The sequence below is a fragment of the Pantoea sp. Cy-640 genome (assembly GCF_011752635.1).
In the GTDB taxonomy this organism is placed as follows: domain Bacteria; phylum Pseudomonadota; class Gammaproteobacteria; order Enterobacterales; family Enterobacteriaceae; genus Pantoea; species Pantoea dispersa.
Genome location: NZ_VWXB01000002.1, coordinates 172603 through 229892, shown reverse-complemented (window position 1 = coordinate 229892; position 57290 = coordinate 172603). Strand labels below are relative to the sequence as shown.

Annotated in this window: 50 protein-coding genes (2 of these 50 only partly in view); 26 read left to right on the top strand and 24 right to left on the bottom strand. The window is 58.6% G+C overall.

Annotated features, from left to right (window positions below):
• On the bottom strand, window positions 1-1380 hold the 5' portion of the coding sequence (locus tag F3J36_RS06560; protein ID WP_305848952.1) for an EAL domain-containing protein. Its footprint begins 1215 nt before the window's first position; only the first 1380 of its 2595 coding nucleotides appear in the window; it begins with the start codon at window positions 1378-1380; its stop codon lies off the left edge, out of view.
• 450 nt (window positions 1381-1830) lie between these two features.
• Between F3J36_RS06560 and F3J36_RS06555 the strand changes: the two genes are divergently transcribed.
• On the top strand, window positions 1831-2898 hold the full coding sequence (locus F3J36_RS06555) for an acyltransferase (protein ID WP_166719254.1): 1068 nt from the start codon (window positions 1831-1833) through the stop codon (window positions 2896-2898).
• 32 nt (window positions 2899-2930) lie between these two features.
• On the opposite strand, the gene F3J36_RS24350 is transcribed toward F3J36_RS06555, so the two are convergent.
• The gene (locus tag F3J36_RS24350; protein ID WP_166719253.1) at window positions 2931-4217 is read right to left on the bottom strand and encodes a PAS domain-containing methyl-accepting chemotaxis protein; all 1287 of its coding nucleotides are present in this window, start codon (window positions 4215-4217) and stop codon (window positions 2931-2933) included.
• 409 nt (window positions 4218-4626) lie between these two features.
• Here F3J36_RS24350 and F3J36_RS06545 point away from each other — a divergent pair, with 409 nt between their 5' ends.
• On the top strand, window positions 4627-5685 hold the full coding sequence (locus tag F3J36_RS06545; protein WP_166719252.1) for a nitronate monooxygenase family protein: 1059 nt from the start codon (window positions 4627-4629) through the stop codon (window positions 5683-5685).
• 29 nt (window positions 5686-5714) lie between these two features.
• On the opposite strand, the gene F3J36_RS06540 is transcribed toward F3J36_RS06545, so the two are convergent.
• A complete protein-coding gene (locus F3J36_RS06540) occupies window positions 5715-6101 on the bottom strand; it encodes a thioesterase family protein (protein WP_166719251.1) in 387 nt (128 codons plus the stop codon).
• A 335-nt stretch (window positions 6102-6436) separates the two neighbouring features.
• On the opposite strand from F3J36_RS06540, the gene F3J36_RS06535 reads away from it, so the two are divergent.
• Window positions 6437-7777 (top strand): MFS transporter, encoded by a 1341-nt coding sequence (locus tag F3J36_RS06535; RefSeq protein ID WP_021509507.1) that lies wholly within the window; start codon window positions 6437-6439, stop codon window positions 7775-7777.
• Between the two features lie 123 nt (window positions 7778-7900).
• On the opposite strand, the gene F3J36_RS06530 is transcribed toward F3J36_RS06535, so the two are convergent.
• From F3J36_RS06530 to F3J36_RS06515, 4 genes are read right to left on the bottom strand one after another with little or no spacing between them, the layout of a single operon-like run.
• Window positions 7901-9268 (bottom strand): MFS transporter, encoded by a 1368-nt coding sequence (locus F3J36_RS06530; RefSeq protein ID WP_166719250.1) that lies wholly within the window; start codon window positions 9266-9268, stop codon window positions 7901-7903.
• A gap of 38 nt (window positions 9269-9306) precedes the next feature.
• The gene (locus tag F3J36_RS06525; protein ID WP_166719249.1) at window positions 9307-10239 is read right to left on the bottom strand and encodes an SMP-30/gluconolactonase/LRE family protein; all 933 of its coding nucleotides are present in this window, start codon (window positions 10237-10239) and stop codon (window positions 9307-9309) included.
• Window positions 10236-11174 (bottom strand): hydroxyacid dehydrogenase, encoded by a 939-nt coding sequence (locus F3J36_RS06520; protein ID WP_166719248.1) that lies wholly within the window; start codon window positions 11172-11174, stop codon window positions 10236-10238. Before F3J36_RS06520 ends, F3J36_RS06525 begins: the two co-directional genes overlap by 4 nt.
• Entirely contained in the window at window positions 11174-11866 is a 693-nt protein-coding gene (locus F3J36_RS06515; RefSeq protein ID WP_021509503.1) for a diguanylate cyclase, read from the bottom strand. Before F3J36_RS06515 ends, F3J36_RS06520 begins: the two co-directional genes overlap by 1 nt.
• Before the next feature lie 170 nt (window positions 11867-12036).
• Here F3J36_RS06515 and F3J36_RS06510 point away from each other — a divergent pair, with 170 nt between their 5' ends.
• From F3J36_RS06510 to F3J36_RS06470, 9 genes are all read left to right on the top strand, one after another.
• Window positions 12037-12750 carry an IclR family transcriptional regulator gene (locus tag F3J36_RS06510; RefSeq protein WP_021509502.1) on the top strand — a complete coding sequence of 238 codons (714 nt, stop codon included), beginning with the start codon at window positions 12037-12039 and terminating at the stop codon, window positions 12748-12750.
• 147 nt (window positions 12751-12897) lie between these two features.
• A complete protein-coding gene (locus tag F3J36_RS06505; RefSeq protein ID WP_021509501.1) occupies window positions 12898-13323 on the top strand; it encodes a RidA family protein in 426 nt (141 codons plus the stop codon).
• A gap of 13 nt (window positions 13324-13336) precedes the next feature.
• Entirely contained in the window at window positions 13337-14011 is a 675-nt protein-coding gene (locus F3J36_RS06500; protein ID WP_166719247.1) for a DUF1028 domain-containing protein, read from the top strand.
• Between the two features lie 15 nt (window positions 14012-14026).
• Entirely contained in the window at window positions 14027-15178 is a 1152-nt protein-coding gene (gene argE / locus F3J36_RS06495) for an acetylornithine deacetylase (RefSeq protein WP_166719246.1), read from the top strand.
• A gap of 38 nt (window positions 15179-15216) precedes the next feature.
• Window positions 15217-16359 carry an ABC transporter ATP-binding protein gene (locus tag F3J36_RS06490; RefSeq protein WP_166719245.1) on the top strand — a complete coding sequence of 381 codons (1143 nt, stop codon included), beginning with the start codon at window positions 15217-15219 and terminating at the stop codon, window positions 16357-16359.
• Window positions 16360-16362: 3 nt separating this feature from the next.
• Window positions 16363-17370, top strand: a complete 1008-nt coding sequence (locus tag F3J36_RS06485) for an NAD(P)H-quinone oxidoreductase (RefSeq protein ID WP_166719244.1) — start codon at window positions 16363-16365, stop codon at window positions 17368-17370.
• Window positions 17367-17981 carry a glutathione S-transferase N-terminal domain-containing protein gene (locus tag F3J36_RS06480; protein ID WP_166719243.1) on the top strand — a complete coding sequence of 205 codons (615 nt, stop codon included), beginning with the start codon at window positions 17367-17369 and terminating at the stop codon, window positions 17979-17981. The genes F3J36_RS06485 and F3J36_RS06480 overlap by 4 nt, the downstream gene beginning before the upstream one ends.
• A gap of 10 nt (window positions 17982-17991) precedes the next feature.
• Entirely contained in the window at window positions 17992-18438 is a 447-nt protein-coding gene (locus F3J36_RS06475; protein WP_088517647.1) for a type II 3-dehydroquinate dehydratase, read from the top strand.
• A complete protein-coding gene (locus F3J36_RS06470; RefSeq protein WP_176428155.1) occupies window positions 18435-19364 on the top strand; it encodes a glyoxylate/hydroxypyruvate reductase A in 930 nt (309 codons plus the stop codon). Before F3J36_RS06475 ends, F3J36_RS06470 begins: the two co-directional genes overlap by 4 nt.
• Window positions 19365-19369: 5 nt before the next feature.
• Here F3J36_RS06470 and F3J36_RS06465 read toward each other — a convergent pair whose 3' ends face one another.
• Window positions 19370-20332: a LysR family transcriptional regulator gene (locus F3J36_RS06465; RefSeq protein ID WP_021509493.1), complete on the bottom strand. Its 963-nt coding sequence runs from the start codon at window positions 20330-20332 to the stop codon at window positions 19370-19372.
• 364 nt (window positions 20333-20696) lie between these two features.
• Here F3J36_RS06465 and F3J36_RS06460 point away from each other — a divergent pair, with 364 nt between their 5' ends.
• From F3J36_RS06460 to F3J36_RS06445, 4 genes are all read left to right on the top strand, one after another.
• Entirely contained in the window at window positions 20697-21728 is a 1032-nt protein-coding gene (locus F3J36_RS06460) for a polyamine ABC transporter substrate-binding protein (protein ID WP_166719242.1), read from the top strand.
• A gap of 69 nt (window positions 21729-21797) precedes the next feature.
• Window positions 21798-22652, top strand: a complete 855-nt coding sequence (locus F3J36_RS06455; RefSeq protein ID WP_166719241.1) for an ABC transporter permease — start codon at window positions 21798-21800, stop codon at window positions 22650-22652.
• Window position 22653: 1 nt separating this feature from the next.
• A complete protein-coding gene (locus tag F3J36_RS06450; RefSeq protein ID WP_058781434.1) occupies window positions 22654-23472 on the top strand; it encodes an ABC transporter permease in 819 nt (272 codons plus the stop codon).
• Between the two features lie 108 nt (window positions 23473-23580).
• Window positions 23581-24831 carry an NAD(P)/FAD-dependent oxidoreductase gene (locus tag F3J36_RS06445; RefSeq protein WP_166719240.1) on the top strand — a complete coding sequence of 417 codons (1251 nt, stop codon included), beginning with the start codon at window positions 23581-23583 and terminating at the stop codon, window positions 24829-24831.
• Between the two features lie 109 nt (window positions 24832-24940).
• On the opposite strand, the gene F3J36_RS06440 is transcribed toward F3J36_RS06445, so the two are convergent.
• From F3J36_RS06440 to mqo, 3 genes are all read right to left on the bottom strand, one after another.
• A complete protein-coding gene (locus F3J36_RS06440) occupies window positions 24941-25702 on the bottom strand; it encodes a Fic family protein (protein WP_166719239.1) in 762 nt (253 codons plus the stop codon).
• The gene (locus F3J36_RS06435) at window positions 25699-25962 is read right to left on the bottom strand and encodes a hypothetical protein (RefSeq protein ID WP_104187249.1); all 264 of its coding nucleotides are present in this window, start codon (window positions 25960-25962) and stop codon (window positions 25699-25701) included. Before F3J36_RS06435 ends, F3J36_RS06440 begins: the two co-directional genes overlap by 4 nt.
• Before the next feature lie 199 nt (window positions 25963-26161).
• The gene (mqo, locus tag F3J36_RS06430; protein WP_166719238.1) at window positions 26162-27808 is read right to left on the bottom strand and encodes a malate dehydrogenase (quinone); all 1647 of its coding nucleotides are present in this window, start codon (window positions 27806-27808) and stop codon (window positions 26162-26164) included.
• Between the two features lie 367 nt (window positions 27809-28175).
• On the opposite strand from mqo, the gene leuC reads away from it, so the two are divergent.
• From leuC to F3J36_RS06410, 4 genes are read left to right on the top strand one after another with little or no spacing between them, the layout of a single operon-like run.
• Window positions 28176-29597, top strand: coding sequence for a 3-isopropylmalate dehydratase large subunit (gene leuC, locus F3J36_RS06425; RefSeq protein ID WP_058770123.1), 1422 nt, complete (start codon window positions 28176-28178; stop codon window positions 29595-29597).
• 1 nt (window position 29598) lies between these two features.
• A complete protein-coding gene (gene leuD, locus F3J36_RS06420) occupies window positions 29599-30222 on the top strand; it encodes a 3-isopropylmalate dehydratase small subunit (RefSeq protein WP_058775054.1) in 624 nt (207 codons plus the stop codon).
• Window positions 30219-31133: an alpha/beta fold hydrolase gene (locus F3J36_RS06415; RefSeq protein WP_166719237.1), complete on the top strand. Its 915-nt coding sequence runs from the start codon at window positions 30219-30221 to the stop codon at window positions 31131-31133. Before leuD ends, F3J36_RS06415 begins: the two co-directional genes overlap by 4 nt.
• Before the next feature lie 30 nt (window positions 31134-31163).
• Window positions 31164-32126, top strand: coding sequence for a LysR family transcriptional regulator (locus F3J36_RS06410; protein WP_166719236.1), 963 nt, complete (start codon window positions 31164-31166; stop codon window positions 32124-32126).
• A gap of 25 nt (window positions 32127-32151) precedes the next feature.
• On the opposite strand, the gene F3J36_RS06405 is transcribed toward F3J36_RS06410, so the two are convergent.
• The 5 genes from F3J36_RS06405 to F3J36_RS06385 all read right to left on the bottom strand — a co-directional run bounded on the left by F3J36_RS06405 (window position 32152) and on the right by F3J36_RS06385 (window position 37438).
• A complete protein-coding gene (locus tag F3J36_RS06405; protein WP_021509483.1) occupies window positions 32152-32457 on the bottom strand; it encodes a DUF1471 domain-containing protein in 306 nt (101 codons plus the stop codon).
• Between the two features lie 294 nt (window positions 32458-32751).
• Entirely contained in the window at window positions 32752-34620 is a 1869-nt protein-coding gene (gene kup / locus F3J36_RS06400; protein WP_058770127.1) for a low affinity potassium transporter Kup, read from the bottom strand.
• A 709-nt stretch (window positions 34621-35329) separates the two neighbouring features.
• Entirely contained in the window at window positions 35330-36130 is an 801-nt protein-coding gene (locus tag F3J36_RS06395; RefSeq protein WP_021509481.1) for a MetQ/NlpA family ABC transporter substrate-binding protein, read from the bottom strand.
• Window positions 36131-36244: 114 nt separating this feature from the next.
• Window positions 36245-37048, bottom strand: a complete 804-nt coding sequence (locus F3J36_RS06390; protein ID WP_166719235.1) for an MBL fold metallo-hydrolase — start codon at window positions 37046-37048, stop codon at window positions 36245-36247.
• Between the two features lie 48 nt (window positions 37049-37096).
• Window positions 37097-37438: a gamma-glutamylcyclotransferase family protein gene (locus F3J36_RS06385; protein WP_058770129.1), complete on the bottom strand. Its 342-nt coding sequence runs from the start codon at window positions 37436-37438 to the stop codon at window positions 37097-37099.
• Between the two features lie 214 nt (window positions 37439-37652).
• Here F3J36_RS06385 and F3J36_RS06380 point away from each other — a divergent pair, with 214 nt between their 5' ends.
• Window positions 37653-38543 carry an MBL fold metallo-hydrolase gene (locus tag F3J36_RS06380; protein WP_247653147.1) on the top strand — a complete coding sequence of 297 codons (891 nt, stop codon included), beginning with the start codon at window positions 37653-37655 and terminating at the stop codon, window positions 38541-38543.
• Between the two features lie 176 nt (window positions 38544-38719).
• Here the strand turns inward: F3J36_RS06380 and F3J36_RS06375 are convergent, their stop codons facing one another.
• On the bottom strand, window positions 38720-39256 hold the full coding sequence (locus F3J36_RS06375; RefSeq protein ID WP_058781441.1) for an RNA polymerase sigma factor: 537 nt from the start codon (window positions 39254-39256) through the stop codon (window positions 38720-38722).
• A gap of 5 nt (window positions 39257-39261) precedes the next feature.
• Entirely contained in the window at window positions 39262-39708 is a 447-nt protein-coding gene (locus tag F3J36_RS06370) for a hypothetical protein (RefSeq protein ID WP_166719234.1), read from the bottom strand.
• 173 nt (window positions 39709-39881) lie between these two features.
• Here F3J36_RS06370 and F3J36_RS06365 point away from each other — a divergent pair, with 173 nt between their 5' ends.
• Window positions 39882-40466, top strand: coding sequence for a TetR/AcrR family transcriptional regulator (locus F3J36_RS06365; protein WP_088517635.1), 585 nt, complete (start codon window positions 39882-39884; stop codon window positions 40464-40466).
• 9 nt (window positions 40467-40475) lie between these two features.
• On the opposite strand, the gene F3J36_RS06360 is transcribed toward F3J36_RS06365, so the two are convergent.
• Together F3J36_RS06360 and F3J36_RS06355 are read right to left on the bottom strand one after the other, a co-directional pair.
• The gene (locus F3J36_RS06360) at window positions 40476-43982 is read right to left on the bottom strand and encodes a response regulator (protein ID WP_166719233.1); all 3507 of its coding nucleotides are present in this window, start codon (window positions 43980-43982) and stop codon (window positions 40476-40478) included.
• Complete coding sequence (locus F3J36_RS06355) at window positions 43982-44605, bottom strand: response regulator (protein ID WP_058758781.1); 624 nt, start codon at window positions 44603-44605, stop codon at window positions 43982-43984. The genes F3J36_RS06360 and F3J36_RS06355 overlap by 1 nt, the downstream gene beginning before the upstream one ends.
• Window positions 44606-45422: 817 nt before the next feature.
• Between F3J36_RS06355 and F3J36_RS06350 the strand changes: the two genes are divergently transcribed.
• From F3J36_RS06350 to F3J36_RS06340, 3 genes are all read left to right on the top strand, one after another.
• Window positions 45423-48962 (top strand): autotransporter outer membrane beta-barrel domain-containing protein, encoded by a 3540-nt coding sequence (locus F3J36_RS06350; RefSeq protein WP_166719232.1) that lies wholly within the window; start codon window positions 45423-45425, stop codon window positions 48960-48962.
• Window positions 48963-49315: 353 nt separating this feature from the next.
• On the top strand, window positions 49316-52681 hold the full coding sequence (locus F3J36_RS06345) for an autotransporter outer membrane beta-barrel domain-containing protein (RefSeq protein WP_166719481.1): 3366 nt from the start codon (window positions 49316-49318) through the stop codon (window positions 52679-52681).
• A 73-nt stretch (window positions 52682-52754) separates the two neighbouring features.
• Entirely contained in the window at window positions 52755-53180 is a 426-nt protein-coding gene (locus tag F3J36_RS06340) for a DCC1-like thiol-disulfide oxidoreductase family protein (RefSeq protein WP_166719231.1), read from the top strand.
• Here the strand turns inward: F3J36_RS06340 and arsC are convergent.
• From arsC to F3J36_RS06325, 3 genes are all read right to left on the bottom strand, one after another.
• A complete protein-coding gene (arsC, locus tag F3J36_RS06335; RefSeq protein WP_166719230.1) occupies window positions 53177-53605 on the bottom strand; it encodes an arsenate reductase (glutaredoxin) in 429 nt (142 codons plus the stop codon). The genes F3J36_RS06340 and arsC overlap by 4 nt on opposite strands.
• A gap of 17 nt (window positions 53606-53622) precedes the next feature.
• Entirely contained in the window at window positions 53623-54906 is a 1284-nt protein-coding gene (locus tag F3J36_RS06330) for an arsenic transporter (protein WP_166719229.1), read from the bottom strand.
• A 69-nt stretch (window positions 54907-54975) separates the two neighbouring features.
• Window positions 54976-55329, bottom strand: coding sequence for a metalloregulator ArsR/SmtB family transcription factor (locus tag F3J36_RS06325; protein ID WP_166719228.1), 354 nt, complete (start codon window positions 55327-55329; stop codon window positions 54976-54978).
• 348 nt (window positions 55330-55677) lie between these two features.
• Here F3J36_RS06325 and F3J36_RS06320 point away from each other — a divergent pair, with 348 nt between their 5' ends.
• Window positions 55678-56973: an MFS transporter gene (locus F3J36_RS06320; RefSeq protein WP_021509465.1), complete on the top strand. Its 1296-nt coding sequence runs from the start codon at window positions 55678-55680 to the stop codon at window positions 56971-56973.
• Here F3J36_RS06320 and F3J36_RS06315 read toward each other — a convergent pair.
• On the bottom strand, window positions 56970-57290 hold the 3' portion of the coding sequence (locus F3J36_RS06315) for a LysR family transcriptional regulator (RefSeq protein WP_166719227.1). 579 nt of this gene lie beyond the right edge of the window; the window shows 321 of its 900 coding nt (coding positions 580-900); the start codon falls outside the window, past its right edge; the stop codon is at window positions 56970-56972. The genes F3J36_RS06320 and F3J36_RS06315 overlap by 4 nt on opposite strands.

The following is a 57290-nucleotide window of genomic DNA, read 5'->3' as shown; positions in this document are numbered from 1 at the left end:
CGGCAGGCTCAGCTGCCCCGTGAGAAATTCGCGCATCTGCACGCGGTTGGCCAGTCCGGTCAGTTCATCGAAGTGCGACAGATAGTGCGCGCGTGCCTGCGCTTCAACTTCCAGCGTTACGTCGCTGGCGCTGCCGCGAAAGCCGCTGACGCCGTGCGCCAGGCTGACGCGCTTGAGGGTCAGATTGCAGTAGCGCGGCTGATGCTGGGCGGAGAGATAGCGGCAGCCGTTCAGCGTGAGCTGACCGCCCGAGTCTGCCAGCTGCAAAAGCCGGGCGCGCTGGTGTTCATCGCACAGCAGGAAATCCAGTAGCGTGCGCTGCAGCCACTCCTCGCTGGTAAACCCGGTGACTACCGGGAAACGGCCGGAAACCCAGCTGAAGCGCAGCTGGTCGTCCATCTCCCAAATCCAGTCGGTGGTAATTTCGGCGATATCACGAAAGCGGCGTTCGCTGGCGCTGAGCGCCCGCTGGCTTTGCGCCAGCAGCAGCGTATTTTCATCATTGAGCTGCGCCTTACGCAGCGCGTTGCGCATCAGCATGATGGCACCATAAAGCGTAATCAGCATGGCGATCACCAGCAGCGGCAGCAGGGCGGTCAGCAATTTACCGCCGGGGTTGCTGCTGGTCCAGCGCAGCGTGGCGTCATGGCCGTCGGCGGCGAGGCGCAGACTTTCCGCCACTGGCGCGCGGGGTGCAGCGAATTCCACCCGCAGTGCGTTGATGCCGTACTCGTGCCCCAGCTGCTGTAATTTTTGCGGCGTCAGGCGATCGGCAAAGATCATCAGCGATGGCGCACCGGGCACCTGCGGCACGCTGTTATCGCCACCGGTGGTGATCCATGCCGCGCACACCAGCACCAGTTGCTGGTTTACCACCACAAAGCGCGACAGCGCCTTACCGTCATTGTGCTGTAACTGCTGACGCAGCGCGGGCAGTTGCTGGCGACCGAGCCAGTCGGTGAAATTGCGTTGCTGCAGCTGACCGTCGATCACGCTGTAAACCGTATCGCCGCGCGGCGCGATGACAAACACGCCCTCGTAGGCAAAGGTCTGGAACAGCGACTCACCCAGATTCTGCCGCGTCCACGCCCAGTCAGTATTCAGCGTGCGGTGCAGGTTTTGATAGGCTTCGCCCCATTCTGCATTATCGGAGAGGTGAAACTGCATCACTTCCTGACGCGTCTGCAACGCCTTCTCCAGCAACAGGCGGTTTTGCCGCGCCTCCTGCTGATTGAGATCGCTGGCGATAAAGCACAGCGTCACCAGCGCCACCACAAAGGAGAGAAAAATCAGCAGCACCATCAGCAGCATCGGCTGGCGCATCAGTCCGCGCATCCGACCATCGGTCGGGAAATCCATCAGTGAACGTTTCGCCATCATAGACTTATCACAAACCAGTAAAATGATATTTCATAAGTACGTTATGAGTATCGGCATGACTGCGCCGAACCTGGGCGAAAAAGTAAAAAAAGCGTGAGCGGAGCGGCAAAAACAGATCGCATATTCGGCCAGGTGCCCGACGATGCCGTGGCGCAATCAGATCTGCATAAAGTGTGTTAATAACAGGCCCTGCCGCTGCGTTTGCGCCGGTGCAATACGGCGAATGCCGGTAAACTTTTCCCGTTGCGCTAATAGCTTAGTGTTTATTTCATACTGATGACGATAAATATATTACAGCCATAATTTATCAGAGCGTGATTTAACGTTAAGGACCTGAATAATTTCCTGGTTGAATGATGATGCGTTATCCAGGACTATTCTTGTTGAGTGTAAATCTTTGTCAGTGCTAATTTGCTGGAACCCATCTGCTCCTCTTTCCAGAGACCACTTATGCAACCACGTATCACGCATCTTGATGGCATGCGCGGATTAGCGATCCTGCTGGTGATTGCTTATCACGCCTATGCCCGTTGGCCCGAACTGTTGCCGTATGCCGCCACTACCCAGCATATTCCGCTGCTGGCATTTGGCTGGGTTGGCGTGCAGTTGTTTTTTATGATCTCCGGCTTTGTCATATTTATGACGCTGGATAAATCGTCCGGCTACCTCAGCTTTCTCAAAAAACGCTGGCTGCGCCTGTTTCCGGCAATGCTGATAGCCAGTCTGCTGCTGTACGTTGCCGGCGGCTTTTTCCCGGAGTGGTCGCTGATGACACTGGAAAGCCGCAACCTGCTGCCCGGTCTGATATTTATTAATCCTGAGACGCTGACGCAGCTCACCGGCATTGAATTCCGCTCCATGGCCGGATCGTTCTGGTCTCTCTATGTTGAAGCGCTGTTTTATCTGATTATTGGCGCGGTTTATTTCACCCTCGGACGTAAATATTGTCTGCCGGCGCTGATTGTGCCGATGTTATTACTTTCCGCCTCATCGGTATTGAAATCACTCGGCCATCCGTTATTAATCGATGTCATTTCAAAATTCGGTTTTATTCACTATGCCTGGTTTATGGTCGGCTGTCTGGTTTATGAACGTCTGCACGGGCGCGATAAACGTTATCACTACGCACTGACCGCGCTGGCCTTGCTGATTAATTTCAGCTTCTACGTTAAAAACAGCGGCGTGGTCGCCGTGGTGCCGCTGCTACTGGTAATGCTATTTTTTATCGCCAGCTTTTATTCCAGACAGATTGAGCGCTGGCTTTCCCTGCGCTTTTTCACCGCCATCGGATTTGTCAGTTACGCCCTGTATCTGATTCATGAAAATTTAATGATCGCGATATTGATTAAGCTTAATGGCTATATCAAAAATGAGGCGGTGATGACGATGCTGCCGGTGGTGGTGGCCAGCGTACTGTATTACGTTGCCTGGCTGATCAGTAAATATGCCGAACCGGCGCTGCGTAATGCGCTGAAGTGGAAGCGGCAGCCCGCGCCGCAGGCGGGCAGCGGGCTATAAACGCGCGGGAGCCAGCGCTCCCGCTTGAGCTGTCACACATCCAGCCGGTGAATGACGTTCACAAACTCGTGTACGCCACTGTTGATTTCCCGCAGGCTGCGCGACAGCACGCTGATCTTCTCCTGTTCGGTCACCACAAATTGCCTGACCTCATCCAGCTGCTGATACATCTGCTGGATCAGGTCGGCATTTTGCTCCACGACCACGGAAATCTGTTTAGTGGCGCTGGCGGTCGAGGCCGCCAGACGGCGTACTTCACCTGCCACCACGCTGAAGCCACGTCCGGCCTCGCCGGCACGCGCTGATTCAATCGCGGCATTCAGTGCCAGAATGTTGGTCTGTGAGGCAATCAGGTTGATGGTTTCCACCACGTCGCTGATGCTCCTGGCCGAGGCGGTGAGTTGCGCGCCAATTTCGGCGGCGGCATTCACCTGCTGCGCCACCAGCCCGGAGTTACGCACCGTTTCATCCAGCACTTCATTGGCGTTATCGGTAATTTGTGAGGTCTGCTCAGAGGTGGTCAGCGCGATATCTGCCACGCGCTTCGCCGCCTCGACGCGCGCGGTGATATCCGAGGCGATCTTAATCACTTTGTAGACCTTACCGTCGCCGTCAAATACCGGGTTGTAGCTCGCCTCCAGCCAGATGCGCTCGCCGCTGGCGGTCTTGCGCTCAAAGCGACCGACAAAATGCTGACCGTTGCCGATTTTGCGCCAGAAGTCCGGATTCTCGCGGTAAAAATTGTCGAAGCAGAACAGGCGATGATGCTGGCCGGTAATGGCTGGCAGGGTATAGCCCATGTGGGTGAGGAAGTTGGCGTTGGCGGTAATGATGTGACCGTCTGGCGTGAATTCAATCACCGCCATCGATCGGTCCAGCGCCGTTATCACCGCCTCTTTATGCTCCAGCTCCTGATGGCGCGCAGTGATGTCGCTCGCGACCTTGATCACTTTGTACACTTTGCCGCGCTCATCGCTCACCGGAAAATAGGTCGCGCTGAGCCAGAAGCGCTGATGCTGCTTGTTGAAACGCTCAAAAATGCCGTTCACCGATTCGCCGGCGGCCAGCGTTTGCCAGAAGGCGTAATAGCCGGATGACTGGCTGTAAGCAGGGCTGCAGAAAATCCGGTGATGCTGTCCCTGAATTTCATGCAGCTGATAGCCGGTGACCTGCAAAAATTGTGCATTGGCGCTGAGGATTTCACCGGCCGGTGAAAACTCAATCCACGCAACATACTGCTTTATCGCTTCAATATCCTTAGCAATGTCGCCACTTTTGGCAAATGGCAGAGAAAGGCTCGATTTTTTCACCCCGAACATGAGAGACCTCAGGCGCTTGGTATGCTGTTGAACGAAATGCAGGCGCAGATGCGCGCATGCTAACGCATTCGGCGCGTCCAGTGGACGGCACCGCATGATTTCCCCGGTTGTCCATTACAGCCGTGCCACAGGCACCGGCTGCTGTCTCGCTGCGCACCGATGTGCGCAGGTGGGGTGTGTAATGGTGTTACCTGCCTGATGTTGTTACAGCGCAAGCTGAAAGCTGTTTTTGCTATGCAACTTTGATTATCGACCGTGGCGTTAAAAATGTGAGAAAAAAGTGATCAACGCCGCGCGTGCGGGTAAGAAAAGTGCCCAGCGGACTTGTTAAAAGATGCATGTTAAATGTATGTTAATGCCCGAGACGTGACGTAATCAACGCCCGATAACGGCCTGGAGAAAAACCACCATGACGACCGCGCTGTGCCAGCTGTTAAAACTGCAGTATCCGCTGATTCAGGCACCGATGGCCGGTGTCGCCACGCCGCAGCTGGCCGCAGCGGTATCCAATGCCGGGGCGCTGGGATCGATTAGCGTTGGCGCGGCGACACCGCAGCAGGCGGCAGAGATGATTGCCCACACCCAGGCACTGACGCGTGGCCCGATCAACGTCAACGTATTTTGTCACGCGCCGGCAAGGCGGGATGCCGCGCGCGAGGCGGCGTGGATCAGCCGGTTCAGTCCGCAGTTTGCGCAGTACCAGACGGCGCTGCCGCCAGCATTAACGGAGATCTATCAAAGCTTTTTGCACAACGAGGCGATGCTGACGGTGCTCGAGCAGGCGCGGCCGGCGGCGGTCAGTTTCCATTTCGGCCTTCCCGATGCCACGGCCATCGCCCGGCTAAAGCAACGTGACATTGTCACGCTGGCGACAGCCACCAGTCCGCAGGAAGCGCGGGCAATTGCGCGCAGCGGTATCGATATCATTGTGGCGCAGGGTTATGAAGCCGGTGGCCATCGCGGCCATTTTGATCCAGGCGCGCCAGACCAGCAGCTTTCGACCGTTGCGCTGGTGCAGGCGATTCGTCAGCACACCGCGCTGCCGGTGGTGGCAGCGGGTGGCGTGATGGACGGTGCCGGCATCGCGACGATGATGAAACTGGGTGCCAGCGGTGTACAGCTCGGTACGGCGTTTGTGCTGTGTCCGGAATCGGCGGCCAGTGCGGCCTATCGTCGCGCGCTGCTGGCAGCTGGCGAGCGCGGCACGGTAATGACGGCGGCCATCTCCGGGCGTCAGGCGCGCTGCGTGCGCAACGCATTTTGTGAATTGTGCCATGACGTAACGCCGGAGGAGATTCCCGACTATCCGCTGACCTATGCGCTGGGAAAAGCCCTGGCGGCGGCGGCAGCGGCGCACGGTGAGGACGGCTTCGGTGCGCAGTGGGCCGGTCAGGGCGTGGCGCGAGTGCGCGCGCTGCCGGCGGCACAGCTGGTGGAGACGCTGGTTGCAGAGTGGCAGCAGGCATAAAGCAGGCTGCTGCCACATAGTGTGTAACGTTACAGGCCGAGCGCGCGCGTTACCGCTTCCGGCATTGACGGACGCCCATTGGCGAGACAGGTGGCGACAAACGTGGCCTCGGCATACACCACGTCGTCGACCTTGATTTGCTGCACGAAGTTCACGCGATTGCGCTTCTCATTCTGCTCCAGCGCGCAGGTGACTTCCACCTTATCGCCTTTCACCAGGCTCTTGCGGAAGCGCAGCGTGTACTCCAGCACCATGTAAATCTTGCCCTGACTGAACTCTTCTTCAATGTCGATACCCAGCGCCTCGCGCATGTAAGCGTGGCGCGTCCACTCCATGTAAAACGGGTAGTACAGCCCGTCGACCACGCCCTGAAAATCGATATGGCTTTCATCTACGTCATAGTGCTTTACGAACATTTTTGCATCCTGATAAGCGCGTTACGCGGTGAGGCAATGGGTATACCGCAGAATGACGCCGCGGGAAAACGGCAAGATGTTGCAAAGTAATTCCACTGTCGCCTGGCGGAATGAATGCTGGTATTTTCCCGTGCTGCAGCAGAAACTGACAGCTGCATCACATATCCATAATCAACTGGCTACCTTTTTGTGACAAATCACGCAGCCCGGACACATTTTTCTGCGCAGGGTCGCGCGGCCAAACATAATGGTTTTACTATGTACACACATGTTGTACAGAGTAAAACAACAACACTGGCCGATTTGCGTTAAGCCATGACTCTGTGAGGAACCCTATGTCTGACAAGATAACCCGCGCGGCCGCTGTGCCCGATATTGAGCAGCAGACCGTAAAACGCGTCATCTGGCGCATTCTGCCGTTCCTGATCGTCTGCTATCTGATCGCCATTATCGATCGCGGCAACATCGGCATGGCGTCCCTGCAAATGAATGAAGATCTCGGGCTGAGCAAAGCGGTGTTTGGCCTGGCAAGCAGCCTGTTTTTTGTTGGCTATTTTCTCTTTGAGGTGCCAAGCAACCTCGCGATGCAGAAGATTGGCGCCAAAATCTGGATTTCGCGCATCATGGTGACCTGGGGCATTGTCTCGGTGTGCACCGCGTTCGTCAGCAGTGCGGAAATGCTGTACGTGCTGCGCTTTCTATTGGGTGCCGCCGAAGCCGGCTTCTTTCCCGGCGTGATCCTTTATCTGACTTACTGGATTCCGGCGAAATACCGCGCGCGCGTGATTGCGACTTTCATGGTGGCGATCCCGGCAGCCAACTTTATTGGCTCGCCGATCTCGGGCGCAATCCTGACGATGGACGGCTGGTTCGGCCTGCGCGGCTGGCACTGGCTGTTTATCATCGAAGGGTTCCCGGCGATTGTGCTGGGCGTGCTGGCTTTCTTCCTGCTCAGCAACCGTCCGGAAAATGCCCACTGGCTGACCAGTGAACAGCGCAACTGGCTGAGCGGCAAACTGGCCGAAGAGAATGCACAGCGTAAAGCGATTGGTCATATCACCCTGTGGCAGCTGCTGCGCCACAAGCATATCTGGGTGATGGCGCTGATTTACGCCGGCGCGTCGGCAGCGGGTTCGACGCTGAGCGTCTGGTCACCGCAGCTGCTGAAATCATTTGGCCTGGATAACTTCACCACCGGTTTGATGAATGCGATCCCGTACGGTCTGGCATCGATTCTGATGATTGTCTGGGGCCGCAGCTCTGACCGCAGCGGTGAGCGTCGCTGGCACACCGCGCTGACGCTGTTCCTGATTGCCGGTGGACTGCTGGCGGCGTTCCTGACCGATACGCTGGCGGGCAGCGTGGTGATTCTGTCACTGGTGCTGATTGGTGCCTACTCGATGAAAGGGCCGTTCTGGGCGCTGGCCTCGGGCTGGATGTCCTCAACCACCGCAGCGGCCGGTCTGGCTGCTATCGGCGCGATGGCCAACCTGATTGGTGGCGGGCTGATGGTGAACGTTTACGGCATCATCAATGAGAAAACCGGCAGCCATGCGATGGCGATGATTCCTCTGGCGCTGCTGTGCGCGGCAGGCGGCATTGCGGTATTGCTGATGGGACGCAGCAAAAAGCTGCACGTTGAAGCGGAACAGCCGGTGGCCAGCACCGGGAAATAATCACATGAGCCTGTGCCAGGGAGGGCATGCATCTGGCTTATCACGTCTGCCGTTATCCTGCTTTCATCCTTTAAAACATCCGTTTCCCGATGCGCCACAGGCACACCGGGAAACGCGGCGTTATTATCTCTTCTCAGCGTTGCGCTGGCGCCACGGATCTTTCACCATGGCGACCGCCAGGGCGCCAATCATCAGGACTGCCGCCACCGCCAGCAGCGCCCACATAAAGCCGCCGGTAGACTGACGCACATAGCCGATCAGCGACGGGCCGAAGAAGCCACCGAGATTACCAATCGAGACAATCATGGCTAAGCCGCCAGCCGCGGCATTGCCGGTTAAAAAGCCGGAAGGCAGCGCCCAGAAGGAGGCCTGAAACGCCAGAATACCGCTGACGGTGCAGCACAGCGCCAGCATTTTGATCACCGGCGCATCGCTCAGCGCGCTGCACATCAGGGCGAAGGCGGCGATCACCAGCGCGCCGCTGATCCAGCGAATACGGTGCGCTGATGCATTAGCGCGGCGCGCCCACAACAGCATGCTCACGGCACCGCAGACATAGGGCAGCGCGGCAAGAAAGCCGGTTGCCGTATGGCTCACACCGAGCTGTTTAATGATCTGCGGCATCCACAGTCCCACGCCGATCGAACCCACAATGCCGCAAAAGTTAATAAACGCCAGCAGATACAGCAGCGGATTGCGCAGCGCGTCGCGCATCTGGGAACCGTGCGTTGCCGCGATTTGCTGCTGCTCATCGGCCAGCCGGCGGCTCAGCAACTGCTGTTCACGCGGCGCCAGCCAGCGCGCTTTCTCCGGCCGGTCGCTCAGCACAAACAGGCACATGACGCCGAGGATCACCGCCGGTAAGCCTTCAATCAACAGCAGCCACTGCCAGTTACGGATATGCTCATGGCCGGTGATCTGCATCAGCGCGCCGGAAATCGGTGAGCCGATGATATTGGCCACCGGAATGCCGACCAGGAACGCGGCGGTGATTTTGGCGCGCCAGCTGCCGGGGAACCAGTAGGTAAAGAACAGATAGATGCCGGGGGTAAAGCCGGCCTCTGCTACGCCGAGACAGAAGCGCGCAACGGCAAAGCTGACGGGGCCGCTGATGAACGCAGTCGCCATCGAAATCAATCCCCAGGAAATCATGATGCGCGCGATCCAGATGCGCGCGCCCACTTTTTGCATGATCAGGTTGCTGGGAATTTCAAACAGGAAATAGCCGATAAAAAACATGCCTGCGCCGAAGCCAAACTGTTCGGCGGTGATGCCGAGATCGGCGTTCATGCCCAGCGCGGCAAAGCTGACGTTGGTGCGGTCAAGGTAGCTGACCACATAGCAGATAAAGATAAACGGCAGAATGCGACGAAAGGCTTTGGCGGCCGCCTGCTCACTGTCCTGGAAATCCTGTTCGCTGAGCGTTTCATGGCGGGGTGGCACCGCAGCCGGCTGAGCCGGCGCAGGGCTGGATGTTGAGTGCAGGGTCATAGTAATCTCCGGTGCGTTCGGATGACGCAGAGTTGTAGTCAGAGAAACGAGGTATCGATGGCCGGCAATGCGCGGCCTGGCGTGTTCTGGGTGCAGGTCAGGATGCTGCCGCTGACCGATTCGGTGATAAACAACTGGTTAAGGTCGGCCCCGCCGAAGCACAGGTTGGTGGTGGAACGACCCAGCGGACTGAGCAGAATCTCTTCCGGTTCAGCCAGATCGTTAAGGCGCCAGACGCGCCCGAGGCCGGGATTGGCGATCAGCAGTTCGCCGCGCTGATTGATGGTCAGCCCGTCCGGGCCGCTGGGTCCGTGCGAGGTAAAGAACAGTCCGACTTTGCTCACCGAACCATCCGCCAGCAACGGCACGCGCCACACGCAGTTGCCGCGCGTCATCGCCACGTAGAGGATTTTCTCATCCGGCGACAGAACCAGCCCGTTCGGGCTCGGGCAGTTATCCAGCAGCAGATCCAGCCGGCCATCCGGGCTGAGCCGATAGACGCGTCCGCTGGCATCGTGCAGCCCGGTCTGGCCCTGATCGGTGAAATAGAGATTGCCGCGACTGTCAGGCGTTAAATCGTTGATGCCGCGAAAGCTTTCGCTGTTACGCCGCGTCAGCCACGGCGTGATAGTGGCGCTGCTGATTGACAGCTTCATCAGGCCGTTACGGTAATCTGTGATGATCAGCGTGTCCGGATCGGTCAGCTTCATGCCGTTGGGCTCACCATCATACTGCACCACCAGCTCCCAGTTGCCGCTCATATCAACGCGAAAGATGCGGCCATAGGGAATGTCGGTGACATACAGACAGCCTGAGGGATGCCACACCGGGCCTTCGAGAAAGGAATCGGTAAGCTGGCCGCCGCGATTGGCGGCAGCCCAGACATTGCCGGCGTCCGGCCGGCGAAACGCTTCCGGCAGGCGCGAAAACAGCGTTAACTCGCGCACTTCCGGTACGGTGAGCACGGTCATGATACCGCCTCCTGCTCCTGCAGAACCTGCAACGCGTTGCGCGCGGCGCCGGTGCCCATGCGCACGTAAGCATTGTCGCTCACGCCGCCAATGTGCGGCGTAATAATCACGTTGTTGAGCGACTGCCACAGATGCGGTGCAGTCAGCGGCTCGCTGGTGAAGCTGTCCAGCCCGGCGGCACGCAGCGTGCCGTTTTGCAGCGCGGTCGCCACCGCCTGATCGTCAATCAGTCCGCCGCGCGCGGTGTTGACCAGAATCGCGCCAGGCTTAAAACGGGCGAGGGCGGCCGCGTTGATCATCTGGTGATTGCTGCCCGTCAGCGGACAGTGCAGCGACACCACATCGGCACGGCTGTACAGTTCATCCAGTGATTCAACCGCTTCACAGCCAGCCGGCAAGGTTTGCGCATAAGGATCGTAGGCCAGCACCTGCATACCGAAGGCCTGGCCAATGCGCGCCACGCGGCTGCCGATGGCGCCCAGGCCGACCAGGCCGAGCGTGCGTCCTTCCAGCTCCAGCGATTTATGCTGCGCTTTATCCCAGTGTCCGTCGCGCATCCGGCGGTCCAGCTGCGGCACGGATTTAGCACAGGCGAGGATCAGCGCCCAGGCATGCTCCGACACGGCAGCGGCATTGGCACCCACTGCCGCGCGGACCGCAATCTGGCGTTCCGCCGCTGCCTGCTGATCGATAACGTCGATACCGCTACCGTGCTTGGAGATCACGCGCAGCGCCGGCGCGGCGTCCATGATGCGCCCGTTGATTATGCCGTAGCGCACAATGATCGCCTGAGGGTTATGGCGCTCACACAGCGCGATCAAATCGGCTTCCTGCGGCTGGCGTCCGGCATAAATCAGCTGATAGTCCTGCAGCAGCTCGACGGCTTCAGCAGCCAGGTCGCTGCCGGTGATGAGGATCGTTTTTACGTTGCTCATTACAGAGATTCTCCTTCTGCTAACATACCCGCCGCGCGCAGGGCACCTTCCAGCCAGCCCGGACGCAAATCGCCCTGCTTAATACCCGCGATGCGGCGCGTTTCGGCGTCCAGCTTCTTCGCCGCCAGGGCAATGATGCGTTCCACATCCTGTTTAGCGATCACCACCACGCCATCGGCATCGCCGACCACCAGGTCGCCCGGCTCAATCGACGCACCGGCCACCGACACCGGATGGTTCACGCGTCCGGGAATACTTTTGGTGGGGCCGCTCGGGTTGAGGCCGGCCGCAAACACCGGATAGCTGCCCTGCGCGAGGGCGTCAGCATCACGCACCGCGCCATCAATGATGATGCCGGCGATGCCGGACGCTTCGGCCTGGGTTGCCATGATTTCACCCAGCAGCGCGCAACTGATGTCGCCTTTGCCGTCTACTACCAGCACATCACCCGGCTGGGCGATAGCCAGCGCCGCGTGAATCGCCAGGTTATCGCCCGGACGCACTTCCACCGTGATGGCCGGCCCGGCGACTTTCATCTGCGGCGACAGCGGCTTAACGCGGCCATGCAGGGTGCCGCGACGACCGGCGACATCGGCCAGAATCGCCGCCTGGAATGCGGCGGCCTGGCTGACGGACAGGGCGCTGACGCGCTCAATGTTGCGGTTGATCAGGTTATTTGCAGAGACAGACATAATTCACCTCGTGGTTTGTTTTACCTGGTACAACAATGTTGTACAATATAAAACAACTATATCGACGATCTGACGCTGCATGCCAGTGTTACGAAGGTGTTTGTGATGTAAACACGATGTGACTCACAGTTTTCAGGTACACTCAGGACGGCACAAATCAGGAGGAAAAAATGGGAAATGAAGGCGTTAATGCGGTGGAGAAGGCGTTGTCGCTGCTGGATTGTTTCAAGCCGGGCGAAGAGAGCCTGTCGCTGACTGCGCTGTCGCAGCTTTCCGGCTATCACAAAACCACTGTCTATCGTCTGATGAACTCGCTGGAAAGGATGGGCTATGTGGTGCGCAGTGACAGCGGGGTCTACACGCTCGGCCCGCGTCTGTTATACCTCGGTAAGCTTTATGAGCAATCATTCCATCTGGCCAGCGTGGTGCAGCCGGAATTGCAGGCGCTGGCAACGGCGACCAACGAGAGTGCCAGCTGGTACGTACTGGATAACGGCCAGCGTCTGTGCCTGTTTCGTGCTGAATCGTCTGATGGCCTGCGTCATACGCGCCTGCCGGGGACGATTTTTCCGCTCGATAACTCAGCCATCAGTAAGGTGCTGCGTTTCTGGGGCATGAATGAAAATCTCTTCGATGCGCTGCCGTCGCTGCCAATATTCAGCTCAGGCGCGCGCGATCCGCACATCGCGGCCTTTGCCGTACCGGTATTCGCCGAAAATGATCGGCTGACCGCTGCGCTGGCGCTGACCGGCCCGGTTTCGCGTCTGACGCTGAATCGTAAAGATGAAGAGTTAGGCGTGTTGATGCGCGAAGCGGCTGCACGCCTGTCAGCCAAACTGGGCGCGCGCAAGGCATTTTGTGATGCGGTTTATGCGGCTAAATAAGGCTGCGCATTAATCACTCACCGGCGGGCCAGCAGGCCTGCCGCACTCCTTCGGATTTTTCAAAGCAACACCTCAGTTAATGCTGTTTTCCCTGCTGCGCTAAGCCCGGTATACCTTGCGGAAACCAATTAAACGCTGGCAGGCATCATGAGCACCCATACCCGCATCCGCAAATTCAACACCAAAGATACCTATCCTAATCAGTCGCTGGACAACGACCTGTGTCAGGCCGTGCGCGCCGGCAACACCGTTTACGTGCGTGGCCAGATTGGCACCGACTTCGAAGGCAACCTGGTGGGGCTGGGCGATCCGGCAGCGCAGGCCGAGCAGGCGATGAAAAACGTGAAGCAACTGCTCGAAGAAGCGGGCAGCGACCTGTCGCACATCGTGAAAACCACCACCTATATCATCGACCCGCGCTATCGCGAGCCGGTGTATCAGGTGGTCGGCAAGTGGCTGAAAGGCGTGTTTCCCATCTCCACCGGTCTGGTGATCTCGGGACTGGGCCAGCCGCAGTGGCTGATGGAGATCGACGTGATTGCGGTAATCCCTGACGACTGGCAGCCACAATAAGGAGCGCCGCATCATGACGTTATCGATTGTTGGACGCTGCGCGCAAACCGGCCAGCTGGGCATTGCGGTCAGCTCGTCGAGTATTGCGGTCGGCGCACGCTGTCCGTGGCTGCGCGCCGGCGTCGGCGCGGTCTCCACGCAGAACATCACGCTGCCGGCGCTGGGCCCGCGTATCCTTGATCGGCTGAGTCAGGGCGAGACGGCGCAGCAGGCGCTGCAGTGCGGCCTTGCCAGCGATGACTTTTTTGATTATCGCCAGCTTACGGTGCTGGCGGCCGACGGCAGCAGTGCCTGCTTTAGCGGAACGCACACGCTGGGGGTGAATCACGCGCTGTGCGGCAGCGACTGCGTGGCGGCCGGTAATTTGCTGGCGAATCCCGAGGTGATTGCGGCGATGGTCAGCGCGTTTGCGCAGCAGCCGGGCGAACTGGCCGCACGGCTAATCGCGGCCATGCAGGCCGGGATGGCCGCCGGAGGCGAAGCCGGGCCGGTTCATTCGGCGGCACTGGCAGTGGTGGGCGAACCGTCGTGGCCGCTGGTTGATCTGCGCGTTGACTGGACGGAGGGCGATCCCATCGCGGAACTTCATCAGCTGTGGCTGGCCTATCAGCCGCAGATGCAGGATTACCTGACGCGCGCGCTCAATCCCACGCTGGCACCCCGTTACGGCGTGCCAGGAGATGAATAAGCGTGAGGAGACGCGATGCTGACCAGCCGTAACCTGCTCGAACATCTGGTGGCTTTCGATACCACCAGCCGCGAATCCAATCTCGCGCTGATCGATTTTTGCTGGCGCTACCTCAGCGGGCTGGGCGTGACCTGTGAACTGATGCACAACGCAGAACGCAGCAAGGCCAATCTCTATGCGCGGCTCGGGCCAGCCGGCAGCGGCGGGGTAATGCTATCGGGCCACAGCGATGTGGTACCGGTTGATGGCCAGACGTGGACGATGCCGCCGTTTGCGCTCACCGAACGTGACGGCAAGCTGTACGGACGCGGCACGGCAGACATGAAAGGCTTCCTCGCCTGCATGCTGGCCGCCGTGCCGCATTTTCTCTCCCAGCCGCTGCGTCAGCCGCTGCATCTGGCTATCTCCTATGACGAAGAGGTGGGTTGCCTCGGCGTGCGCTCGCTGGTGAAGGCGCTGGCGCGGCGCAGCGATCGACCGGCGATCTGCCTGATTGGCGAGCCGACAGAACTGCGTCCGGTGCTGGGCCACAAAGGCAAGCTGGCGATGCGCTGCGAAGTGCAGGGCGCGGCCTGCCACTCGGCGTACGCGCCGCAGGGCGTTAATGCGATTGAATACGCCGCCAAGCTGATTCAGCGCTTAACCGTCATCGGTGAACGTCTGGCGGCGCCGGATCGGCAGGATGCGCGCTTCGATCCGCCATTTACCACCGTGCAAACCGGGGTGATCCACGGCGGACGCGCGCTGAACATCGTGCCTGACGCCTGCAGTTTTGATTTCGAAGTGCGCACGCTGCCGCAGGAGGATGCGCAGCAGGTGGCAGAGGAGCTGGTGGCGTATGCGCAGCAGACGCTGGAGCCGCAGATGCGCGCGGTGCAGCCCGCCAGCGCCATCCGCTTCTCGCCGCTCAGCGCCTATCCAGGACTGGATACCGCCGCGCACAGTGCCGCGGCACAGCTGATTGCCCGGTTGAGCGGCAGCGACAGCTTCGGCACCGTGGCGTTTGGCACTGAAGGCGGACTGTTTGCCGCCGCCGGCATCCCCTGCGTGGTGTGCGGTCCCGGCAGTATGGAGCAGGGCCATAAGCCCGACGAATTTATCACCCTCGCACAGCTGGACGCCTGTGACAGCCTGTTACGCCGGCTGGCGACCTGGATGTGCGAATGAACCCGCGACGAGCCACCCCGTCCGAATCCGGAGATTGTATGGTCAGTGCAGAAGTAACCCCGTTTCCGCAGCCGCTGTCATCGGCACCGCATAAGGCCAACGTGGCGGTGCAGCTGGATGGCGTCCTGAAGCGCTTTGGTGATGCCATCGCGCTGCATAAAATTTCTCTCACCATCCACGAAGGTGAGTTCATTACGCTGCTCGGCCCGTCCGGCTGCGGTAAAACCACGTTGCTGAACCTGATGGCCGGCTTTGCCGAAGCCGACGGCGGTGAGATTTTTATCGATGGCGACCTGGTGACAGAAATCCCGCCCTATCAGCGCGAGATCGGCATCGTGTTTCAGAACTACGCGCTGTTTCCGCACATGACGGTGGAGAAAAACGTCGGCTACGGCTTGCGTATGCGCGGCGTGCCGAAAGCGGAAATCGCCGAGCGGGTCGGGCAGGCGCTGGCGCTGGTGAAGCTGGCGGGTTACGCCCAGCGCAAGCCGCGTGAACTGTCCGGCGGGCAGCAGCAGCGCGTGGCGCTGGCGCGTGCGCTGGTGATTCGCCCGAAAGTGTTGCTGCTGGATGAGCCGTTCTCCGCACTGGACAAAAATTTGCGGTTATCCATGCAGGTCGAGCTGAAAGCGATTCAGCGTAAACTCGGCGTGACCACGGTCTTCGTCACCCACGATCAGGGCGAAGCGCTGAGCATGAGCGACCGCGTGGTAGTGATGTCGGCCGGTCACGTGCGCCAGATTGGGCCGCCGGATGAGATCTATCGCCGCCCGCAGGATCCGTTTGTCGCCAGCTTCGTCGGTGACGTGAATATTCTGCCGGGCCGCTACGCCGGCCGCGACACCAGCGCGCTGCTGGAGCTGGGCGGCAACACGCTGCGCCTGCCGGCCAAACGGGTGCAGGCCAGCGTCGGCGACCGGCTCGATGTGTATGTGCGTCCGGAAAATGTGCAGCTGGCGCCGCTCGGTCCGCAGGCGCTGCTCAGCGCCACGGTGCTGACGCATGTATTTCAGGGCGATCACGTTGACGTGCACCTTGATATCCCGGCGCTCGGCAGTGCCTCACTGTTTGCCCGTCAGTCCGGACTGGACGCGCTGACGCGCTGGCCGGTCGGCAGCGTGGTGGGGCTGACTTTTGATGACGAGGGCGTTTGCGCCTTCGCCAGCGACGCACAGGGTTAACGCATGGCAACGGAAACCATGACGGCGATCATCGCCGCGCAGTCGGGTGGTGCAGAGGTGCTGACTGCGGTGCAGCGTCCGGTGCCGCAGCCGGGACCGGGCGAAGTGCTGCTGCGCGTGGTCAGCGCAGGGGTTAACCGGCCTGATATTCTACAGCGCAACGGCATGCCACCGCCGCCAGGCTGCAGCGATATTCTCGGGCTGGAAGCGGCGGGCGTCATCGTTGCGCTCGGCGCAGGCGTCAGCGAACTGCAGCCGGGCATGGCGGTGATGGCGCTGCTGAGCGGCGGCGGTTATGCACAATACTGCGTGGCGCGCGCCGACCTGTGCCTGCCGGTGCCGGATACGCTGCCGCTCAGCCACGCGGCGGGTTTTCCCGAAGCCGCGTTTACCGTCTGGCACAACCTGTTTGAGCTGGGGCGTCTGAGGCCGGGCGACTGCGTGCTGATTCACGGCGCGGCCAGCGGCGTGGGCACGCTGGCGATCCAGTGCGCCCAGGCTTGTGGCGCGCGGGTGATTGCCACCGCCGGCGGTGCGGAAAAAATTGCCGCGCTGCAGCAGCTGGGCGTGTGGCGCGCCATCGATCGCCATAGCGAAGATTTTGTGGAGGTGATTCGAACGCTGACCCGGGAACGCGGCGTGGATGTGGTGCTGGATAACGTCGGCGGCGACTACATTGCGCGCAACCTCAGCGTGCTGGCAGCGGGCGGGCGGCACGTCAGCCTCGCCTTTATGCAGCGGGCCACGGTGGAAATCGATTTACAGCTGATTATGCGCAAAGGCTTAAGCCTGACCTCTTCCACGCTGCGACCGAAAAGCGCGGCGGAAAAAGCGCGTCTGGCGCAGTGCGTGCGCGCCCATCTGCTGCCTTTACTGGCCGCCGGGCGCATCACGCCGCGGGTACACCAGCTGTTGCCGCTGACCGCAGCCGCGCAGGCGCACCGTATCCTTGAAGCCAATGCCAATATCGGCAAAGTGCTGCTCCAGCCGGACGCGGAGGCCACGCCATGATGGAACTCTATTACGCATCTACCTCGCCTTACGTGCGAAAAGTGATGGTGTGCGCGCAGCTGCTGGGTCTGGCGCCGGAGACCACCCTGCTGGCGTCGGCGGCGCACCCCATCGAGCGCGATGCGCGCATTGCCGCGTTTAATCCGCTGGCTAAAGTGCCGGCACTGCGCACCGAACAGGGGCTATGTTTGTACGACAGCCGGGTGATCTGCGAATACCTTAACCAGCGCGGCGCGGGCCAGCTGCTGCCGGCAGACGGCGAGGCACGCTGGCTGTGCCTCACGCGCCAGGCGCTGGGCGATGGACTGCTGGATGCCGCGCTGCTGGCGCGCTACGAAACCAGCGCTCGTCCGCCCGAAAAGCAGTGGTCAGCGTGGCGTGACGCGCAGCTGACTAAAGTGGCGGCAGCGCTGGCGGCCATTGAGCAGCAGGCGGAGGCGTTCAGCCGCACGCCTGACGATCTCGGGCTGATCGCCATCGGCTGCGGATTGGGCTACCTGGACTTCCGTTTTGCTGAACTCAACTGGCGCGCCACGCATCCGCAGAGCGCCGCCTGGTTTGCCCTCTTTGACGCGCATCCGGCGATGGCCGCGACGCGCCCGCACCTGTAACGGAGCCGCCATGTCTCAGATTTTCTTTCTCAATGGGCCCAATGCCAATCTTTACGGTATGGATCGCCACGGTACTTACGGCAGCGACAGTTTCGCCAGCATCGGCGAGCGCTGTCAGCGGCGCGCCGACGCGCACGGCCTCAGGCTGCAGTTTCGTCAGAGCAACCATGAAGGGGTGCTGGTGGACTGGATTCAGGAAGCGCGCCAGCAGGCAAACGGGCTGATCATCAATGCCGCCGGGTTGTCGTATCGATCGGTGCCGATTCTGGATGCGCTGCTGATGTTCGATGGCCCGATCATCGAAGCGCACATGAGCAATATCTGGCAGCGCGAGCCGTTTCGTCATCAGTCGCTGGTGTCGAAAGCCGCCACCGGCGTGATCGCCGGGCTGGGCGCGCTGGGCTATGAACTGGCTATCGATGCGCTGGCGACGCTGCTACAGGAGCCCAGCGCATGACGACGCTGGTGTTTTATAGCGAGTTCGACAGCTTCGAGGCGTGGTCGGCGCTGCTGGCACCGCAGTTACCGGATGTCGCTATCTGCCGTGCCGATCAGGTCGAGGATGCCGATAGCGTGCAGTTTGCGCTGGCGTGGAAGCCGCCGCGCGGTTTTTTTGCCCCGTATCGCCAGCTGAAATTGCTGGTGAATCTGGGCGCGGGCGTCGACTCGCTGGTGGGGCGCGACGACCTGCCTGACATCCCGATCGTCCGGCTATCGGACCCGGATATGGCGCGCATGATGGCCGGTTACGTGCTGTTTGCCGTGCTGCGTTACGCGCGTGACATACCGGCATTTGAGCGCGCACAGCGTGAACATCGCTGGCACTATCTGCATCCGCGCGAGCCGGCGTCGATTCGCGTGGGCGTGTTGGGGCTGGGCGAACTGGGTGCGTATGCGGCGCGCGAACTGGCGCGTCAGGGCTTTGACGTGCGCGGCTGGTCGCGGTCGCCCAAAGCGCTGGACGGCATTCACTGCGTCAGCGGTATGCAGGCGCTGGATGCGTTTCTGGCCAGCAGCGACATTCTGGTGGTGATGCTGCCGCTCACGCCGGAAACCCACGGATTGCTGGATGCGCAGCGTCTGGCGCGGTTGCCGCCGGGCTGCGCGCTGATCAACGTGTCGCGCGGCGCGATTGTCGATCAGCCCGCGCTGACCGCGGCGCTGCAGAGCGGACAGATCGCCCACGCCACATTAGACGTGTTCGATCGTGAGCCGCTGCCGCCCGACGATGCGCTGTGGAGCATGGAAAATGTGCTGATCACCCCGCATCTGGCGTCGGTAGCGATCCCGGCCAGCGCCGCGCGTCAGGTCGCTGATAACATCCAGCGGGTGATGCGCGGCGAGCCGGTGCTCAACCAGGTGTTTCCCGCGCGGGGTTACTGAGCGCGTCAGGCGACGCGCACCACCTGCGGGTCGAAGTAGCTTGGCGCGGCCATGCCGGGAATGTATTGATCGGAGATGAACATGCGGCAGCGTTCGGCGAAGGCGTTGACCACCATCGACTGCTGCACGTGGGCCACCGTGGCGTATCCCAGCAACATCGGCCGGTTCACGCCGGCAAGGCGCACGCGGATCACCCGTTTGCCATCCTGCGACAGATTGGCTTTGGGCCGCACATTGGCGATGCCAAATCCCACGCCGTTGGCCACCATCGCGCGTACCACTTCCATATTGCCGGAGCGCATCACAATGTTGGGCGTGACGCCCGCTTCGCTAAACAGGCTGAGAAAATATTCGCGGCTCCACGGCATATCCAGCAGCACCATCGGCACCGTAGCGAGATCCTGAATGGTCACCGCAGACTGACTGGCAAACGGGTGATGTTCGCCGACCATCACATACGGCGGCAGCTGTGCCAGCGACTGAAACGCGATGTCGCTGGCCGGCACCAGATCGTAGGTCAGCGCGATATCGATATCGGCGGCGCGCAGCTGTTTCAGCAGCTGTTCATGATTGCCCTCCACCAGCGTGATGCGCACGCCGGGGAAGGCGCGGCCAAAGCCAAACACCAGCTCCGGCGTCAGCATCGGGGCCAGCGTGTCGAGACAGCCGACGCGCAGCGGGCCGCGCACGTTATTCAGCGACTCTGAGGCGATGGTATACAGATTCGACATCTGTTCCAGAATCAGCTTCGCCTCTTTTAATACCTGATGGCCAATGGCGGTGAGCGACACGCCCTGCGCGTGGTGGCGCACAAACAGCTGCACCCCCAGCTCAGATTCGATGTGGGTAATGGCGGCCGAGATCGACGGTGACGATACGTGAATACGTTCGGATGCGCCAATAATGCTGCCGGCTTCGCCGGACGCGACGAAGTATTCCAGCTGGCGCTGGGTGATGCGACTGAGCATGCAGATTCTCCTGGTGTCGCCAGCGCGATCTTGTCGCGCCGGCTTTTCTATTTACCCCTGTTTCCATGCATTTATCATGCCGGACAGCGAATAGCAGCATAATCCCCTGCCTGACCCTTCACGCCCATTCGCTTCTGCCTCACTAAGGCTTAAGAAAATCCGTTGCAAAGCAGCGACTTTTTTAGCGTCAGAAATTCCGATGCAACGGCGAGGAAAAGGCTGTTTTACCGCAGCAGCGGCCAGCGGCAGAATCGCTGTGACACCTGCTTTTCACTTTCGCACTGTTTTGGCGCAGCGCGCCGTGGCGAATCAACGGTGGTTCAGAGCAGCGATAACAGCCTTTTCATTCACTGGGGACAAAAATATGTTGCGTAAGATGTGTGCCTTAACGTTGTTAACCACGGGAATTCTGAGCGCAGGGAATGCCATGGCCGCCGACAAGCTGATTGTCAGCACCTGGGGCGGCAGCTTTAAAGATCTGATCGATCAAACCATCGCTAAAGAGTTCACCAAAGAGACCGGCGTCGAAGTGCAGTTCGTCACCGGCGGCACCATCGATCGCCTCAACAAAGCCAAACTGGCGGGCGGTTCGCCGGAAACTGACGTGACCTTCACCACCGCGCACGTCGGCTATCTGTATGCCAACAGCGACCTGTTCGAGAAGCTCGACATGAGCAAAATCCCTAACGCGGTCAATCTGGTGCAGCAGGCGAAAGTCAGCCCGTATCATCTGGGCGTGTGGGGCTACGTCTACACCATCGGCTACCGTCCGGATCTGGTGCCGAAAGGGGAAACCTTCACCAGCTGGAACGACCTGTGGAAGCCGGAGCTGAAAGGCACGCTGGCGCTGCCCGACTGGGATCCAAGCCACATCATCGCCGTGGCTGCCAAACTCTCCGGCAGCGATGCGGCGCACTGGCAGCAGGGCCAGGCGAAGCTGAAAGCGCTGATTCCTAACATCAAATCGTTCTACACCGATGATGCCAACAGTCAGCAGTTGATCTCCACCGGAGAAACGCCGGTGCAGGTGATGCTGTCAATGAACGCCTACAGCATGATTGCGGAAGGGGTCAACATCAAGCTGGCGATACCGAAAGAGGGCGCGATCCTCGGCGTGGATACCGTCGGCATCAATAAAGGCAGCAAACATGCCGATCTGGCGTACAAGTTCATCAACATCGCACTGAAACCGGAAATTCAGCAGCAGGTGGCGAAGATCTATCGCGGTAGCCCGACGGTGACCAACGCGCATATCGATCCGGAGCTGGCGAAGCTGCCAGGCATGCTGACCACGCCGGCGCAGTGGAATGCCACCATCAATACCGATCCCCAACTGCGTGCGGAGAAAACTGCCGAGTGGCGTCAGTGGTTCTCTGAAAACATCATGTCTCACTGATTGTCCTGGTGCTGCGGCGGGGCGGGTGCCTCGCCGTAGCCGGTACCACCTATGCAGGCAGTAACGTCCATGACGAAAAAACCGACATTTTTACCCTGGTTCATTCTTCCCGCCACGCTGACCGCGATTGGGCTGGTCGTCGCGATGTTTGCGGTGATGCAGTTCAGCGTGCGTGCATACATCCCCGGCTCGCTGGATGTCGGCGGCTTTACGCTGGCCAATTTCAGTGGCCTGTTCAAACGCATCTACGGTGACGCGTTTCTCAATACCGTGCTGCTCAGCGCCAAAACGGCCTTATTTGGTTTGCTGATGAGTTACCCACTGGCCTATGCGCTGGTGCGCACCCGCACTGCGTGGATCAAATCCACCATTCTGATCATCGCGATTACCCCGCTGTTTCTGGGGGAAGTGGTGCGCACCTATTCGTGGATTATCGTGCTGGGTAACAGCGGCTTTCTTAATAGCCTGCTGCTGGCGCTGGGCATCATCAGCCAGCCAATCCAGTTTATGTTTACCCAGACCGGCGTGGTGGTCGCGCTGGTGCATGTCACCATGCCGATCATGGTGCTGATGCTGGCGACGGCGCTGTCACACATCAATCCGGACTACGAAAAAGCCGCCACCAGCCTTGGCGCCGGGCCGGTCCGCGCGCTGCTGACGGTGACCATTCCGCTGTCGATTCCCGGCATCATCGCCAGCCTGACCACCGCGTTTGCCTGGACCTTCAGCGCTTTCGCGACGCCACAACTGATTGGCGGCGGGCGCGTCAGTACCGTGGCTACGCTGGTGTATCAGCTGGGCTTCTCCTCGATGAACTTCCCGTTTGCCGCAGCGCTGAGCATTGCTGGCCTGCTGCTGACCATTCTGCTGCTGCTGGCGCTGAAGCGCATGACGCGCTTCCTGCACGCCATGGGAGGGCACTGATATGACCCGTTCTCACAACGACAAACTAATTGCGCTGCTGGGTAAACTGCTGGTGATCGCCATTCTGACGTTTGTCATGTTGCCCACCGTCGTGGTGTTTATCTCGTCGTTCAGCAGCACCTCCGTGCTGTTCTTCCCGCCGAAAGGCTGGTCGCTGCGCTGGTTTGAGCGGGCGCTGAGCTACGACGATTTTCGTCACGGCTTCTGGTCCGGACTGATTGTCACAGCATGGGCGTCGACGCTGGCGGTGATCATCGGTGCCACGCTGGCAATTGCCATTGAGCGCTATCGCTTTCCCTGCAAACAGGTGCTGGAGAGTATTCTGCTGTCGCCGCTGTTTATTCCGCATTTCACCATTGGCCTCGGCCTGCTGATGCTGGTGTCGCAGCTCAATCTGGGACGCGGCTACGCGCTGGTGATTTTCTGCCACGTGGTATTAGTGCTGCCGTTCGTGCTGCGCAGCGTCTATGTATCGCTGAAAAATCTCGAGCAGCGGATAGAACTGGCGGCGGCCAGCCTCGGCGCATCGCCGCTGCGCGTGGTATGGACCATTACCGTGCCGCTGATTCTGCCGGGCCTGTTTGGTGGCTGGCTGTTCGCCGCGATTCTCTCATTCAATGAATTTACCGCCTCGCTGTTTATTACCACCCAGGCGACGCAGACGCTGCCGGTGGCGATGTACAACTACGTGCGTGAATTTGCCGACCCGACGCTGGCGGCGCTGTCGGTTATTTATATTGTGGTGACCGCCGCGATGTTAATAATCGCCAATAAATTTTTCGGGCTGGGAAAAATATTAAACGTTGAGGCCGGGCATTAATTTCGCTGTGCCATTAAGCCACCGTTAAACATGACAACCTGGTGTTAATCGCCAGCGGCGCAATATTTGCGCCGCGCTGGTGGCATGCCAACTATTCGGGGATGACCTATGTCAGTAGAAAAAATCAATACCGTGATCGTCGGAGCGGGCCAGGCGGGTATCGCCATGAGCGAACATCTGGCGCAGATGCAGATCCCGCACGTGGTGCTGGAGCGCAGCCGCATTGCCGAGCGCTGGCGCTCCGAACGCTGGGACTCGCTGGTGGCTAACGGCCCGGCGTGGCACGACCGCTTTCCTTCGCTGAAGTTTGATAATATTTCACCGGAGGCGTTTCCGCCGAAAGAGCGCATGGCGCAGTATTTCGAGGATTACGCAAAGATGCTCAACGCGCCGGTGCGCACCGGGGTTGAAGTACAGCAGGTAACGCGGCTGCCCGGACGCAGTGGCTTCCGGGTGGTAACGTCGGTGGGAGAATTCGACGCGGACAATGTGGTGGCTGCTACCGGGCCGTTTCAGAAGCCCGCGTTCCCGGCCATCGTGCCTGAAGGCGCGGTGCCGCAGCAGATCCACTCATCGGCGTACAAAAATCCACAGCAGCTGGCGCCCGGTGCGGTGCTGGTGGTCGGTGCGGGCGCGTCCGGCACCCAGATTGCCGAGGAGCTGCGTCAGGCCGGCCGCGAGGTGTTTCTGTCGGTCGGTGAGCACTACCGCCCGCCACGCGCCTATCGCGACCGTGATTACTGCTGGTGGCTTGGCGCGCTGGGGCTGTGGGACGAGGTGAAAATCAAGCCGAAGAAACAGCACGTGGCCTTTGCCGTGAGCGGCTATGAAGGCGGTAAAACCGTGGATTTCCGCCGGCTGGCCCATATGGGCATTACGCTGGTCGGCATCACCGAGCGCTGGGATAACGGCGTGCTGCGCTTTGCGCCGGGGCTGGCAGAGAATATCGCCGAAGGTGACAGAGCTTATTTCGAGGTGCTGCGCGATGCGGATGCGTACATAGAACGCAACGGGCTGGATTTACCGGCCGAGCCGCAGGCGTGGGAGCTGTTGCCGGATCCGGACTGCCTGTTAAATCCGCTGATGCAGCTGGAAGTGCAGGCGGCGGGCATCAGCACCATTATCTGGGCTACCGGGTTTAAATTTGATTTCAGCTGGCTGCAGGTGGATGCGTTTGATGAACAGGGCCTGCCATTCCACAAGCGCGGTATTTCTGCCGAGCGCGGTATTTATTTCCTTGGCCTGCCCAATCTGGTCAACCGGGCGTCGTCGTTTATTTACGGCGTGTGGCACGATGCGAAATATATTGCCGACCACATCGCGCTGCAAAATGCCTATTCGGATTACGTGAAGTCGTAATTATTTTCCAGGTGCGCATGAATGCGCACCCTACGGAGAAAGTTCACCCTTAAATTGTATCATGTAGGGTCGCTATTAATAGCGGCCCGCTATAGCGACTGAACCGTATTTATTCTGGCTCTGCTGGTGGATGAGGCAATCGGGAAGATGACGTATAGCTTTGATAGAGCGCTTTGATATCAGGATCATCAACCGCACCGTAGTAAATGTCTTCTTTATCTAAACCGTCCAACCCTTTTATGCCACTAATCATTGCCGGCCATTCGCTTCGACTGGCAATATCAACAACGCAGGGGAGTAAATAATTATCCAGATGGCCTTTAGCGGGTTCACGAATCTCAGCGCTGAGTGCGCTAAGATACGCATCTTTTTTGGTTCTTGCCCATTCAATGGCAAAGCCAGCACGGTAGGTCATTTCCATAAATAGCAACAGCAACGTTCGACCATTACCATCCAGAAAAGGATGAGCAAAAGCCAGTTGTCCCATAACCTCACCCGGTTTTTTTCTGAACCGCGATGAGTCGCTGGCAAGGCGCAGAGCATAATCAACGGCGAGCTGAATCGAGTGGGGCTGCTCAAACATGGTAAAATGAGCATCTTCTGGCATGCCTTTAAACACAGCAAGATGAGGAACTAACTCGTTGCGATCTTTACCCGCCCAGGGATAAAAGTCAGAAAACAGAATTTTATGAACTGACAAAAAAGTGCTGTAAGTGATTGCAGGTTGAAGTGCCAGGAAATGAAGCGCATCTTCGACGCTCGATTCAAAGGCCAGATGCTCAGCTTTTTTTACCTCATCCACATCTTTAAGCCCCAACGCGTTTCTCAGGTAGCCAGAAGTAGAAAAATCGCTGAAAGGATCAAACGTCATGCGCTGAAGTTCTGCTTGTGCTCACGTTTTTCCTGCAGATAAGAACCCTGAAGCTTCAGCGTTTCTGCTTTAGTCAGCACACCTTTTCTTTTGAGATTAACCAGCAATTGTTCAACGTAATCCAGTTCTACTCTGTCGCCTGCCAGATGAGTAATCGCAGCAGCCATAAGGCTGACACCGTCACGCTCTGCGGTGATATGGTTAGCCTTCGCTAAATTCTGGATCTGGCTGGCAATACTCAGAGATGCATTTCTGCTCATAATTAATCTCCCGTCAGAAGTTCAATTTTAGCACGCTGCATCGTCAAAGTCAGTGGGAAGAGTCGCTGAACCACAGGGCATCTCTCAGCGGTAACACTGGTGAAGTCTGACATAGCAATCAGCAGATTCCAGACAAAAAAATGCCGGTGGGCGATTGCTCGCGCACCGGCATCGGTTCGATTGACTCAGCGATGGCGTATTACAGCGCCATATCCTGCTTCGCGGACTCTTCGCGCGGTTTGGCCTGCGCAGGTGCTGACTGCTGATTGTCCATGTTAATCACTGGCGGTTTGGTCAGCTGCAGCACGGATGCGGTGTTATCCCATACCTGCTGGGTCAGCGCGGTGTTGCCGTTCAGCTTCTGGCCGAAGCTTGGCACGATAGCGCGGATCTTCTGCTGCCACTCCGGTGACGCGAACTGCTGCGGGAACAGCTTCTGCATCACGTTCAGGGTGATCGGTGCCGCGGTAGATGCACCCGGTGAAGCACCCAGCAGGGCCGCCACGGTTTTCTGCTGATCGGTCACGATTTCGGTACCCAGCTTCAGCACGCCGCCTTTCTCAGCATCTTTCTTGATGATCTGCACACGCTGGCCGGCCTGAATCAGTTTCCAGTCCTCTTTACGCGCGTTCGGGTAGTACTCTTTCAGCGCGGCAAAGCGGTCGTCATCGTTCAGCATCACCTGACCAATCAGGTATTTCACCAGGTCAAAGTTATCGATGCCCACGTGCGTCATCGGCATGAAGTTACTGGTGGTGGTGGCGCTCAGCAGATCGAACAGCGAACCGTTCTTCAGGTATTTGGTCGAGAACGTGGCGAACGGTCCAAACAGCACCACTTTTTTACCGTCGAGGTTACGGGCATCGATGTGCGGTACCGACATTGGCGGTGCGCCTACGGAAGCCTGACCATACACTTTCTGCAAGTGACGGCTGGTGATTTCCGGGTTTTCGGTCATCAGGAACGAACCGCCCACCGGGAAACCGCCGTAGTTATCGGCTTCAGGAATACCGGTTTTTTGCAGCAGCTTGATCGCCGCACCGCCCGCGCCGATGAATACGTATTTCGCATCCACTTCACGGTTTGCGCCGCTCTTCACATCTTTGATGGTGACGTGCCAGGAGTTGTCGCTGTTGCGTTTGAAATCGGTGACTTCAGAGGAGGTTTCCAGCTTGAAGTTCTGATCTTTCTGCAGGCTGCCGATCAGCTGACGGGTAATTTCACCGTAGTTCACATCGGTACCCACCGGCGTCCAGGTGGCGGCCACTTTCTGATTCGGATCGCGACCTTCCATCACCAGCGGTGCCCACTGCTCGATCTGTTTGTGATCGGTAGAGAACTTCATGCCCTGGAACAGGGTCGTTTTCTGCAGCGCCGCATAGCGTTTGGTCAGGTATTCGACATTTTTGTCGCCCCAGACAAAGCTCATGTGCGGGGTGGAGTTGATGAACGAACGCGGATCGTGCAGCACGCCACGCTGTACCTGGCTGGTCAGGAACTGGCGGGTAATCATGAACGATTCATTGATTTCCAGCGCCTTGCTCACATCGATGGAACCGTCTGCACGCTCTGGCGTGTAGTTCAGCTCCATGTTGGCAGAGTGGCCAGTACCGGCGTTATTCCAGCCGTTAGAAGATTCCAGCGCGACGCCGTCGAGACGCTCAACCATCAGTTGTTTCCAGCCCGGTTGCAGCTCCTGCAGCCAGGTACCGAGCGAGGCGCTCATGATACCGCCGCCAATCAGCAGCACATCGGTTTTTTCTGGTGCGTTCTCAGCGTGAACCGCTGAAGAGACAAGCAGTGCCGTCAGCGAAAGCGCGGACACAAGTTTTTTGGTCTGAGTCATGCCAGTCCTGTTTATTCTTTGCAGATGAACGTTAAAAATTCGGTTGGCAAATTAAAAGATTGTTACGAAAAGATTAACTTGTTTTTAGTTAATTAACTATTGATGGCAATTAATTAACTTTTATAAAAGCGAAGTGGCGAAATAAACGGCAGGAAAGCAGCAGCAGTGCGGGAAAAAGCAACAATATATCCGCTAACGGAGCGCGGATATAATTTATAACCACGGGCACGACTTAGGTCAAATTAAATCCGCCGCCGCGATGACAAATCATGCACTATCACTGCACGGAGCGTGTTGATGATCTGACGCCGAAAGGGTTTACCCTAAGGTCTCTGATGACTTGTTTAACTTTCGCGTGGACATGAGCATGGCGGGCAAAACCCTGTATGAAAAGCTGATCGAACAGCATGTGGTACGTCACCTGGACGATGAGGGGCACGTGCTGCTCTATATCGACCGGTCAATCCTCAATGAATACACCAGCCCGCAGGCGTTTAGCGGTCTGCGCGACCGGTCGCGTCGCGTGCGTCATCCGGCCACTATTCTACTCAACGTCGACCACGTGAACCCGACGCGGCCAGTGCGCGATGCGGCGATGACCGACGCTGGCGGTCAGCTGCAGGTCGATTACTTCCGCAAAAATGCTGAACACTTTGGCATCGAGCTGTTTGACGTGCTCGACCCGCGACAGGGCATTGAACATGTGGTGGCGCACGAGCAGGGGCTGGTGATGCCGGGGATGGTGATTGCCGCCGGCGACAGCCATACCACCACTTACGGGGCGTTTGGCGCGCTGGGCTTCGGCATCGGCACCTCAGAAATCGAGCACCTGCTGGCGACACAGACGTTGATTTATCGCACGCTGAAAACCATGCGCGTTGAAGTCACCGGCGAGCTGCCGTTTGGCTGCGCCGCCAAAGACATCGTGCTGGCGTTGATCGAACAGATTGGCGCATCCGGCGCTACGGGGTATGCGATTGAGTTTACCGGCAGCGCGATTGATGCGCTGAGCATGGAAGGGCGTATGACGCTGTGTAACATGGCGGTGGAAGCCGGCGCGCGCGGGGCGATTATCGCGCCGGATGACAAGGTCTACGCTTACATTGCCGGCAAACCGCAAATGCCGGTGGGCGAACTGTGGCAGCAGGCGCTGGCCGAGTGGCGCACGTTGCGCAGCGATGATGATGCGGTATTTGACCGGCAACTGACCATTGATTGCAGCGATCTGGAACCGAAAGTCACCTGGGGCATCAGCCCGGATCAGGCGTGCGCCATCAGCGGCCACGTGCCTAATCCGGCTGACGAACCCGATCTGGTGAAACAGCAGGCGATGAAAAATGCACTGCACTACATGGGGCTGCAAGCCGGCACGCCGCTGGCCGACATTGCCATCACCCACGCGTTTATCGGCTCCTGCACCAATGGGCGCATTGAAGATTTGCGCGCTGCGGCAGCGGTGATTGGTACCCGCAAAATCGCGCCGCACGTGCGCGGCATCATCGTGCCGGGCTCAACCCAGGTACGGCAGCAGGCGGAGGCGGAAGGGCTGGCGGCCATCTTTATCGACGCCGGCTTCGAGTGGCGTCAGTCGGGCTGTTCGATGTGTCTGGCGATGAACGAGGATGTGCTGGCACCGGGCGATCGCTGCGCATCGGGCACCAATCGTAACTTTGCCGGCCGTCAGGGCGCGGGCGCGCGCACTCACTTAATGAGTCCGGCGATGGTCGCCGCCGCTGCGCTGGCGGGCCATCTGGTTGATGTTCGTCACTATCTGCAATCCGGGGTTTAATATGCAAGCTTTCACTACCATCACCGGCAAGCTGGCACCGCTGCCGGCTGCTAACATCGATACCGATGTGATTATGCCCAAGCAGTTTCTCAAAGGCATTGACCGGCAGGGGCTGGATCGCGGCGTGTTCTTTGACCTGCGCTTTCTGGCCGACGGTGCGCCAAACCCTGATTTCATCCTTAATCAGCCGGGCTGGCAGAACGCGACGTTTTTGCTGGTTGGCGCCAATTTTGGCTGCGGCTCCAGCCGCGAACATGCGGTGTGGGGGCTGAATCAGCTGGGCATTCGCGCGATTATCGGCACCAGCTTCGCCGGCATTTTTGACGACAACTGCCAGCGTAACGGCGTGCTGACGCTGAGCCTGAGCGAGGCGGATTATCAGCGTCTGAGCGCGGTGGCCGCCGATGCGCAGCGCAACACCATCAGCGTGTCGCTGGAGCAGCAAACCATCCAGTTCGCGGATGAAGTGATTCACTTTACGGTCAGTGCCCTGAAGCGCGAGATGCTGATCGGTGGCGGCAGTGCGGTGGACTGGACGCTGCAATATGAAGCGGATATCAGCCAGTTTGAAGCGCAGCACTTTGCGCAGCGTCCGTGGCTGCAGCGCACCAGGGAGCAACCATGAGTGAGATTATCGACCGCGGCCCGTCGCCGTTTATCGCCGGTTTTACCCTGCAGGATGTGACGCTGGATAATGGCGTTACGCTACGCGTGGCCAGCGGCGGCAAAGGCACGCCTTTGCTGATGCTGCACGGCCATCCGCAAAATCATCTGGCCTGGCGTAAAATCGCACCACAGCTGGCGCAGCATTATCAGGTGATTCTGCCGGATTTGCGCGGCTACGGTGACAGCGACAAGCCCGCCAGTGACGCTGAACATCTGCCGTATGCCAAACGCAGCATGGCGCAGGATATCAGCCAGCTGATCGACGCGCTCGGCCTGCAGCGCGTGGCGTTTGTCGGCCACGATCGCGGCGGGCGCGTCGGGCACCGGCTGGCGCTCGATCATCCGGAGAAAGTCAGCTGCTGCGTGTTTGTCGATATCGCACCGACTGCCACCATGTACGCGCTGACCGATCAGGCGTTCGCCACGCGCTACTTCTGGTGGTTCTTCCTGATTCAGCCGCATCCGCTGCCGGAAACCATGATTGGTCACGATCCGGCGTTCTTTTTGCGTAAACACATTGATGGCCAGCTGAAAACGCCGGGTGCGACCGAAGCGGCGATATTCGAAGATTATCTGCGCTGCTATCGGGATCCGGCGATGATCCACGCGGTATGTGAAGATTATCGCGCCGCTGCCAGCATCGATTTGCAACACGATGCCGCTGACAGCGACCGGCGCATTGCCTGTCCGCTGTTACTGCTGTGGGGCGAAAAGGGCACGGTCGGTCAGCTGTATGATGTGGTGCACACCTGGCAGGACAAGGCGCTGCAGGTGCAGGGCGAGGCGTTACCGTGCGGCCATTCACCGCAGGAAGAGGTGCCAGAGCGGTTTCTGCACTCGCTTCAGCGCTTCCTGGGATCTGTGTTATAACCACGTGGCGTTCACTCACCATGTGCTGTTATGAAAATACTGCTTGCCGGAAAAAGTTATCAGAAGCCGTTACAGGGTTGGCCGTCGATTGAAGACCTGTACGTGTTTATCAGCGTGGCGCGGCATGACGGTTTCGGCCGCGCGGCGATTGAGCTGGGTCAGTCACCGTCTTACATCAGTAAACGCATCGCCATTCTGGAAAAACAGCTGGAGACGCGGCTGTTTTTCCGCACTAACCGCGTGATGCGCCTGACGCCGGAAGGTGAAAAAGCGCTCGAGGGCGCGCTGCAGGTAGTGCAGGAAATGGATGGCTTTCTCAATAATTTCCGTCAGTGGCGCGGCGAGCTGACCGGGGAAATTACCGTCGGCTGCTCGTTTGGTTTCGGTCAGGACTTTTTATCGGATGCGGTTTCGGCATTTATTAACCAGCATCCGTCGCTGAATATTAAACTGATGCTAAGCGATCGGGCATTCGACCTGCTACAGAGCGGCACGGATGTGGAAATCTGCGTTGGCGACGATCTCAATCCTTCCTATATTGCCCGCCGGCTGATTGCCAACCGGCGCATTTTATGTGCCGCGCCGGCGTATTTATCCCGCGCCGGTATGCCAGCCTCGCTGGATGCGTTAATTCATCACAGCTGTCTGATCATTAATGAACGCGATAATTCATTTGGAAACTGGGCATTGACCAATGGCGAGCAGCAGGTATTGTGTCGCCTGAACAGCCATTACTCTTCCAATAGCGGCAAGGTGATTCTGCACTGGGCGTTGCAGGGGCATGGTATTGCGCTGCGTTCAGCGTGGGATGTGGCGCCGTATCTGGCGACGGGCGAGCTGGTGGCGGTATTACCGCAGTGGTATCAGGAAGCCAATATCTGGGCGGTGTATACGCAACGCGCCGCAGAATCGCAGCGTATTAAAGTTTTTCTCGATTTTCTCGCCGCCTATTTTAATGAAAAAAGCCTGCCGGAAATGACGGGCAGGCCATAAACAGAAAAACGTGTTAATCCCAGCATCAGCCGTAAGCCACCTTGTCATTGATGTGATACAGCGTGGCGGTGGCAGCCATCACGTGCTGGCCGTCGTGGCCCGGCTCATGCGATTCAACGTCGGTGATGTGATAACCGACGGCGCCGGCCGCCTGGGCTTTTTTCACAATGGCGTCTGTTAACTCTTCCATTGACGTAGCCCAGCTTACTGAGGTCACACCTGCCGGATGGATTGAGGATAATTCGCGGTGCGTCAAATCGGCGCGAATTAAAACCGGTTTAACATTTTGCGGCGTAAAAATGGAAATCACATCGTTAATTAACGCTTTCATGGTCTTACTCCTCAAAAATAACAACAGAGCCGGAAGTGAATTAACCGATCCTGAGATCGTTGTTTATTGGTTTATACATTCCGGCAAAGCGCACGGTGAATCATCATGCCGGTAGGGTTAATAAACACCTTTTGAGGTTATGCGTTTTAGCTTTAATTGCTAATCAGCTGTTAAGAAAAGTTCCGCCACAACTCCGGTAATGTTTCGCTAATATTTTTTCATCTGCTTACATTTGCCATTAAAAAATTCGGTGCATCATGTGCGGGCAAATCCGGCCATCCGTGGCCCCGCGGCTTAAAACTCGCGCTGGCCGCCCAGTTCGATCACCCGATTGGGCGGAATATGAAATTGCTCATGGGCGCGCAGCGCGTTGCGCTGGCAGAAGTGAAAAATCCCGCCGCGCACCCGCGCCAGACCGCGGCGTTTTTTCATCACCAGCGTATCGTGCGCGGTAAAAAATGACGCTTCATTTACCGTGCAGCCAAAACCTTCCAGTCCGCACAGATGCAGAATCTCGGCCATCGACGGCACTTCACGCCAGCCGTAAGCGGCAGTGACCTGCCAGAACGATGGCGACAATTGCGTAATGCTGATGCGCTGCTGGTTATAGACGCGCGGCGTATCAGTGGTGCGGATATGCAACAGCACCACGCGGCGGTGCAGCACGCGGTTATGCTTGAGGTTGTGCAACAGCGCCTGGGGAATTTCAAACTCCTTACGCGCGAGGAAGATGGCGGTGCCCTCGACGCGGTTCGGCGGATTGCTCTCCAGCGATTTCACCAGCGCCAGTAAACCGTCCTGATCGTTATTCAAGCGGCGAATCAGGCGGTTACGCTCGCTGCTCCAGATCAGCATCAATCCCATCATGGTCAGCGCCAGCAGCACCGGTACCCAGCCGCCGGACAGCAGTTTCATCAGGTTGGCGATGAACAGCGGCACGTCGACCACCAGCATACACAGCAGGAACAATAGCGCCAGCGGCAGCGGCCAGCGCCAGTTACGCAGCGCCACCACGCCCGCCAGACAGGCAGTGATCACCATGGTGCCGGTCACTACGATGCCGTACGCCGAGGACAACGCCGACGACTGACGGAAAGCCAGCACAATCAGCATCACGGCGGTGAACAGCAGCCAGTTAACCACCGGAATGTAAATCTGCCCGGACTCGGTATGCGAAGTAAAAATGATGCGCATCGGCGGTAAAAAGCCCTGGCGAATGGCCTGATGCGTCAGGGTATAGACGCCGGAAATCACCGCCTGCGCCGCGATGACCGTGGCCAGCGTTGACAGCACAATCAGTGGAATCTGCGCCCAGCCGGGAGCCAGATTAAAGAACGGATTGTTCAGCGCCTGCGCATCGGCGATCACCAGCGCGCCCTGGCCGAAGTAATTCAGTATCAGCGCCGGCATGGCAATCACCAGCCAGGCGAGACGAATCGGTGCTTTGCCCAGGTGGCCCATGTCGGCATACAGCGCTTCCGCGCCGGTCACCGCCAGCACCACCATGCCCATTGCCGCGAGCGAGAGCGCTTTGTGGCTGAGCAGGAAGGTCAGCGCATAGGACGGACTGAGCGCGTGCAGCACTTCCGGGTTGAGCAGAATGCCGCGTATGCCAAGTGCGCCGATGGCCACAAACCAGACAAACATCACCGGACCAAACACCCGGCTGACCTTTTCCGTGCCGTGTTTCTGGATAATGAACAGCAGCGCGAGAATGGTGAGCGCCAGCGGCACCACATATTTTTCCAGCCCGGGCGAGACCACCTGAATTCCTTCGATGGCCGACAGCACCGAGATGGCCGGGGTTATCACGCCATCACCGTAGAAAAATGCGCCGCCAATCAGACCGGCCAGCACGATGATATGCCCGGCTTTGCGGCCAACGTTGCGGCGTGCCAGTGACATCAGAGTGAGAATACCGCCTTCGCCGTCGTGGTCGGCGCGCATCACGAAGCAGACATATTTCAGCGTGACGATGAGCGTCAGCGCCCAGAAGATCAGCGACAGAAAGCCCATCACCGCCAGCGCCGACGGCGCGCCGTCCGGCAAAATCGACAGACACTCTTTCAGGGTATACAGCGGGCTGGTACCGATATCACCAAACACGATGCCGGCGGCGGCCAGCATGCCAGCAGGCAGAGACTGTTTCTCTGATTGACTCATACATTTCCTGTTTTTTCAGGGAGAAAGGGCGAGCGCCATCAACCGCACTGGCGTGTCGCAATCACCCACTTTTATGCTGGCGAAGATAGCGTTTCAGCGGCGTAATCGGTAGGGGTTGGCGTTTTTTTGTACGCGATTTTTATACCAATCGGCCAAATTTTTACGCCATTTTTACACCGCTGCGGCTTTTTCAACCTGAAGTGTAGACGATTCAGACAGCAGCAGAAGCGGGCTGGCTGGCAGAAAATGGGATGGGGGAGTTCAGGTAGCGAGATGATTAAAAATGCAGGAAATAGCGATGCTAAGACTTTGTACCTAAAATTGTATCCGTACCCTCTGACCGCACAATATGTAGCGGCGCGATTTATCGCGCTAAGTTAAACACTTCACAGTTGCCGGAATGCGCAATGAATTGCGCCGCTACGATCCGTGCGGCATTGTATTTCGGCACCGCCATCCTGCACACATTGTAGCGGCGCGATTTATCGCGCTAAGTTAAACATTTCACAGTTGCCGGAATGCGCAATGAATTGCGCCGCTACGATCCGTGCGGCATTGTATTTCGGCACCGCCATCCTGCACACATTGTAGCGGCGCGATTTATCGCGCTAAGTTAAACACTTCACAGTTGCCGGAATGCGCAATGAATTGCGCCGCTACGATGGGTGCGGTAATCCGGTTCCTGCCTGCATCAACAGGCAGGTAATCCTTACCAACCCTTAATAATATCGCCTTTATAAATCTCGTTGGCTTTATCCAGCACCGGCTGTGACTGGAACGCTTCTTTCAGCTTCTGCACGTTCGGGCTGTCTTTATTATCTTCTCGTGCCACAATCGCATTCACGTATGGCGACGCTTTACCTTCCATAAACATCCCGTCACGCGAGGCGGATAAATTCACCAGCGCGGCAAAGTTATTATTAATGATCGACAGATAAACCTGCGGATCGTCCAGCGTGCGCGCCAGCTGTGGCGTATCCACTTCTACAATCTTCAGCTTTTTCGGGTTATCGGTAATATCCAGCGTGGTCGGCAGCAGACCGGCTTCGGGTTTCACCTTCAGCAGGCCCTGCGCCTGCAGCAGCAGCAGGCTACGCCCCAGAGTGGTCGCTTCGTTAGACACGGTCACGGTAGCGCCATCCGGCAGATCCTGCAGTGATTTAATCTTGCGTGAATAACCGGCAATCGGGAACACGAAGGTATTGGTCACGACGGCAAATTTATATCCGCGCTCTTTGGACTGCATCTCCAGATAAGGCAGACTCTGGAACGCGTTGGCGTCCACATCTTTATTGAACAGCGCTTCGTTCGGCTGCACGTAATCGTTAAACGCCACCACATCAACATCGAGCTGATATTTATCGTGTGCCACCTGCTTCACGGTCTGCCACAGCGCCTCATCCGGTCCGGTATTGATCGCCACTTTGATTTTGTTGTCGTTGTGGTTGTCACAGGCGCTGAGCAGGGTGACAGAGGCCGCCAGCAGGGCGGTAAGCCATGTTTTTTTCATTGTTTGCAGGTTTCCTTATGTTTGCAGGAAACCGACTATAGTATACGTCCAGACGTCTGTACATCCGTGCGCGGTGCGATCGCCTGGTATTTATCCAGCGCGGCTGTGTAAGCGCTACGGCTGTGGATGCTGCAGACAGGCCAGATAGCGGCGGCCCGACTGCTGCACCGCCTCATCGGCACGCGCGAGAATTTCGCGGCCGGCAAACGCGCCGTACAGGCGTGTAAACTTCACGCCCTGCAACCGCTGCAGCATGGCCGTCACCGTGGCGCCGGCCAGCGGTAACATATTGGGATAGCTCCACATAAACGAAACCGCACTGGCACCGGGCGTTACCTGCAAAATATCGCCGCTCAGCAGCACGCCGCCGTCGTGCGACCAGTGCAGCACCGTGCCGCCGGCAAAGTGGCCGCCGAGACGTAACAGCCGCACGCCCGGCAGCAGATCACAGCTGTCGCCGTGCCAGGGCAGCAGACGGGGCGATGCGCGCATAATCCACTCGCTGTCGCTGGCGTGCAGATACACCGGTGCGTCGAAGGCGTCGGCCCAGTCCTGCATGGTGCTGTAATAGTGGGGATGGGAGATGGCGATGGCGTGCAGGCCGCCGAGCGCACGCAACAGCGTGACGGTGGCGTCATCCAGATGCGCGATGCAATCCCACAGGATATTGCCGTGCGGCGTTTGCAGCACAAAGACGCGCTGGTTAATGGCAAAATCTGGTACGGTTTGCAGGCTGAGCAGCCCGGGCGCCAGCTGTTGCCACTGGTTTTGATGCGAGGCGCGCAGCGCAGACTGATCGATCCACTGCTGCCCGCCGGGCGGCACAAACTGGCGTTCATCCTGACAAATGCGACACTGCGTTAGGGCAGGTTGCTGCTGCTGATAAGACGTGCCGCAGGCGGTACAAATGGTGATCATGGCTTTTCCTCACAGTCTGGTGAGGATCAGTGTAGGCAAGGTACGAGGTTAGCGCGCGACGTCCTGCTGTGGCTGCAGCTGATAAATCCACGCGGTCCGCTGCTGGCCGTCGGTCGTGGTGACCTCAACCGGCACCCGGTCGTAGCCATCTTCAAACTCATCCAGCATCGGCCAGTGCAGCGCCAGCCGGTCCGAGATGAACAGATAACCCGGCACGCGCGCGCCGTGCTCATCAAGTACGATGCCGGGAAAATCAGCCGCCGCGCCCCAGCCGTTGGCATAGTAAGTGCCGGCGACCGTCCCTGCCAGCCACTCACCGCCGATGTTTTCCAGGATATGCGCATTGCACTGGCCCGGCTGCAGCGTGCCGTAAACGAAAAGCGTGTTCATTTTCCCTCGTAAAATCATGCAAAAGCGCTACTTTACCTGCCTGCTGCCGCCCTGTCATCCGCCAGAGGAAGGCCACACCGGCAGCGAAATTCTGCGTTACCGGTTGTGCGATGGCTCGTAATGTGAGGACGCGCGCGGCATAAAACGGTTAACGTAGCCGCAGATGTTTACCGCTGCTGCCAGCCAGCTTTCTCATTTTCGAGGTATCCGCGCTATGTTGAAGGGTTCCAGCCTCTGCCGGGGTGCAATCAGGGAGTATCCGCACTCCGCTCAGTTTGATGGCAAAAAGTTTCGCAATGTCCAGCCGCGTCAGTCGCTGAGCTTTGGCGACTACCGCAAAATGCTGTGGGATTTCCTGTTCAATAAACCGAAAGATACCCAGCCGCCGGCCGCGCTGCCGGTGCAGCCCATCACGGCCGCCGCGCTGGTACAGGCCGCGCCCAACAGCGTCTTTCGCCTCGGCCACTCTTCGCTGTTGCTGAAGCTCAATGGCCAGTTCTGGCTGACCGATCCGGTATTCGCCGAGCGCGCGTCACCCTTTAAGCGACTGGGGCCGAAGCGCTTTCAGCCAGCGCCGATTGCCGTGGCCGATCTGCCGCCGATCGAAGGCATTATTTTGTCGCACGACCATTACGATCATCTTGATTACCACACCATCATGCAGCTGAAAGATCGGGTGAAGCACTTTCTCACGCCGCTCGGCGTCGGCGATTTGCTGATTAAGTGGGGCGTTGCGCCGGAGAAAGTCATCCAGCTCGACTGGTGGCAGTCGCGGGATATCGGCGGCATCCATTTTGTCGCGACGCCGTCGCAGCACTTTTCCGGACGCGGCCTGTTCGACAGCAACAAACGGTTGTGGTGTTCGTGGACGCTGATTTCTGATCAGTTCCGCCTGTTTTTTGGCGGTGACTCCGGTTACTTCGACGGTTTCAAAGCGATTGGCCGGAAATACGGTCCGTTTGATGCGGCGTTTCTGGAAAACGGCGCTTACGATGCGCGCTGGGCCGACATTCATATGCTGCCGCAGGACACGACACGCTGCGCGCGTTTCAGGACCTCAACGCACGCTGGCTGTTTCCGATTCACAACGCGGCTTTTGATTTAGCTTTTCACCGCTGGGACGATCCGTTTACCCAAATCGTCCAGCTGGCGGCGGAGCATCAGGTTGCACTGTGTCTGCCGATGCTGGGCGAGGGCATTGATCTGTTACAGCCGCAGCCCACCGCGGCCTGGTGGTAAAGCACGCAACCCGATGGCCGTTTGGCTATCGGGTCGCGCAGGTCAGGCCGTGAGTTCGTCGTACAGGCTGCGCAGCCGGGTGCGCAGAAACAGAACCGCTTTATGCTTGCGCGACAGCAGCGCCTGCACGCTGTCGCCGCTTTCGGCGGCCAGATCCTGATAGCTGAAGCCGAGCAGCTCGGTCTTTTCAAATACCTCGCGCTGCGCAGCAGGCAGTTCCGCGAGCGCATCGTCCAGCTCTTCCCACAGCAGCGTTTTCAGATACTCATCCTCCGGCGTCTGCGCCACGCCAAACAGCGTTTCGGCAATTTCATCCTCGGGAAAATCTTCGTCTCCGGCGGCGTTAAACAGCGAGAGCTCGCGTTTTTTTCGTGATCGATCGGTGATCTCATTGCGCGCGGCGCGAAACAGCCAGGCGCTGACGTTCTCCACCGGCTGTTCCACCTGCAGCAGTTTCCAGCTGATCTCCTGCAGGATATCTTCGGCCTCATCGTGCCGCTCGCTGCGGCCGCGAATAAAGGCGCTGAGCTTAGTGCGGCAGGCGCTGATGGCCGCCAGCAGCCGCGAATCCTGCGCCATGCCGCTTACTCTGCATCCGGGGATTTGACGGGCGCATCGTCCGCGGGCGGGCGCGGATCGTCACGCTGGCTGCGGCGATCGTGCCAGTCACAGCGTCCACCATGATGACCACGGCCGCCAAACCGCTCGCGCCGCTGCTGCATAAAGGCTTCACGCTGCTCCGGCGTCATCTGCATCCAGCGCTCATGCATGCGGCGACGCGCCATGCCAAACATCCCGGGATGGAAGCCCAGCCCGCCAAACAGGATGCGACACAACACTAACAGTCCCAGCGCCTGCCAGAAGCCAATACTTTTTACGCCGGTCAGTTCCGGCAGCAGCGCATTCCACAGCGACATCACCAGCAGGCCAAGGGCAGCAAACAGCACCACGCCGAGCAGCAGCGGTTTCGCCATGCGGTGATGACCAAAGCGGTGACCACGGGGATGCTGATGCCTGTCAAAATCTCTCATTGGGGTTCCTCATTACGGTGATAAACAGGGTTGGTGATGAGGTAGACGAATCAGCGACGAAAATATTGCTGAAAAAATGAAAAAAGTGCGCGCTGCGCGTCAGGCCGCTGGCTTGACTTCTTCCCTGCCTGCCAGTAGGTTGACCGATCTCTGTTGTTCTACCGGATTGCGTTATGACTGCCCGTTCCTCTAAAGCCCGCGAAATCATGGCCTGCACCCGCCAGTTGCTCACTGCCGGCGGCTATAAAAGCTTTAGCTATGCCGATATTGCCGCCCAGGTGGATATCCGTAAGGCCAGCATTCACCACCATTTTCCCGGCAAAGCCGATTTGGTGAAAGCGGTGGTGGAGGAATATCGTGCTGAGGCGCAGGCGGGCATGCAGGCGATGGATGAACAGATCAACGATCCGCTGAACGAAGTGAAAGCCTACGTCGATTACTGGGCGCACTGCATTAAAGAGGGAACTTCGCCTTTCTGCATCTGCGCGATGCTGGCGGCGGAAATGCCCACGCTGCCGCCGGATGTCGCCACGGAAGTCAGCGGCCACTTCAGCGATCTCTCCGGCTGGTTAGCGCGCCAGCTGAGCAAAGGCGCCGCCAGCGGCGTTTTCCAGCTCAGCGACAGCGCTGAAAACGAAGCCAAAACGCTGATGGCCAGTGTGCACGGTGCGATGCTGGCGGCGCGGGCATTTAATAACGCCGGGATGTTTGAGCAGATTACTCATCCGCTGCTGCATAAGCTGATCAAAAACGCCTGACGGCGCGCATCAGTGCGTGCCGGCCTGGGCGGATGTGGTTTGCTGACGCAATGAGGCTTCCATCCTGTCCACCAGCGTTAGCGCTTCCCGCAAATGCAGCAGGATAATTTCCCTGTCTTCCTGCATTTCCGCCAGCTCTTCCAGCATTTCGCACTGCTCCGTCAGCTGACGGATGCCGGTAACGCGCAGCGATCCGGTGATGCGATGAAACAGGCTGGCGGCAGTCGCGAGATCGCCGCTTTGTACCACGTCAATCGCCTGCGTCAGATCGGTGCGTGCTTCATTAATGACGATGTCGAGAAAATCCGCGATCGCGCCGGGGCTGTTGGGCATATATTTCTCGATTTCGGCGATATCCACCCAGTCAGAAAAATCATCACCGACCGACAGCGCGCTGGCGCTGTGAATCTGGCTCAGAATCGTGGTTAACTGCGCCAGCTTAACCGGCCGGAACACGCATTCGTTCATGCCCGCTTCGAGGCAGCGCTGACGCTCGGACTGCTGCGCGTTGGCGGTAATGCCGATGATGTAGGTGCTCTTGTCTTCCCGGCGGATGTTGCGCGTCATATCCAGACCGTTCATCACCGGCATATTGCAATCGGTAATGATCACATCCGGCTTCTGCTGCCGCCACTGCGCCAGGCCTTCTTCACCGTTGTTCGCTTCGCGGAAACTATGACCTAACAGCGTCAGCTGACGCGAGATCAGCAGGCGGTTGGCCGGATGATCGTCAATGATCAGCACATTTAGCGCGACCTGCGGCGCAGCGGGCAACGGTTCTGCGACCGGAGACGGCAGCGGGGTAGCGATATCACGCACGCTGACCGGCACGGCGACGTTCAGTACCGTGCCGACGCCGGGTTCGCTCTCCAGAGAAATGCTGCCGCCCATCAGGCGGGTAATCTCCTGGCAGATAAACAGGCCCAGTCCGGTGCCAGCGTTATCCGACAGGCCCGCCTGTTCGAACGGGCGGAACAGCGCATTTTGCGCCGCTTTATCGATGCCGCGTCCGGTATCGGCCACCTGGATCCGCAGCTCGGTATGGCTCTCCAGCGGCGTCAGACCCACCGTCACCTTTACTTCACCCTGATCGGTGAACTTAACGGCGTTGCCCACCAGGTTAGACAGCACCTGGCGTACGCGGCTGGCATCGCAAAACAGATCGTCATCGCCGACCGGCAGCATCAGGTTCAGGTTGATGCCTTTCTGCCGCGCCAGGCCGTCGAAGGCACAGATCACCGGGCGCACCAGCGCATGCAGGCTGACCCACTGCGGCTGCAGCGTCATGCGTCCCGACTCAATTTTCGCCATATCCAGAATATCACCGACGATATCCATCAGGCTGACCGCCGCTTCGTGCGCCACGCGAATCAGTTCGGTATCGGCACGGCCTTCCTGCGTCTGCAGTTCCAGCAGGCCAATCACTGCGCTGAGCGGCGTGCGAATTTCATGGCTCATGGTGGCGAGGAAGTCGCTTTTGCTCTGGCTGGCCAGCTCGGTGGCTTCGCGCGCCAGCGAAAGATCTTCCAGCAATTGCAGGTAGTCGGTGACGTCCTGCCAGCCGCAAATCAGCCCGCCGCTGCCGACTTCATCGCCGGTGTACGAGGTCATCCAGTGACGGATATGGCGCTTCTGCCGCCCGTCATCAATAACAAATTCCGCCTCTTCCGGAATGTCGCCAGGCTGGATGTTTTTGTCGATCTGCTGCCACACGTGATAGAGCGGATGGCGACAGTCATACAGCGAATAGCCCAGATGGGTTTGTTCTTCCGGGGTGAAAAACTGGGTAAACGCCGGATTGGTGTGCACGATCATCCCATCCAGCGAGGCCACATAAAACGGCCGTGGCGGACCATTGATCAGGCGATCGCGCAGCTGAATTTCCTGGCGCAGCAGCGCTTTGGTGCGGCGCGTCCGTTTGACCTGCCGCATCAGCAGCACCGCCCAGACAAAGGTGACGGCGATGATAGTGGCTGCGCCCAGCGCGCCGACATAAAACTCTTTACGGTACAGCTTCCAGGTGTCGAAATGCGCGGCGGGCGTGGCCTGCCAGTGGGTTAATACATCGGTCATCATGCCGGCCGGAATGGCGGCCAGCGCTTTGTTCATGATGTCCTGCAGCTCCGGCTCGCTGCGGCTGACGCCAAAGGCGATAGCCGCTTCCTGCGCCGGTTTCAGCTCAGTTAAGCGCAGTTTGCCGGGATACAGACCTTCGGAGAGATAGCGCGCGCCCACCAGCGTATTAATAGTGGCGTCGGTTTGCCCATCCGCCACCCACTGCATCGCCAGGCTGGGATTGCCAACATAATCAACTGACACATCGGGATATTTTTTCAGAAACCAGTGGGAGGCATCCTGCTCGCGCACCAGCGCGGCGCGTTTTGGCGGTGCATCCTGCGCGGCGGTGTTGGTCACCAGCACTTCCGGCGTGAACATAAACGGTGTGGTCATCAAAAAGTCACGGCTGCGCTGCTGGCTCCAGATCAGCGGTGCGGCAATCGTGACATCGCCGCGTTTCATCCGCGCGGTCAGATCGCGACTGTCGCTGATCTCAACAAAGTTGAAGCTCAGCCCGGTGCGCATTTCAATCAGGTTGAGTAACTCCGGCACGATGCCGGTGATTTCGCCCTGCGCGTTTTTGATAAAGAACGGTGCCACCAGGTCCGTGACCGCCATGTTGATTTGGTTATGCGTCTGCAGCCAGGCCTGCTCGGTGGGCGTCAGCGCCAGCGGCGTGGTGACGAAGCGCGTGATGTTGGCGATATCCCAGCGTGCGGCGATGATCTCACCGGCCGCATGGCGCTGCAGGGCGTCAAACGCAATGCGCATCGCCCGCGCCAGCACGTGTTCTTTACTGTTAACCACAAAGCGATACGGCGAACTGAGATCGGGCAGAATGTGATCGATGGTTAGCGTATTCAGATAGTTGCGTTCAATCAGGTAATAGGCTTCCACCGCCGGCACATCGGCATAGGGCAGCGTGCCCATCGCGACCTGCGGCAGCTGGCTGTAGGGAGAGGTTATCGCCGGGCCAGGTAAAAATTCCTGACCGGCCAGCGGGTTACTGCTGCTGCGTACCACCCGAACCGGACTGGCTTTCAGCGCAGTTACGCTGATGGTGTCGTTAACATGCGCCGGCACCGCTTCACCGGCCGGCACAAATATCATATCCAGCTCTTCGCGCGCCAGCGCGGCAAAGGCTTCGGGCGCGGTGTCGTAATGTTTAACGCGAAAACTGATACCCAGGCTGTGCAGCGCAGCGTAAGCCGCATCGGGAATGTAGCCAAACACTCTTCCTTCAGGATTGGTGCGCAGCATCGGTGGCCGATCCGGCCCGTAGATGCCAATCACGCTGTCGCGCTTTTGCCCCAGCCAGTGCCAGTCGCTGTCATTGAGCATCGGCGCGGGCATCGCCGGCAAATCGTTGGGCTGATAATTAAGCTGCTGCACCGCCGCGCGCAGTGGGGCGACCAGCAGCAGCGCGCAGCACAGCGCGCACAGGAAAAAAAGTCGCATCAGTTGATCTGGTTCCGGCGGGTGAAATCGAGTAAATCCTTTTGATTTTTCAGCGATAACTTTTCCATCAGTCTGGCTTTATAGGTACTGACCGTTTTATTGCTGAGCTTCATGCGGTTGGCAATTTTGACAATCTCGGTGCCTTCACCGAGGTAGCGCAGCACTTCATATTCGCGATGCGACAGCAGCAGCAATTTGTCGCTGTCCTGCACCAGCTGATCGCCCTCCGCCTGGTGACTCAGGCGCAGCGGGAAAAAACCATAGCCGGACAGCACCGCGTCGACGGCGTGGGTCAGATCATTGAGGTTGTTTTTTTTGCTGATAAAGCCATTGGCACCGGCTTTTTTACTCTCGTAAGCGTAAAATTCCGCGTTTTTTCCGCTCATCACAATCACCGGGATTAATGATCCGGCGGTGCGTAGGTTTTTAACCGCTTCAATACCACCAATGCCGGGCAGATCAATATCAATAATTGCCGCATCGGCACCTTTCTCTTTGACCAGGCTAAATATATTGTCGCCGTCGCCAGCCTCTGCTGAAACACGATGTCCGGCATTTTCCAGCACCAGCCGTATCGCCACGCGCACAATAGGATGGTCATCCACAATAACAAAGTTAGCCATACGCACTGCCTTTCTCTTAATTAATCTGAGCACGCTCGTTCAAAAGCACACTTATATAACGGCATCTTAATCAACTCAAGACCATTCTGTTTGCAGGCATTTATTTTTAAATGTAGTCCATATCTTACAGCTGGCTGCTGATTGTCTTATTTACAACGTTTCAATTTGCACTGCGACTTTTCTGCATAGCACAAAGATTATTCACAAGAGATAAACGACGTCAGTTACCCGAACTTAAGCGCCAAAGATTAAATGTTTGTCAATCTGTCCTGGTTTAAGCATTAAATGTCTATTGTGAGGTAATTTATTTTATCTCAATGACTTGCAGCTTATATCTGATGGGTTGGTGTTATGGTTTGGTTAAAATTTTCGCTAACAGGTAAATAGTGTGATTAAAAGCTTCGCTGTTTTTATTGCATTTAGGTTGCGTCGCGTGCGTATTGAATTCTGATCGGTTTAATAAACGTAAAATTAACTGCCCGGCATTGTGTCTTGCGCGGGAAGAATTTGTGCTTATTCTCTCCCGGCCAGATTTGTGCTGATGCATTGTTTTTAACTCATTTAAATTTATCGGTTTAGTAAACTGTAGTCCTTAGCCTACGGCGTGACACCGTGTTTTTATTTATCCCGAAAGAAATGTTTTGAGACAGGTCTTAGATCAGATAAGACCGGTCTCAACGTTAGAATTCAGCCAAATCCGGTTGTTTTAATCATTTCTCAGCGCGATGCGACAGAAAATAACCTGTTGCAGTGCTGCTGTTTTACCCGTTACGTCATTCCGCTGATGGAACGACATAACCTGAATCAGGAAAAAAGCATGAACAAAAATTATCGTGTTATCTGGAATTATGCCCAGCAATGTTATGTCGTGGCCTCGGAACTGGCGCGCGGTAAAGTGAAATCATCGCGTTCAGGAAAAACGGCAAATAAAGCCTCATTCATCAGTGGCGTGCTCGGTTCAGCGCTGCTGCTGGCCGCTTCACCGGCGGCGCTGGCGGCAAACGGTGCCACCGCAACCGGCCCGGAAGAAACCCTGAATCTGAGCAACCAGACGCTGCAGGCGACGGGCAAAGATCATCATGGGCTGCTGGTTGAGAACGGAGCAAAGGCCAGTGCCACGGATGTCACAGTGCTGACCGATGGCACTGACGGCTACGGTGTTTTCTCCACTCTTGCATCCTCTGTCACTGAGATGACACGGGGCAGCGTGCAAACCACCGGCACCGGCGGCTACGGCGTGGTCGCCAGCCTGACCGGTACATTGAAACTTGATAGCACCCGCGTGGAAACGACCGGAAAAACTGCCTACGGCGCATATGCCTCTTCGGCCGGGATCATTAACAGCCTGAACGCAGACTATGTTACGCACGGCGACGGTGCCTACGGTGTCTATTCCCGCGGTACCGGCTCGCTCATCGATTTAACCGGCGGCAGCGTCACCACCAGTGGTACTAAGACTTATGGTCTGGTGGCGGGCTCAGGCGGCAAGCTTATTGCCAGCGATGTGACCGTGATTACCCAGGGTAACGATTCATCGGGTGTTTTTAGCAACCTGACCAGCACAGAGGTCACTCTGGAAGGTGGAACAGTGACAACCAGCGGCACCAAAGCCCATGGCCTGGCGGCAGCTTCCGGCGGTAAGCTCAGCGCCAGCGGCGTGCAGGTGTCCACCAGCGGTAACCAGTCGAATGGCGTGACCGCCAACAATGCCGGTACGGAAGTGAAACTGGATAACAGTACGTTCGAAACCATCGGCGCAAGTGCTTTTGGTCTGTATGCCGGCAGCGCTTCAACCTTAAATGCCAGCAACGTACAGGTCAGTACACGTGGCGACCAGTCTTATGGCGTTTACGCTGACAGTGCTGGCACGGAGTTGACGCTGGCAGACAGCACGCTGACAACTACCGGAGACAGTGCTTATGGTGCATATGCCGCGAGCGGTGCAAAGCTGAACGTTTCAGGAACAAAATTAAGTACTTCAGGTGATTATGCCAACGGGGTTTATGTCACTGGTGAAGGCTCACTTCTGCAGATTGAAGGCAGCACGATTGCAACCAGTGGCAATGGGGCAAATGGCCTGAAGGCGGACGGAAAATCAACGCTTAATGCCAGCAATACCGTGATTGAGCTTACGGGCAATGGAATAGGTGCTTACGCAACGGGAGAAGGGACAGTTCTTAATCTGTCCGACAGCCAAATCGTAATGGGGCAGAATGCCGGAAACGCAGTTTTTGCCACATCTGACAGCACAATCAGCCTCAAAAATGTCGTGATTTTCAATGACGCCAGAAACTCATCACTGGCAGCGGGGTTTGGCGGTACGTTAAGGAGCGATACTGTCAGTGTGGATGCGCGCAGCAGCGGTTACGGTATCGAATTGCAGGATGGCGGCACATTCAATGGTAATAAAATTACCATTGAAAAAAGCGGCACGGATGCTGAAGGGTTTAACGCGGCCATCAACGTGCTGAATTTATATTCTCCGGATGCACATAATACGCTTTCCCTCAGCGATTCCGATATTAATGTATCCGGCGAAAACGCCACTGGCATTGTCTCCAAACGACAGACAACGCTGGCGGATATTAAACTGGCGAATACCGCCATCACCGCCACCGACGGCACCGCCGTCAACGTGCTGACCGGCACCAGCATGAATATCGACGCCGACAACTCGCTGCTGAGCGGCAGCACGCTGCTGAAAACCGGCTACAGCACCACCGCTGGCGCGACCGCCGGCTCGGTGGTACTGAACGGCAGCAACCACTCGCTGTTCATCGGTGACGTGGATATCGACCGCAGCCAGACGCAGGACAGCCAGATCAACCTGAGCGGCAGCTCGGTGTGGACCGGCGCGTCATCCGGCCTGCAGACGCTGACGCTGAATGACAACAGCCAGTGGAACATCATGGACAACAGCAGCGTCGATGCGCTGACCGCAAACAACAGCGTGATCAACGTGGCGCACAACACCGCGAACTTCACGGTGCTGACCGTCAACGGCAACTACACGGCGGATAACGCCACGCTGGTGATGAACGCGGCGCTGGGCGGCGACACCTCGGCCACCGACCGGCTGCACGTGCTGGGCGACGTCAGTGGTAACACTGAGGTGGCGGTGAACAACGCTGGCGGCAGCGGCGCGCAGACTATTCAGGGCCTGCAGCTGATTCAGGTGGACGGCGCGGTCAACGGCGACTTCCGCAAGAAGGGCCGCATCGTGGCCGGCGCCTACGACTATGACCTGGTAAAAGGCAGCGGCGCTGACAGCCACAACTGGTATCTGGTGAGCGACAAAAACGGCAGCGACGTCGATCCGGCTGAACCGGACCCGGTTACCGCGCCGGGCGAAGGCACCGGCGGTGACATCATCGCGCCGCCGGCGGAGCTGCACAACATGATCGTGCGTCCGGAAGCGGCGAGCTACAGCGCCAACCTCGCGGCGGCCAACACGCTGTTTGCCACCAGCATGGACGACCGCCCGGGCGTCACGCAGTACACGGACGCCAACGGCCAGCAGCAGCACACCCGCCTGTGGCTGCGCAACAGCGGCGGCCACAACCACCAGAAAGACAGCAGCGGCCAGCTGAAAACCGACACCAACCGCTACGCGCTGCAGCTGGGCGGCGACCTGGCGACCGGCACGCTGCGCGGCAGCGACAGCCTGCGCCTCGGCGCGATGGCCGGCTACGGCAACGCGCAGAGCAAATCGCGCTCGGCGGTGAGCGGCTACCAGTCGCGCGGCCAGGTACACGGTTACAACCTGGGCATTTACGGCACCTGGCAGCAGAACGCGGCGGCGCGCAGCGGCGCGTTTATCGACAGCACGTTGAGCTACAGCTGGTTTGACAACAGCATCAAGGGCGAGGACATCGGCGAAGAGTCCTACAGGTCGAAGGGCATGCTGGCGTCGCTCGCCGGCGGCTACAGCGCTGAAGTGGCAAAAATCACCGAATCGACCGGCTTGTGGCTGCGCCCGCAGGCGATGCTGAACTGGCAGGGCGTGAAGGGTGATGACCTGACGGAAAGTAACGGCACCCGCGTGCGCGGCACCGGCGAAAATAACCTGCAGAGCCACGTCGGCGTGCGCGCCTCGCTGCGCTCCGCGCTGGACCAGGGCCGCAGCGTGGAGCCGTACGTGGAGGCAAGCTGGGTGCACAGCACCCGCGCGCTGGGCACCTCGATGAACGGCGTTACCATCCATCAGGCCGGCACGCGCAACGCCGGTGAGCTGAAGCTGGGCGTGGACGCCACGCTGAATGCGAACGTCAACCTGTGGGGCGGCGTGGCGCAGCAGCTGAGCAGCCACAGCTACAGCGACACCAGCGCCATCGCCGGCGTAAAAGTCAGCTTCTGATGACAGACGGCTCCCGCAACGGGGGCCGTTTTTTTATCCCCGCCCGCTTCCCTGTAAGTGTTTAATCCTTTTTCATCATTCATCCCACGCTTAATTGATCTGACGCATAGCGCAGCAGCTTACTTTTTGTAGTCCTGCGACTACAGCCGTATTCCGGTGCTCTCATATTCACCCTTCCGCGATTTTGCGAATATTTTCCCATCAGCCTATTTGGCAGGGATTAATTAAGGCCGGTCAGACAGCGCTTCACCGAAAATAGCGTGATGGCTGTTTATTCCGCGCCTGCCCATAAATAACCGCTTATTCCGCTTATTGCCGGAAGGGATTGATTTAACCTTAATCAGGAAAAGAATATGAACAAGAGCTATCGCGTTATCTGGAATTATGCCCTGCAATGTTATGTCGTCACCTCTGAACTGGCGCGCGGCAAAGTCAAATCATCCTGTTCAGGTAAAGCGGCGGGTACATCACGGCTGGTCAGCGGCGCGCTGGGTTCGGCGCTGCTGCTGGCGGGGTCACCGATGGCGCTGGCCGCCAACGGCGCGACCGTCAACAATCCGGCGCAGCCGGTGGAGCTGAATAATCAGACGCTGCAGGCGACCGGCGACAAATACTACGGGCTGCTGGTGCAGAACGGCGCGAAAGCCACCGCCACCGACGTGACGGTGCTGAACGCGGGCACCAGCGGCTACGGCGTGTTTTCTACCGCCGGCTCTGCCTCTGCGGAGATGACGCGCGGCAGCGTGACCACCAGCGGCGCGGGTGGCTACGGCGTGGTGGCCAGCCTGACCGGCGCGGTGAAAACTGACGGCACAAAAGTGGAAACTTCCGGGCAGACTGCCCACGCCGCCTACGCCAATTCCGCCGGTATCATCAACAGTACTGATACCGACTACATTACCCATGGCGACGGCGCGTACGGTGCTTACTCCCGAGCCGCGGGCTCGCTGATCGATCTGAGCGGCGGCAACGTGACGACCGACGGCAGCAAAGCCTACGGTCTGGTGGCGGGCTTAGGCAGCAAACTCAATGCCAGCGGCGTACATGTTGTTACTAACGGAGAAAGTGCGTTTGGTTTGTATGCCGGCAGCGCTTCAACATTAAACGGTAGCAACACGCAGGTCACCACCCGTGGTGATAAGGCCTACGGCGTGGTCACGGAAAGTGCAGGCACTCAACTGACCTTTACGGATGGCAAAGTGACCACTACCGGGCAGGGTGCGCATGGCTTTTATGCCAGAACCAATTCGATTCTCAATGTCAGCGATGTGCAGGCCAGCACCAGCGGACAGGATGCTCATGGCCTTTATGCCGCAGATGCAGGGACGCTCATCGCGTCGGGTGTTCAGGTCACTACCTCTGGCAAAAATGCTTACGGCGGCTACGCCACTGGCGAAGGTTCAGTATTAAATGTGGATAACAGTGCGTTTGTGGTCAGTGGCGCAGACGCTAATGGCCTGACGGCGAGTTCGAAATCGACGCTCAATGCGTCTGATACGGCGATTAAAGTCACTGGCAGCGGCATCGGCGTATTAGCATCGGGGACCGGGACGATGCTGAATATTTCTGACAGCCAGATTGACGTGGGCGGTGATGCGCTAAATGCCGTTTATGCCCGATACAGCAGCACGGCGAACATCAAAAACATTGACATCATTTCGGACGCAAAAAGTGAAGCTGCCCTGGCTTCAGCTTTCTCCGCGACAATGAATGCTGAGAATGTTTCAGTACAAGCGCGCAGCGGCGGTTACGGTATTGAAGTTCAGGACGGTGGCATATTCAATGGAAATAATATCACCATTGATAAAACGGGTTCCGATGCTGAAGGTTTCAACTCAGCAATTCATTTAGTAAATTTATATGATCCCGATTTAACCACCAGCCTGTCCCTAACTAACTCTGATATCCGTGTAACCGGCGAAAACGCCACCGGCATTCTCTCCAGATATCAGGCCACGCTGGCGGATATTAAACTGGCGAATACCGCCATCTCCGCGACCGGCGGCACCGCCGTCAACGTGCTGACCGGCACCAACATGCACATCGACGCCGATAACTCAGTGCTGAGCGGCAGCACGCTGCTGAAAACCGGCTACAGCACCACCGAAGGTGCGACCGCCGGCTCGGTGGTAATGAACGGCAGCAACCATTCGCTGTTCGAAGGTAACGTGGACATCGACCGCAGCCAGACCACCGACAGCCAGATCAACCTGAGCGGCAGCTCGGCGTGGACCGGCGCGTCATCCGGCCTGCAGACGCTGACGCTCAGCGACAACAGCCAGTGGAACATCACCGGCGACAGCAGCGTTGATGCGCTGAGCGCCAGCAACAGTACGCTGAACTTCACCCATGACGGTACCGGCTTCAGCACCCTGACGGTGAACGGCAACTACAGCGGCGACAACAGCACGCTGGTGATGAACGCGGCGCTGGGCGACGATAACTCGGCGACGGATAAACTGCACATCCTCGGCGACAGCAGCGGCAGCACCGACGTGGTGGTGAACAACGCCGGCGGCAGCGGCGCGCAGACCATTCAGGGCCTGAACATCATTCAGGTGGACGGCGCCAGCAACGGCGAGTTCCGTCAGAAAGGGCGTATCGTCGCCGGTGCCTATGACTACAACCTGGTGAAGGGCGCGGATCAGCACGGCTGGTATCTGGTGAGCGATAAAAACGGCAGCGAGCCCGATCCGGTGGTGACGCCGGGCGAAGGCGGCCAGATCGTCGAGCCACCGGTAAATCAGCACAACATGATCGTGCGTCCGGAAGCGGCGAGCTACAGCGCCAACCTCGCGGCGGCCAACACGCTGTTTACCACCAGCATGGATGATCGTCCGGCGGAAACCTTCTACACCGACGCGAACGGCCAGCAGCAGAGCACGCGCCTGTGGCTGCACAACAGCGCCGGCCACAGCCGGGTGAAAGACAGCAGCGGCCAGCTGAAGTCCGACACCAACCGCTACGCCATCCAGCTGGGCGGCGACGTGGCAAGCGGCACGCTGACCGGCAGCGACAGCCTGCGCTTCGGCGCGATGGCCGGCTACGGCAACGCGCAGAGCAAGTCGCGCTCGGCGGTGAGCGGCTATCAGTCGCGCGGCCAGGTGAACGGCTACAGCCTGGGCGTGTACGGCAGCTGGCAGCAGAACGCGGCAGAGCAGAGCGGCGCGTTTATCGACAGCACGCTGAGCTACGGCTGGTTTAACAACAGCGTGAAGGGCGATGACATCGGCCAGAAGTCGTACAAGTCGAAAGGCATCAGCGCGTCGCTGGCCGGCGGCTACCGCGCAGAGGTGGCTACGCTGAGCGACAGCACCAGCCTGTGGCTGCGCCCGCAGGCGCAGCTGAACTGGCAGGGCGTGAAAGCGGACGACGTGAAAGAGCAGAACGGCAGCCGCGTGCAGGGCACCGGTCAGGACAACCTGCAGAGCCGCCTCGGCGTGCGCGCCTCGCTGCGCACGCTGCTGGATCCGCAGTCGCAGAGCGCCATCGAGCCGTACGCCGAGGCCAACTGGCTGCACAACAGCAGGGCGTTCGGCACCGCGCTGAACGGCGTCAACATCCAGCAGGCGGGCACGCGCAATGCCGCCGAGGTGAAGCTGGGCGTGGACGCGCGGCTGAACGCGAACGTCAACCTGTGGGGCGGCGTGGCGCAGCAGCTGGGCAACCACAGCTACAGCGACACCAGCGCGGTGGCGGGCGTGAAAGTCAGCTTCTGATAAGTGACATATAATAGAACCGGTGGGGCGTGTCGCCTCACCGGTTTTTTTGTATCTGCAATACGGAGGTCAGGTGTCATCATCCGTACAACCCGAGTCCGGCCAGTCGATCATCCTTTATGATGGACAATGCAAGCTGTGTAATGCCTGGGTGATTTTTCTGCTGCGCCACCGCCTGCCGTGCGATTATCACTTTGCGGCGATCCAGAGCGAGCGCGGCAAACAGCTGCTGCAGCACGCTGGATTACCGCACGATAACATCCGCACCATCGTGTTACTGCGCGATGGGCAGCACTGGCTGCGCGCGCAGGCCATCTGTCGCATTATGCACTCGCTGCCCTGGCCGTGGCGCGCCTGCGGCGTTCTGCGTTATCTGCCGGACGGGCTCACTAATCTGATCTACAACCTGATTGCCCGCAATCGCTATCGCCTGTTTGGCCGTTATGACCGGGTGCACGCGATTGAAGCAGATTATCCCGGACGATTTCTGACCGACTAAAGATTGACGCGCCTGCCCTGCGCATCAATCACCACCTCACCATCCTCTTTAGTAAACGGACCGCGCTGCGCATCGGGCAGGATATCCAGCACCTGCTCAGAAGGACGGCACAGACGCGTTCCCAGTGGCGTCACCACTATCGGGCGGTTGATGAGAATCGGCTGCGCCAGCATGGCATCCAGCAGCTGCTCATCGCTCAGCGCTTCACGTGCGGGCCCCAGCGCCTGCGAGGCGTCGGTGTTTTGGCGCACCAGGGCGCGCAGGCCAATCCCCATGGCGTCGATCAATTGCTGCAACGTTTCACGCGTGGGCGGCGTAACCAGATAAAGCACAATGGTGGGCTCGACGCCGCTGTTGCGAATCAATGCCAGCGTATTGCGCGAGGTACCGCAGTCCGGGTTGTGATAGATCGTAATGTTAGTCATTGTCAGTCTCTTAACGGTCAAAGGGAAAGGCGCAGCGCCAGAGCTGCCAGCGTCACGGCCAGCACCGGTAACGTCAGAGTGATGCCGACGCGAAAATAGTAGCCCCAGCTGATGCGAATCTCTTTTTGCGCCAGCACGTGCAGCCACAGCAGCGTTGCCAGACTGCCAATCGGCGTGATTTTCGGGCCCAGATCGCAGCCGATAATGTTGGCGTAAATCATCGCCTCGCGCACCACGCCGTGCGCCGTGCTGGCATCAATCGCCAGGGCGCCCACCAGCACCGTCGGCATATTGTTCATGATGGAGGAGAGCAGGGCGCTGAAGAAGCCCGTGGCAAACGTTGCGCCCCACAGGCCGGTCGCAGAAAAACTATTCAGCAAGCCGGTAAGCCAGACGGTCAGCCCGGCGTTGCGCAAACCATACACCACCAGGTACATGCCGAGCGAAAACACCACAATCTGCCACGGCGCGCTGCGCAGCACTTTACCCGTATCAATCACCTGACCCCGCCGCGCCACAAACCACAGCATCAGTGCGCCTGCGGCGGCCACGGCACTTACCGGTACGCCCAGCGGCTCAAGGGCAAAAAAGCCAGCCAGCAACAAGAGCAATACCAGCCATCCCGCGCGGAAAGTAGCTCGATCCCGAATCGCCGCTGCAGGCGACGTCAGCCGGGCGCGATCATAGCTGAGCGGTAGCTCTTTGCGGAAAAACAGATGCAGCATCAGCAATGTCGCCAGCACCGCCGCCAGCGTGACCGGCACCATCACGGCGGCGTAATCGCCAAAGCCGAGCCGGAAATAGTCGGCCGAGACGATGTTAACCAGATTGGACACTACCAGCGGCAGGCTGGCGGTATCGGCGATAAACCCGGCCGCCATGACAAACGCCAGCGTGGCCCCCCGGCTGAAACCCAGCGCCAGCAGCATCGCGATCACGATAGGCGTCAGAATCAGCGCGGCTCCGTCATTGGCAAACAGCGCGGCGACTGCGGCACCCAGCAGGATAATAAAGGAGAACAATTTTTTACCGCTGCCACCGCCCCAGCGCGCCACGTGCAGCGCCGCCCAGGCAAAAAAGCCGGCCTCATCAAGCAACAGGCTGATGATGATCACCGCGATAAAGGTGGCGGTAGCGTTCCAGACAATCTGCCACACCGCCGGGATATCGCCGGGATGCACCACGCCCGTCAGCAGCGCCAGAAGCGCGCCGGCGCTGGCGCTCCAGCCAATGCCCAGCCCGCGCGGTTGCCAGATCACCAGCAGTAAAGTAATGGCGAAAATAGTCCCTGCCAGTAACATGTTTCCTCCGGAAAGTCAGGTTGTGTTCGTTTCATATGTGGAAAATCGAATATGTATGGGTAAAATTTTTTACAGACACACCGCCCGGCCATCGGTGGTCAGCTGGTCGCGCTGCACCGGCAGCAGCAGGCCATGGATCGCATCGCGCTGGCATTGCCATGCCTGTTCGATCACCGTCGCTGCCCACACCGGCATATGCGGCGAAAGGCGATAGTGGATCCACTTGCCGTCACGGCGATCGCTCAGCAAACCGCTGTTGCGTAAAAGCGCCAGATGGCGGGAAATCTTCGGCTGCGGCAGTTGCAGGATGGCAGACAGCTCGCACACGCACAGCTCCTGACGTTCTTTCAGCAGCAGCACCAGCGTCAGACGCGTCTCGTCGGAAAGGTTTTTAAACAGCTGCAGTGGCGTTAGCGGCGACATAATCCCTCCTGAATGGAAAGCCGACAGTGTGGTGCGGGGACGTGATGAAGTCAACTACATATGCGAAAAAAGAGATGTGTTAATTTTGTTATGCGCCAGACTCACGGTGGGCGGCTTGAAGCTGGTCACAAATCTGTATTGTGGTGCCTGCGGGCCTGAGCGGAGTAAAAACGGGGCTGCCTTTGTTAACTCATTGTTAATATTGAGGGTGGCCCGTTGCCTGCAGCGATTAATGCGTCAGACGCATCACGCCATGCGTTTATTGCGCTTATTAACCTTAACGTTCTGATCCAGTCTTCCGAAGCAGGCGCGATTGATAACAGCGCCAGGGACAAACTGGAGATACTTATGCATTCCTCTGCCTTACCGATGACCACCCGAGCCCGGGTTGGCGCTATTTTCCGCGTCACCTCCGGCAACTTCCTCGAACAGTTTGATTTCTTTCTGTTCGGTTTCTATGCCACCTATATCGCGCACACCTTTTTCCCCGCCAGCAGCGAATTCGCGTCGCTGATGATGACCTTTGCGGTGTTCGGTGCCGGCTTCCTGATGCGGCCGATTGGCGCGATTGTGCTGGGCGCTTATATCGATAAGGTTGGCCGGCGCAAAGGGCTGATCGTCACGCTGTCGATCATGGCGGCGGGCACCTTCCTGATCGTGCTGATTCCGTCGTACCAGTCGATTGGCCTGTGGGCGCCGCTGCTGGTGCTGATTGGTCGTTTGCTGCAGGGCTTCTCGGCCGGGGCAGAACTGGGTGGCGTGTCGGTTTATCTGGCAGAGATTGCCACGCCAGGCCGCAAAGGTTTCTACACCAGCTGGCAATCCGGCAGTCAGCAGGTTGCCATCATGGTCGCTGCCGCAATGGGCTTCGCGCTCAATGCTGCGCTGGAGCAGAGCGCCATCAGCGCCTGGGGCTGGCGTATTCCGTTCCTGTTTGGCTGCCTGATCGTGCCGTTTATCTTTATTCTGCGTCGCCGTCTGGAAGAGACGCAGGAGTTCAGCGCGCGCCGTCATCATCTGGATATGCGTCAGGTATTTAGCACGCTGTTGCAGAACTGGCCGGTGGTGATTGCCGGGATGCTGATGGTGGCGATGACCACCACCGCGTTCTACCTCATTACCGTCTATGCGCCTACCTTCGGCAAAAAGGTGCTGATGCTGAGCGCCTCGGACAGCCTGCTGGTGACGCTGCTGGTGGCGATCTCCAACTTTATCTGGCTGCCAATTGGCGGTGCGCTGTCGGACCGCTTTGGGCGTAAACCGGTGCTGCTGGCGATGACGCTGCTGGCGCTGGCGACCGCTTATCCGGCACTGACGCTGCTGGCGCAGACGCCGACCTTCAGCATGATGCTGAGCGTGCTGCTGTGGCTGTCGTTTATTTACGGCCTGTATAACGGTGCGATGATCCCTGCGCTGACCGAAGTGATGCCGGCAGAAGTGCGCGTCGCCGGTTTCTCGCTGGCCTATAGCCTGGCCACCGCGCTGTTTGGCGGCTTCACGCCGGTGGTGTCTACCGCGCTGATCGAATACACCGGCGACAAGGCGTCACCGGGCTACTGGATGAGCTTTGCGGCGATTTGCGCGCTGCTGGCGACGCTGTACCTGTATCGCCGCCGCGCGCTGACGTTGCAAACCGCGCGTTAAACGTGCTGAGACTGTTCGATAATCAGCTTTTCCAGCTCCGCAGCGACGTAAGATTGCATACGTCCGCTGCGGCGAATTAATCCTACCGAACGGGTGACCTGCGGATCGGTCAGCGCCAGCTGGCGCAGCAGTGGATGCCCGTTCGCCGGCATCGACATTGCGGGCACGGCAGCAATGCCGATGCCCGCTTCTACCATCCCCAGCAGCGTCGTGACATGGCGCGTTTCGCAGATACTTTGCCGGGCGGGCGTAAGATGCGCCAGCGCACTGTCCAGCAGATTGCGGTTACCGGACACTTTATCCAGCGCCACATAATC

Excerpts from the sequence above, each read along its gene's own strand:
- arsC (WP_166719230.1), bottom strand. The coding sequence starts at position 53,605 with ATGACTAACATTACGATCTATCACAACCCGGACTGCGGTACCTCGCGC.
- F3J36_RS06380 (WP_247653147.1), top strand. The coding sequence starts at position 37,653 with ATGTTGAAGGGTTCCAGCCTCTGCCGGGGTGCAATCAGGGAGTATCCG.
- F3J36_RS06460 (WP_166719242.1), top strand. The coding sequence starts at position 20,697 with ATGTTGCGTAAGATGTGTGCCTTAACGTTGTTAACCACGGGAATTCTG.
- F3J36_RS06490 (WP_166719245.1), top strand. The coding sequence starts at position 15,217 with ATGGTCAGTGCAGAAGTAACCCCGTTTCCGCAGCCGCTGTCATCGGCA.
- F3J36_RS06370 (WP_166719234.1), bottom strand. The coding sequence starts at position 39,708 with ATGAGAGATTTTGACAGGCATCAGCATCCCCGTGGTCACCGCTTTGGT.
- mqo (WP_166719238.1), bottom strand. The coding sequence starts at position 27,808 with ATGACTCAGACCAAAAAACTTGTGTCCGCGCTTTCGCTGACGGCACTG.
- F3J36_RS06470 (WP_176428155.1), top strand. The coding sequence starts at position 18,435 with ATGACGACGCTGGTGTTTTATAGCGAGTTCGACAGCTTCGAGGCGTGG.
- F3J36_RS06405 (WP_021509483.1), bottom strand. The coding sequence starts at position 32,457 with ATGAAAGCGTTAATTAACGATGTGATTTCCATTTTTACGCCGCAAAAT.
- F3J36_RS06545 (WP_166719252.1), top strand. The coding sequence starts at position 4,627 with ATGACGACCGCGCTGTGCCAGCTGTTAAAACTGCAGTATCCGCTGATT.
- F3J36_RS06330 (WP_166719229.1), bottom strand. The coding sequence starts at position 54,906 with ATGTTACTGGCAGGGACTATTTTCGCCATTACTTTACTGCTGGTGATC.
- F3J36_RS06535 (WP_021509507.1), top strand. The coding sequence starts at position 6,437 with ATGTCTGACAAGATAACCCGCGCGGCCGCTGTGCCCGATATTGAGCAG.
- F3J36_RS06365 (WP_088517635.1), top strand. The coding sequence starts at position 39,882 with ATGACTGCCCGTTCCTCTAAAGCCCGCGAAATCATGGCCTGCACCCGC.
- F3J36_RS06530 (WP_166719250.1), bottom strand. The coding sequence starts at position 9,268 with ATGACCCTGCACTCAACATCCAGCCCTGCGCCGGCTCAGCCGGCTGCG.
- leuD (WP_058775054.1), top strand. The coding sequence starts at position 29,599 with ATGCAAGCTTTCACTACCATCACCGGCAAGCTGGCACCGCTGCCGGCT.
- F3J36_RS06485 (WP_166719244.1), top strand. The coding sequence starts at position 16,363 with ATGGCAACGGAAACCATGACGGCGATCATCGCCGCGCAGTCGGGTGGT.
- F3J36_RS24350 (WP_166719253.1), bottom strand. The coding sequence starts at position 4,217 with ATGTTCGGGGTGAAAAAATCGAGCCTTTCTCTGCCATTTGCCAAAAGT.
- F3J36_RS06555 (WP_166719254.1), top strand. The coding sequence starts at position 1,831 with ATGCAACCACGTATCACGCATCTTGATGGCATGCGCGGATTAGCGATC.
- F3J36_RS06395 (WP_021509481.1), bottom strand. The coding sequence starts at position 36,130 with ATGAAAAAAACATGGCTTACCGCCCTGCTGGCGGCCTCTGTCACCCTG.
- F3J36_RS06540 (WP_166719251.1), bottom strand. The coding sequence starts at position 6,101 with ATGTTCGTAAAGCACTATGACGTAGATGAAAGCCATATCGATTTTCAG.
- F3J36_RS06440 (WP_166719239.1), bottom strand. The coding sequence starts at position 25,702 with ATGACGTTTGATCCTTTCAGCGATTTTTCTACTTCTGGCTACCTGAGA.
- F3J36_RS06450 (WP_058781434.1), top strand. The coding sequence starts at position 22,654 with ATGACCCGTTCTCACAACGACAAACTAATTGCGCTGCTGGGTAAACTG.
- F3J36_RS06525 (WP_166719249.1), bottom strand. The coding sequence starts at position 10,239 with ATGACCGTGCTCACCGTACCGGAAGTGCGCGAGTTAACGCTGTTTTCG.
- kup (WP_058770127.1), bottom strand. The coding sequence starts at position 34,620 with ATGAGTCAATCAGAGAAACAGTCTCTGCCTGCTGGCATGCTGGCCGCC.
- F3J36_RS06350 (WP_166719232.1), top strand. The coding sequence starts at position 45,423 with ATGAACAAAAATTATCGTGTTATCTGGAATTATGCCCAGCAATGTTAT.
- F3J36_RS06320 (WP_021509465.1), top strand. The coding sequence starts at position 55,678 with ATGCATTCCTCTGCCTTACCGATGACCACCCGAGCCCGGGTTGGCGCT.
- F3J36_RS06345 (WP_166719481.1), top strand. The coding sequence starts at position 49,316 with ATGAACAAGAGCTATCGCGTTATCTGGAATTATGCCCTGCAATGTTAT.
- F3J36_RS06375 (WP_058781441.1), bottom strand. The coding sequence starts at position 39,256 with ATGGCGCAGGATTCGCGGCTGCTGGCGGCCATCAGCGCCTGCCGCACT.
- F3J36_RS06480 (WP_166719243.1), top strand. The coding sequence starts at position 17,367 with ATGATGGAACTCTATTACGCATCTACCTCGCCTTACGTGCGAAAAGTG.
- F3J36_RS06455 (WP_166719241.1), top strand. The coding sequence starts at position 21,798 with ATGACGAAAAAACCGACATTTTTACCCTGGTTCATTCTTCCCGCCACG.
- F3J36_RS06355 (WP_058758781.1), bottom strand. The coding sequence starts at position 44,605 with ATGGCTAACTTTGTTATTGTGGATGACCATCCTATTGTGCGCGTGGCG.
- F3J36_RS06415 (WP_166719237.1), top strand. The coding sequence starts at position 30,219 with ATGAGTGAGATTATCGACCGCGGCCCGTCGCCGTTTATCGCCGGTTTT.
- F3J36_RS06475 (WP_088517647.1), top strand. The coding sequence starts at position 17,992 with ATGTCTCAGATTTTCTTTCTCAATGGGCCCAATGCCAATCTTTACGGT.
- F3J36_RS06520 (WP_166719248.1), bottom strand. The coding sequence starts at position 11,174 with ATGAGCAACGTAAAAACGATCCTCATCACCGGCAGCGACCTGGCTGCT.
- F3J36_RS06325 (WP_166719228.1), bottom strand. The coding sequence starts at position 55,329 with ATGTCGCCGCTAACGCCACTGCAGCTGTTTAAAAACCTTTCCGACGAG.
- F3J36_RS06505 (WP_021509501.1), top strand. The coding sequence starts at position 12,898 with ATGAGCACCCATACCCGCATCCGCAAATTCAACACCAAAGATACCTAT.
- F3J36_RS06390 (WP_166719235.1), bottom strand. The coding sequence starts at position 37,048 with ATGATCACCATTTGTACCGCCTGCGGCACGTCTTATCAGCAGCAGCAA.
- leuC (WP_058770123.1), top strand. The coding sequence starts at position 28,176 with ATGGCGGGCAAAACCCTGTATGAAAAGCTGATCGAACAGCATGTGGTA.
- F3J36_RS06385 (WP_058770129.1), bottom strand. The coding sequence starts at position 37,438 with ATGAACACGCTTTTCGTTTACGGCACGCTGCAGCCGGGCCAGTGCAAT.
- F3J36_RS06410 (WP_166719236.1), top strand. The coding sequence starts at position 31,164 with ATGAAAATACTGCTTGCCGGAAAAAGTTATCAGAAGCCGTTACAGGGT.
- F3J36_RS06465 (WP_021509493.1), bottom strand. The coding sequence starts at position 20,332 with ATGCTCAGTCGCATCACCCAGCGCCAGCTGGAATACTTCGTCGCGTCC.
- F3J36_RS06360 (WP_166719233.1), bottom strand. The coding sequence starts at position 43,982 with ATGCGACTTTTTTTCCTGTGCGCGCTGTGCTGCGCGCTGCTGCTGGTC.
- F3J36_RS06445 (WP_166719240.1), top strand. The coding sequence starts at position 23,581 with ATGTCAGTAGAAAAAATCAATACCGTGATCGTCGGAGCGGGCCAGGCG.
- F3J36_RS06515 (WP_021509503.1), bottom strand. The coding sequence starts at position 11,866 with ATGTCTGTCTCTGCAAATAACCTGATCAACCGCAACATTGAGCGCGTC.
- F3J36_RS06500 (WP_166719247.1), top strand. The coding sequence starts at position 13,337 with ATGACGTTATCGATTGTTGGACGCTGCGCGCAAACCGGCCAGCTGGGC.
- F3J36_RS06435 (WP_104187249.1), bottom strand. The coding sequence starts at position 25,962 with ATGAGCAGAAATGCATCTCTGAGTATTGCCAGCCAGATCCAGAATTTA.
- F3J36_RS06510 (WP_021509502.1), top strand. The coding sequence starts at position 12,037 with ATGGGAAATGAAGGCGTTAATGCGGTGGAGAAGGCGTTGTCGCTGCTG.
- argE (WP_166719246.1), top strand. The coding sequence starts at position 14,027 with ATGCTGACCAGCCGTAACCTGCTCGAACATCTGGTGGCTTTCGATACC.